Genomic DNA, 57,671 nt, shown 5'->3' with positions numbered 1-57,671 from the left:
CGGTTTCGCGGAGGAGCACACGATCGGCGCCCTCATCGAGCTCACCGGTGACGCGGCGCGGACCCTGGGGGACGTCCTCACCCCGGAGCGGATCAGCCTGCTGCTGCACGGGCTGCGCCGGGGCCCGGACGTCTGCAACCCGGACCACCTCGGCCGGCTGCACGCCGACGAACGGGTCCGGGGCCCCGGCAGCCAGCGGATCCGGGAGCAGCGCCTGAGCCTCCTCCTCGCCCTGGCCTACGCCGCCACCACCGAGCTCACCGCGCTGCCGGAGATCGTGGTGGAGCACCTCGGCATCCCGTTCCCGGTCGATGTGTCCCAGTTGCGGCGCACACTGCAGCGGGCGGACTGGGGCGGCACCCCCGAGCTTCCCGTCTTCCGGGCGGAGTGCCACCATGAGGCGGTCGTCGAAGCGCTGCGGGCCTACGTCCTGCGGACCGACGAGCTGCTGCACGCAATCACCAGGACCGTTCGCGAGCGGATCAACGTGCCCATGCCCGCCCTGCCAACCCGGCTGTCCACCGACGGTCTGACCCCCGCCAGGGGAGTCTTCACCGGCTGGGCCAGCTTCCGCCTGGACGAACGCCGGATCCGGGGCCTGCTGATGGGCGTGCAGCTCTACAAGGACCCCGACCTCGCCATCCGGGAGCTGTACCAAAACGCCCTGGACGCGTGCCGGTTCCGCCGGGCCCGTAGCCGGTATCTGGAGAGCACCGGTCCGGCCGCCTATCCGTACCGGGGCGAGATCACGTTCACCCAGGCCGTTGACGCGGACGGCCGGAGGTACGTCGAGTGCCATGACGACGGAGTGGGCATGGGCGAGGCGGAACTGCGCGGCGTCTTCTCGAACGCCGGGGCGCGCTTCCCCGAGCAGGCCGACTTCAAGCTGGAACTCGCGGCCTGGCGCCAGCAGGGGATCCCGTTCCATCCCAACAGCCGGTTCGGCATCGGTGTGCTTAGCTACTTCATGCTCGCGGACGAGATACGGGTGACCACCTGCCGGATGAGCCGCACCGGAGCCCTCGGCCCCCTGCTGGAAGTCTCGATCTTCGGCCCCGGGCACCTGTTCCGCATCAACCAGCTCGCGGACCGCGGCCAGGAGCCCGGTACCCGGGTCCGTCTCTACCTGCGCGAACCGAACTCCGGGCCGAACAGCCGCTGGTCCAGCGTGGCGGCCCTCGAACGGGTCCTGGGCATCGCGGAGTTCAGGACCACCGCACGTGACGAGGAGCGGGCCACCACCTGGGAGCCGGGTCGGCTGCGGCCCCGTGCCGGCCGGCGCGGGGAGAGCCAGGGGCTCAGCGTGCGCGGCGTCCTGTCCGAGTGGGCCGGCGCGCCGGAGGGGGCCAAGGTCGTCTGGTGCGAGAGCGGCGGTGCGCTGCTCGTGGACGGGCTCGTCGTCCAGCCGGGTGTGCGCCGCGGTGTGTTGTCCGCCGAAGGCCCCGGGCTGAGCGGCGTCGTCGTGAACCTCTCCGGCCCCCTCTCACCCGGCCGCCTCACCGCCGACCGGTCCCAGATCCTCGACGACGTGGCGGACCGCGTGGCGGAGCTGCTGCGCGGCGCCGCCTCGGCGCTGGTAGCGGACGACGAGACCGTGCCGACGTTCGCATGGGTGTGCCTGGCGGCGGCGGCCAACCCGGGCGTGGCCGACATCCTTACCCTAGCCATGATCGAGCGGGGCCGTACCTTCGAGCTCGGCGGGATCGAATTCAATGCCGCACGGACCGGATGTTTCCCCCCGGACGTCGAGCTGCTGAGCACTTCAACCTTCTCAGCGCTGGACAATCTGGCCTACCGCCTGCTCGCAGCCCAAATTATGGACAAGGCGGTACCCGATCACATCTATCTGTGGCGCCTCCTCGCACACCGGCCCAACGAGCCGCTCACCGCCCTCACCGAGTTCTGTCCGGAGCTGAGCGAGTTCGGCGAGGTGCTGCCCGCACTGCCGTCGGACCAGCACCTCGTAGCCCGCCAGACGGGCTCGGCAATGTGGCGGTGGCGGGATTCGAAAAAACAGCTCTTGGCCTCTTACGATTCGAGTGGGCAGCCTCAACCGTCGCCACGTGCGGCCTTGCTCAAACTGACGGGCGATGCCCAGGAGGAGCCTGGCCGGGCTCCGCTCTCCATGCACGACTTCGCACGGTACGCGCGAAGATGGGACCTGGAACTCGCCGAGGTGGCGCAGGGGCTGCGAGCGCAAGGGTACGAGGTGTCCGACGACCTGATCGCCGTAGCTCTCGCCGCGCGCAACGAACCGGTGCTGACGCTGGGCGTCTCGGACGAGGACTTGCGATGTCTGTACCCCGGAGAACCCGCGCCGCTCGGGCACATCGCCTTCGCCTCGCTCACGCTGGGACTGTCCGTCGCCGACGTCTGCGCCCGCCTCACCAAGTACGGCTTCCCCGCCGACCCGGGAGCGCTTCCGGCATTCCCGACCGCCGAGATAGTCACCCTGTTGAGCCGGGGCCTGAACGGTGAGTCGCCGTGGGTGGACACGGCTGAGCCGCTGACGGCCGGACATCTCCTCGCGTCAGCCCAAGCTCTCGACATCCCGGTGCCAGAGGTACTCTCCAGACTCACAGCACTGGGCTTCGCGCCGCCACACACGTTCCCCGCCGACGCGGGATCCGACGATCTGCTCCTGCTCCGTGGGGAGCAGCACCTAGGACAGCCGCCCGGACCCATTCCCTACGCTCCTCTCCTCGCATGTGCCGCAGAGCGCGGCTGGCCCCTCGCGCGTGTGATTGCCCGGGCCAGGCAGTTCGGTTACGTCATTCCGCTGCGGCCGCCCTCGCATCCCGATGCCCTGGACGAGCAGCTCCTCTCCGTGGACGGCGGCTTCGACTGGTGGGCGACGGAGACCGGCGCCACCGTCCCGTTCGCCCGGCTGGTGTTCGCTGCCCAGTCGTTTCATGTCAGACCCCGCGAGCTGGCCCAGCGGCTGGCTTCGTACGGCATCGCCACCAATCGCGAGGACCTGCCGCCTGGCCTCACCTATCACTTGGCACTGGCTCTCATACGCGAATGTCATGTGACCAGGGGCCACTCAGATGTACGGTACGTCTCCGACCTGATGCACCTCGCACACAAGATGAAGTCCCCACTCCCCCAGTTCCTCTCCTGGCTCAACGCACTCGGCATGGCAGCCTTCGATCTCCCGGCCGCCCTCCGCACCGCCCTCGCTCTCGTCCCCCTGCCGGAGGCGTCTCCTCACCGATGAGAGGCGCCCCCGGTGCGGAGCTTCTCGATGGCCTTCCCGACGCTCAGAGTGCCGTTCGCGCAGTCGCGCAGCAGCGCCAGGACGCGTTCGTCACGGTAGTCGCGCCAGGGTCCGCCGTCCTCGGGCGCGGCCTTCGGCTCGGTCTTCTGGGCGCGCTTCGCTTCGGCCTTCGGGGCGGCCTGCGCATCGGCCTGCGCATCGGCCTGCGCTTCGGCCTGCGCTTCGGCCTGCCGCGCGAGCAGATAGTCGGCCAGAGCGGCGCATGTCCGGTTCGCGTACATCATGTCCGGCTTGAAGGGGATGCCGAACACCGCCTGGACCTTGCGGGCCAGCCGGACGTACACGATGGAGTCCAGGCCGAGCTGCCGGAACGACTGGTTCTCGTCGAACTGGAGCGCCGCGTCGCCGACCTCGGGCCGGAGGACGTCCCGCTTGATCCGCTCGATCAGTTCCCGGCGTCCTCCGTGCGCTTGGTCCTCCTCCGCCGTGATCTTCTCGATGAGGGATGTCAGGACCTTGCTCTCGCCCAGTTCCACGAATTCCGACACGCCCGCCTTCCGCATGTACCGAACGCACTCGTCCCACCGGACGGGCCGGGTGATCTGCTCGGCGAGTGCCTGCCGGACCGACTGTCCGCCGGGCTCGAAGGGGCGGCCGGTCACGTTGGAGACGACCGGTGTCCTGAGCTCCCCGAACGGGACCGGCTCCAGGAACTCCCGGAACTCCTCGGCGGCCCTCGCCATGTGCGGCGAGTGGAACGCCCCGCTGACCCGCAGCGGAACGAATCCCCGCACGCCATCCAGCCGCTCGAAGACCGGTCTGATCCGCGCCAGCTCCTCCTTGCTCCCGGACAGCACGAACTGCTCGGGGGCGTTGTGGTTGGCGATGACGACCCCGGCGGCGCCGTGCGCCTTCAGCGTCTCCTCGATGGCTCCCTCGGAGATGCCGACCACCGCCGCCATCCCGCCGCCGTCGGCCCGGCCCATCAGCTCCGCGCGGCGCTTCACCAGCACCAGGCCGGTCCGGAAGTCGAAGGCGCCCGCGGCGAAGAGCGCGTTGTACTCGCCGAGGCTGTGGCCGGCCAGACAGTCCGCGGGCGGGCGACCCTGCCGGCACGCCGTCAGATGGTGCAGCGCGTTGACGACGTAGATCGCGGGCTGTGCGTACTCCGTCTTCCGCAACAGCCGTTCGGGGTCCTCAAGGCACAGCGTCTCGACCGAGTATCCGAGCACCTCGTCGGCCGCACACAGGAGTTCGGGGAAACTCCCGAAGAGGCCCCGGCCCATTCCCTTCTTCTGGACGCCCTGGCCCGGGAAGACACAGGCGCGCATCAGCTGCCCTCGCGCGACGAAGACGACCACTGCGACCCGGCCGGCGACGTCCACGAGGGACGCTCGACGATCTGCACCACGGCGCACGTCCAGGTGAAGCCGGCGCCGACACCGAGCATCAGGCAGTGGTCGCCGGGGTTCAGGGCGCCGGTCTCCACCAGGTGGCCGAGGCCGGAGATCTGGTCGCCGGCGCCGATGTGACCGACCGTGCGCCCCCAGGACCAGGTGGTGCGGGCCTCGTCGACACCCAGCTGGCGGAGGTACTCGCGCTGGAGCACGACGCGCCCGGAGTGCGGGAGGGCGAAACGGGCGACGTCGCGGAGCTCGATGCCGGCGTCGGCCAGCGCGCCGTCGACGCAGCTCTGCAGACCCGCCCGGAACCGGCGGGTGAACTCGTCGAGCTCCACGTCACCCAGGTACTGCAGTTTGCGCGAGCGCAGGTCGACGGGCCTGGTCGGATCGCTGTAGGAGGCGAACGGCTGGTCTCCGCGGTGCAGGCGTTCGAGGGTCGGGTCCGACACCGTGGACGTGCTCAGCACCCTCCCGAAGCCCGACCTCCGGCTGAGCACCATCGCGGTGGCGCCGTCGCCGGGCACGATCCCTATGTCGCAGTTCCAGCGGTCGATCGCGGGCAGGCAGCACTTGTCCGCGGTGGTCACCAGGGCGGCCGTGTGGTCGTCCGCACTCGCGAGGTAGCGGGCGGCGACGTCGAGGGAGGTCATGCCGCCGTTGGAGGCGTGCTTGACCTCGAAGGCGAGCGCCGAGTGGGTGCCCAGCGCGGCACGGTGGATGTAGGAGGCCGTCGAGTACAGCTCCAGACCCTGGAAGTAGATGCTGGCGTGCAGGATCAGCTTGACGTCCTCGGGGCGGTGGCCCGACCGCTCCAGCGCGCTGCGGGCCGCGCTGACGGCCATGTCGGGCGGTGTCTCGTCCGTGGCCTCGCAGATGGATTCCAGCTGGGTGTCCTCGGCCTCCTGGGGATCGTACCGGCCGTCGGCGACGGCCTGCTCTACCTTGGTCGCCGGCGGCAGGTAGGTCCCGATACCCGCGATGAACAGACCCGCGATGTTCAAGCCGTACTCCTTCTCACTGGGAGACGCCGCCGCGGAGCAGAAGCCCGGCGATGGCGTCGGCGGTCGGATAGTCGAAGACCAGCGTGGCCGGCAGGGTGACGTGTGCGCGCTTGGCGAGGCGGTTGCGCAGCTCGATCATGGTGAGCGAGTCGAGCCCGAGCGAACGCAGCGCCTTGTCCCTCGGCACCTCCTCGGGACCGGAGAGACCGAGTACCGCGGCCACCTCGTCGCGGACCATGTCGGCCAGTACGTCCAGCCGCTCGGATTCGGGCAGTTCCGCCACCCGGTCGTGGAGCGTCGGTTCGTCCTCCTGGGCACCGGCCTGGTGCGCGGTGGGGCGCGGCCCGACCAGCGCGCGCAGCACGGCGGGCGGTTCGGCGTCGCCGAGCGCGTGCCGCAGCGAGGCGAGCTCCAGGTGGACGGGCACCAGGTACGGTTCGGGCCGGGCCAGCGCGAGGTCGAGGGCGCGCAGTCCTTCGTCGAGGGTGAGGGTGCCGATGCCCTGGCGCCGCAGGCGGCCCAGTTCGGCCCTGCCGAGGTGCGCGGTCATACCGACGCCGGCCTGCTCCCAGAGCCCGAAGGCGAGGCTGAGGCCGGGCAGCCCCCGTTTCCGCCGGTGTGCGGCCAGCGCGTCGAGCGCGGCGTTCGCCGCGGCGTAACCGCTCTGGCCCGCGGTGCCCAGCGTGCCCGCCACCGAGGAGAACAGCACGAACGCCGCCAGGTCCAGCCGCCGCGTGAGCTCGTCGAGATGCCGGGCACCGAGCACCTTGGGTGCCATCACCCGGCGCAGCCGCTCCTTTGTGAAGCCCGGCACAAGGCCGTCGTCCAGCACACCGGCGAGGTGGAACACCGCCGTCCACGGATGTCCGGGGTTCACGGCGTCGTCCAGCAGGGCGGCCACCTCGGCGCGCTCGGCCACGTCGCACGCCACCACACGCACCTGCCGGGCGCCCGCGGCCTCCAGCTCCCGCACGAGCGCGTCGGCGGAAGGGGTGCCGGCGCCGCGCCGGGAGGACAGGACGAGCCGGCGCACGCCGTGCGCACGGACCAGGTGCGAGGCGAGCGCGCGGCCGAGTTCCCCCGTTCCGCCGGTGATCAGCACGGTGCCTTCCGGGTCGAGGGCACGCGGCATGGTCACCACCAGCTTGCCCACGTGCCGCGCCTGCTGCATGTGGCGCAGGGCGTGCGGGGTGTGGCGCACGTCGTAGGCGGAGCAGGGCAACGGGGTGAGCGCGCCCCGCGCGAACAGGCCGGCGAGTTCGGACAGCATGGAGCTGATCCGCGCGGGGGCGATGTCGGTCGTCACGTCATACGCGTGGTAGTCCACGCCGGGATGGTCCGCGGCCACCTCGGCGGGCGAGCGCAGGTCCGTCTTGCCCATCTCCAGGAAGCGCCCGCCGCGGGGCAGCAGCCGCAGCGAGGCGTCGGTGAACTCGCCGGCCAGGGAGTTGAGCACCACGTCCATGCCGCGGCCGCCGGTCGCGTGCAGCCAGGTGGCCTCGAAGCCGGTGTCGCGCGAGGAGCCGATGTGCGCGTCGTCGAGGCCGAGGGCGCGCAGCGCGGGCCATTTGGCGGGACTCGCGGTGGCGAACACCTCCGCGCCGCGCAGGCGTGCCAGCTGCACCGCCGCCATACCGACGCCGCCCGCCGCCGCGTGCACGAGCACCCGCTCGCCCGGAGCGAGCGCCGCGAGATCGTCGAGGCCGTACAGCGCGGTGACGAAGGCCACGGGGATGGTCGCGGCCGCCGCGAAGGTGAGCGCGTCGGGGATCCGCACCAGCCTGGACGCGTCCATCCGCGCCTCGTCCCCGAACGTGCCCATGGCCATGCCCATGACCCGGTCGCCGGGGCGCACGTGCGTCACACCGGCGCCGGTCTCCCGGACGATCCCGGCGCACTCCAGGCCCAGCCGGGGCGCGGGCACCACGTCGAGGGCGTTGAGCACGTCGCGGAAGTTCACCCCGGCCGCGCGCACCCGGACGCGGACCTCGCCTGGTGCCAACTCCCGGTGCTCCTCCTCGGAGGGCACGATGGCGAAGGCGTCCAGGCGTCCTCGTTCCTCGACGCGCAGGTGCCAGCCGCCCCGGTCCGGCACGGTCAGCGTCTCGCCCCCGCGAACCGGCCTGGCCCGTGGCACGAGCGCCGTCTGGCCGCGGAGGACCCACTCGGGCTCGCCACCGGTCCTGAGTACCCGCGCGAGGAGTTCGGGGTCGGGCGTCCCGGAGTCGAGGTCCACCAGGCGCAGGACGCGTTCGGGTTGCTCGGTGCGTGCCGCGCGCACCAGGCCCCAGAGCGGGGCGTGCGGCCAGTTGCGCACCTCGTCGTCCGGGCCCGACGGCACGGCGTGGCGGGTGATCCAGGTGAGTTCCGTGCGGCGGAGCCGGTCGTCGGCGAGCCATCGCTGCAGGGACCGGAGCGCGTCGGCGGTGATCCCCTGGGTGTCCTCTGTCTGTGCGGGGGCGGGGGTGGGGGTCCGCGCGGGGGTGTGACCGTGCGTCTGTACGGGTGCGGCGTCGGGCGCCGGCATGAGTGTGGGTGCGGGTGTGTCGCCGGCGCCGGGTGTCCCCGTGGGTGGGGGTGTGGCGCCGGGGAGGGGGATCAGGATCCGCTCGGGGGCGGCCGCTCCGGTGTCGAGCCTTGCGAGGAGAGCGTCCATGCCGGACACGACCTCGGCGCCGAGCGCACGTCCCAGGGCGACGTCACCGAGGACGACGGTGTCGCTGAGCCCGGAAGCCTCTTCGGCGAGGGGCGCGGCTTCGAAGTCGACGCGGTAAAGGTGCTCGTGGTGCGCGTGCGGGCCTTGGCCACCGTCCTCGGCCGTGCCGCGCTGCAACTGGAGTGCGCCGACCCGCGCGACCGGGGTGCCCGCGGGGTCGGCCAGCCACAGGGTGGCCCGGGTGCGATCGGGGTCCTCGCCGCGCTCGATCTCGGCGCGGACCCTGAGCTCGGTGGGGCCGGCGCGGTAGAGCTCGACGTCGGACCAGATGAACGGCAGGGGCGGCCTGGGGTCGGTGCTCGATTCCAGGAGCCCGGCCACGACGACGTGCAACGCCGCGTCGAGCAGCGCCGGGTGCAGGCCGTAGTCGGTCGCCTCCAGCGGCTGCGGCAGGCGTACGCGCCCGTAGTGGACGTCGTCTCGGCGGGCGAGTTCCTGGAGGCCTTGGAACGCGGGCCCGTAGGCGAGCCCCCGGTCCCGCGCACGTGCGGGGAAGTCGCCGAGGTCGAGGGCCTGCGCACCGGTGACCGGCCAGCTCCGGAGCTCCTCGAAGGCCGCCTCCGTCTCCGCGCCCGCACCGGCGCGCTTCGCCAGCTCGCCGGTGACGTGGTGCCGCCAGGTCAACGGCTCTTCGGTGTCCTCGGGCTGGCTGTAGAGGGCGAACGGGCGCCGTCCGTGTGCGTCGGCGGCACCGACGGTGGCCTGGAGCCGCAGCGCGGAGGACTCCGTCAGGACGAGGGGCTCCAGCAGGGTCAGCTCGGCCACGGTGTCGGCGCCTGCGGCGCGTGCCGCCGACAGGGCCACGTCGAGCAGGCCCGCGCCCGGCACGAGGACGGCTCCCGCGACCATGTGGTCGGCCAGCCACGGGTGCTCGTCCAGGGACAGCCGGCCCGTGAACAGATACCCGGGGCTGCCCGCCAGGGTCGTCATCGCGCCGAGCCACGGGTGCCCGGCGGGCAGGTGGCCCGCCGCGGTCGCGGTGGGGCGGGGTTTCGGTTCCGGTGCGTCCAGCCAGTGGCGTCGGCGCTGGAAGGCGTAGGCGGGCAGGTCGACGGTGCGGGCGCCGCGGCCGGCGAACACCCGGTCCCAGGCGACCGGATATCCCCGCACGTGCAGCTCGCCGAGCCCGCGCCAGAGCTGGTCGATGCCGCCCTGCTCGCGCCGCAGGCTGCCGATCACGATCCCGGGCGTCCCGGCGCCGTCTTCCTCTTCCCCGGCCGCACCGGCCGCACCGGCCGTACCGCAGGCGTCGGCCAGCGCGACCCCCAGCACGGGATGCGGACTCACCTCGACGAACACCCCGTGCCCGTCCGCCCGCAACCGCTCCAGCGCACGATCGAACCGCACCGGCTCCCGCAGATTCCGACACCAGTAATCCGCATCCAACTCCCGCCCGGAAAGGGGCTCTCCGGTGACGCTGGAATAGAACGCCACCCGTGCGTCAGCGGTGACAACTTCAGACAGTTCCTCACGCAACCCGGGCAACAACGCATCCATATGCGCACTGTGCGAGGCGTAGTCCACATTCACCTTCTGACAGAACGCACCCCGCCCCTCCATCTCCGCAAGGAACCGCTCCACCGCCCCCTCATCACCCGACACCACCGTCGACCTCTTGGTATTCACCACCGCAACCGACAACGACCCCCCATACGCCGCAATCCGCTCCCGCACCTCCCCCACCGGCCGCTCCACCAACCCCATCGCCCCACGCACCGCACACTCCCCCACCACACGACTGCGCAGCGCCACCACCCGAGCCCCCTCCTCAAGACTCAACGCACCACACACCACCGCCGCAGCCACCTCACCCTGACTGTGACCCACCACCGCAGAAGGCTCCACCCCCCAACCCCGCCACACCGCAGCCAACCCCACATACATCGCAAACAACGCCGGCTGCACCACATCCACCCGCCCCAAACGAGCAACACCCCCCTCAACCTCACCACGCAACAACGCCAACACCGACCACCCCGTATGACGCCCAAGCGCCCTATCACACTCCTCAACCGCCCCCCGAAACACCCCACTCTGCTCCAGCAACACCCTCCCCATCCCCCACCACTGCGCCCCCTGACCAGGAAACACAAACACCACCCGACCACGCACACCCACCGAACCCACAGCCACACCACCGCCACCACCACCCCCCGCAAGCACACGCAACCCCTCAACCGCCTCCCCCACCGAACCAGCCACCACCGCACCCCGCACATCGAAATGCGTACGGCTCCGGGCTGCGGTGCAGGCGATGTCGCGCAACGACGCGGGGGAGCGCTCGGTGAGCCACGCGGCCCACTGCCGGGCCTGTGCGCGGAGTGCGGGCTCGTCGGGGCCCGATATCAGCAGCGGGTACGCGAGGGTGTCCGGGGCCGGCGCGGTGGTGTCGGCGGACGTGTCCGTGGCGTGGGGCGCGGGCGCTTCTTCGAGCACGACGTGGGCGTTGGTCCCGCTCATGCCGAACGAGCTGACGCCCGCGCGCCGCACCCGCTTCGCCCGGGGCCACGGCCGGGGGCGCCGGAGGAGTTCGAGTGCGCTGCCCGCCCAGGGGACGTGTGTGCTCGGCGGGTCCGCGTGCAGCGTCTCCGGCAGCACCTCGTGCTGGAGGGCAAGCACCATCTTCATCACGCCGACGACCCCGGCGGCGGCCTGGGCGTGACCGAGGTTGGACTTGGACGATCCGAGGTACAACGGCCGCTCACGCCCGGCGAACACCTCGGTGAGGGCGCCCGCCTCGATGGGATCGCCCAGCACGGTCCCCGTACCGTGGGCCTCGATGGCGTCGATGTCGGCCGGGGTCAGCCGTGCGTCGGTGAGGGCGTCTCGCACCACTCGCTGCTGGGCGAGGCCGTTCGGCGCGGTGAGACCCTGGCTGCGCCCGTCCTGGTTGACCGCCGTGCCCCGCACCACGGCCAGCACACGATCGCCCGCGCGCTCGGCCACCGAGAGGCGCTTGAGCACCAGGACGCCGCAGCCCTCCGACCAGCTCGTGCCGTCGGCGCGGTCGGAGAAGCTCTTGCAGCGTCCGTCGGGCGCGAGCCCCTTCAGGCGGCTGAACTCGACGAACATCTGCGGAGTGCTCATCACCGTCACCCCGCCCGCGAGCGCCACGTCGCACTCCCCGCGGCGGAGCGCGGCACACGCCAGGTGCAGCGCCACCAGCGAGGAGCTGCACGCGGTGTCGACCGTGAGGGCCGGTCCTTCGAGGCCGAGGGTGTAGGCCACCCGGCCCGAGATCACGCTCGACGCGTTGCCGGTGAGCTGGTGGCCGTCGATGGCGTCGGGGTTCCAGCGCCGTTCGACGTCGTAGTCCGAGCTCATGGCGCCGAGGTAGACGCCGGTCCTGCTGCCCGCGAGGGTCTCGGGGCGCAGGTTCGCCCGTTCCAGCGCCTCCCACACCACTTCGAGAACCAGCCGCTGCTGCGGATCCATCGAGCGGGCCTGGCGCGGGCTGAGGCCGAAGAACGGCGCGTCGAAGAGTTCGACGTCGCGCACGAAGCCGCCCTCGCGCGTGAAGGTCCTGCCCGCGGCTTCGAGCTCCGGGTCGTGGAGGGCGCCGAGGTCCCACCGGTCCCAGCGGGCCGGAAACGGACCGATGGCCTCGCGGCCTTCGGCGAGCAGGTCCCAGAACGCCTCGGGCGTGTCGATCCCGTCCGGCAGCCGGCAGCCCATGGCCACGATGGCGATGGGGTCGTCGTCGGCACGCTTCGCCGGGGCCGCGGGGGCCGCAGGGGTGGCCGTTCGCCGGCCGACGGCGTCGGGCCCGGCGGCCGCCCGTTCCAGCAACAGCGCCGCGATCGCCCGTGGCGTCGGGTGGTCGAAGCCGAGCACGGCGGGCAGGGCGACCCGGGTCCGCGCGACGAGCCGGTTGCGCAGCTCGACCAGGGTGAGGGAGTCGAAGCCCTGGTCGCGCAGCACCGTGCCGGGCCGCACCGTGCCCGCGGGCCGCCCCAGTACGGCCACCGCCTCCCGCAGGACGAGGTCCACCAGCCACGGCAGGCGCTCGGGCTCGGGGAGCGCGGTCAGCTCCTCGCGCCACGCAGGGCCGTCGGCCACGGGATCGGCGTCGTCGTCCTCGCCGAGCCAGTGGCGTCGGCGCTGGAAGGCGTAGGCGGGCAGGTCGACGGTGCGGGCGCCGCGGCCGGCGAACACCCGGTCCCACGCCACCGGGTACCCCTGCACGTGCAGCTCGCCCAGCCCCCGGCACAGCTGGTCGATGCCGCCGCGCTCGCGCCGCAGGCTGCCCACCACGACCCCGGGCGTCCCGGCGCCGTCTTCCGCTTCCCCGGCCGCACCGGCCGCACCGCAGGCGTCGGCCAGTGCGACCCCCAGCACGGGATGCGGACTCACCTCGACGAACACCCCGTGCCCGTCCGCCCGCAACCGCTCCAGCGCACGATCGAACCGCACCGGCTCCCGCAGATTCCGACACCAGTAATCCGCATCCAACTCCCGCCCCGAAAGCACCTCCCCCGTCACACTCGAATAGAACGCGATCTCCGCATCACCAGCCGCAACTTCAGACAGTTCCTCACGCAACCCGGGCAACAACGCATCCATATGCGCACTGTGCGAGGCGTAGTCCACATTCACCTTCTGACAGAACGCACCCCGCCCCTCCATCTCCGCAAGGAACCGCTCCACCGCCCCCTCATCACCCGACACCACCGTCGACCTCTTGGTATTCACCACCGCAACCGACAACGACCCCCCATACGCCGCAATCCGCTCCCGCACCTCCCCCACCGGCCGCTCCACCAACCCCATCGCCCCACGCACCGCACACTCCCCCACCACACGACTGCGCAGCGCCACCACCCGAGCCCCCTCCTCAAGACTCAACGCACCACACACCACCGCCGCAGCCACCTCACCCTGACTGTGACCCACCACCGCAGAAGGCTCCACCCCCCAACCCCGCCACACCGCAGCCAACCCCACATACATCGCAAACAACGCCGGCTGCACCACATCCACCCGCCCCAAACGAGCAACACCCCCCTCAACCTCACCACGCAACAACGCCAACACCGACCACCCCGTATGACGCCCAAGCGCCCTATCACACTCCTCAACCGCCCCCCGAAACACCCCACTCTGCTCCAGCAACACCCTCCCCATCCCCCACCACTGCGCCCCCTGACCAGGAAACACAAACACCACCCGACCACGCACACCCACCGAACCCACAGCCACACCACCGCCACCACCACCCCCCGCAAGCACACGCAACCCCTCAACCGCCTCCCCCACCGAACCAGCCACCACCGCACCCCGCACATCGAAATGCGTACGTGTGGTCGCCAGGGAGTACGCGGTGTCGACCAGGTCGCCGTCCCGCGCGGCCTGGAGGTGGTCCGCCAGCCGAGTGGCGTTCTGCGCCAGGGCGGGTTCGGTCGTGCCCGACACCACGAGGCAGACCGGCTGTTCGGGGGCCGTCCTGCGATCGGGTGCGGGCCTCGTCGGGGCGGTCGGCTCGCTCGGCGGCGCCTGCCCGAGGGCGACGTGTGCGTTGGTCCCGCCGAAGCCGAAGCTGCTCACGCCCGCGAACCGCGGCCCGGTCGGCCACGGCCTGCGCGCGGTGACGACATCGAGTTTGTTCGCGGCGAAATCGATGCGCGGGTTGGGGGTCCGGAAATGGAGGCTCGGCGGAATCTCCCCGTGGTGGATCGCGAGCGCGACCTTGATGAGCCCCAGGATGCCCGCGGCGGCCTCCAGGTGACCGAAGTTCGTCTTGGCCGAGCCGATGCGGAGCGGCTCGGTCCGTCCGGGTCCGAACACGGTGCCGAGCGCGTTGGCCTCGATGACGTCGCCCAGCGGCGTGCCCGTGCCGTGCGCCTCGCTGTAGGCAGCCTCGCGCGGGGAGATGCCGGCGTCCCGCCAGGCCGCCCGCAGCACCTCCGTCTGCGCCTCGGGACTGGGGGCGGTCAAACCGTCGGACGCGCCGTCGTTGTTGACGGCGCTGCCGTGGATCACCGCGTAGATCCGGTCGCCGTCGGCCAGGGCGTCGGAGAGCCGGCGCAGCACGACCACCCCGCAGCCCTCGCCGCGTACGTAACCGTTGCAGTCGGCGTCGAAGGTCCGGCAACGACCGTCGGGGCTCTGCGTGCCGAGTTTCGTCATCGCCACCGATGTGTGCGGGTGCAGCATGAGATTGACACCCCCGGCGAGCGCGACGTCCGATTCGCCGCCCCGCAGGCTCTGCACGGCCAGGTGCACCGCCACCAGTGACGAACTCGACGCCGTCGCGACCGTCATCGCGGGACCGCGCAGGCCCAGTGCGTACGCGATGCGCGCGGGGATCACGGAATTGTCCCAGCCCGTGGCCGAATGCGCGCGGATCGCCTCGGCGTCGCCGCCGGTGAACAGCGCGTACTCCTGCCACATCGCGCCGAAATAGACACCGGTACGCGAACCGGCGAGGCGCGCCGGCACCATCCGCGCATCCTCGACGGCCGAATGGGCCGCCTCCAGCGCAAGGCGTTGCTGGGGGTCCATCTGCCGCGCTTCGGTGGGCGAGATGCCGAAGAATCCCGCATCGAATCCCGCGATGTCGTCGAGGAATCCGCCCCGGCGGTTCGCCATCTTTCCCGGCGCCTGTGGGTCGGCGTCCACCCATTCCGAAGGATTCCACCGGTCGGCCGGCACCTCGCGGACGGCGTCGACTCCCCCGAGAAAGGCCCGCCAGAGTTCGCCGGGGGTGTCGAGCCATGCGGGCAGCCGGCAGCCTATTCCCACGATGGCAATGGGCTGGCGGTCCGTGCGACCGGGAGACTTCGGCATGTCGGCGTCCGGCGTCGAGATACGGGTGACCATGTGAACCTTGCCTGATTCGTAGTCTGTTTTCGTAATCTATTGCTGTTCGGTGGACACCGTCGGCCGCGCGACCGCGTGGTCGCCGTTCTCGTCGGTGGTGTAGGTCTCCACACACGCCTGCTCGATCGCGGCGAGCGGCCCCGCGTCATGGAGAATCGTCATGTGGTTGGCCGCGTCGATGTCCACGACGCGCAGCCCGGGAAGCTCGCGCTGCCAGTCCTGCAGGTAATTGACATGGTCCAGCGAGAAGGTCTCACCGACGGCCTGGAAATAGGGTCGGAGATCCCCGAGGAAGAGCCCCCGGCGATTTCTGAAGTAGGTGCTGTGCACGGCCTCGGGACGCGCCAGCGGCCGAATCTCGTACTCGCCGATGCGATAGGCCAGTTGGACCCCGATGTTGCGCCGTACGAAGTCCACGATCTGCTCGCGACGCATGGAGAGGCCCCGCTCGGCCGCGAGATCGGCGAGCCGGCGCACGGCATCCGCCTCGTTCGGAACGCCGGCGATCTCGTCCTGGTGGATGAGATGCGGCCGCACCTTGGCGAGACTCTTCTCACCGGCCGGCCACAGCAGCGAGTTCACCACCTGAAGGGCGGCGCTCTGCTCCGACGCGGCCCCGTTCTCGTTCGACTTCGCCAGGCCGGTGGGGTCCGGCGAGTCCACCATCATCAGCGAGTTCACGACCTGACCCCGCTCCTGGAGCAGGCGGGTGATCTCGTACGAGACGATTCCCCCCAGGCAGAATCCCCCGATGTCGTAGGGCCCTTCGGGCTGCACGGTGCGTATGATGCCGACGTAGAATTCCGCCATTCTGGGTATACCCTCGATGGGCGGGTGCTCCGTCATAAAGCCACGGGCCTGTATTCCATAGAACGGGCGACCGATCCGCGCGGCGATCGGGCGATATGCCTCGACGCTGGCCAGGGCGCCGTGGATCCAGAACACCGGCCGGCCTTCGGTGACGCCGTTCAGGTGCACGAGCTCCGGGAACCGCGCCGCCGTGTCCGTCGGCCGGTCGCCGTCCGCGGCCACGGTCGACAGCTTCGCCACCACGTCGTCCAGGGTGGTGTGCACCTGGAGCCAGTCCGGCTGGAACGCCGGGAACGCGCCGCGGAGCCGGCTCAGCAGTGCCACCTGGAGCAGCGAGTTGAGGCCGTAGTCGGCCAGCGACTTCCCGCTGTCGATCTCGTGCTTCCCAAGTCCCAGCACGGAGGCGACGAGCCCGGTGACGAAGTCCTCCGTCCCCCGCGCGCCGCCGCCCACGCCGGCGGTGGACCTCGCGGGCTCGGCGGTGACCGGGGGGCGTTCCGGGGCCTGCGCGCTGAAGCACGTCCGCTGCTCGAACGGATACCCCGGCAGCGGAACCCGCCGGCGGCGCGTTCCCCGGTGCAGCAGGGCCCAGTCCACGGGCGCGCCCGCGACCCAGCGGTCGGCCAGGAGATCCATGCGCCGCTGCGCCACCAGGGCGCGAACGGACTCGTCGCCGCCTGGGGGTGACCAGTCGGCGGTGTCCCCGTCGAGCCGCGCGCCGTCGGCCTCACCGTCGTGCCGGGCACCCTCACCGTCACGCCGGGCACCGTCCGCGACCGCCACCCGGGCGCGCGTCTCCGGGTCGCCGCCCAGCCATCCGGCGAGGATCCCGGCCGCCTCGGCGCCGGTGGCCGCGACCAGTGCCAGTCTGTGGTCCATCGCCTCGCGCCCCACCTGCAGGGTGTAGGCGACGTCCGCCCAGCTCACCGTGGGGCCCGCGCCGTTCAGCCAGGTGACGAGCCGCCGCGCCCGGTCCCGCAGAGCCGCCTCGGTTCTGGCGGAGAGAACGAGGACCTGCGGCGCGCTCTCCTCGTCCGGCGCGCAGGCGTCCCCGCCGGGGACGGGCACGTCCGCACCGTACTGTTCGAGCACCACATGCGCGTTCACGCCGCCGATTCCGAAGCTGTTGATGCCCGCGCGGCGCGGGAGCACCCGGCCGTCCTCGCCGGTGCGGACGGGCCACGGCACTGAATCCGTGGCCATCCGGAGCCGGGTTCCCTCCAGGGAGATGGCCGGGTGCAGGCGGCCGAAGCCCGGGATCGCGGGGATGACGCCGCGCCGCACGGCCTGCACCGTCTTCACCAGCGCCGCGAGGCCCGAGCACACCTCGGTGTGCCCGATGCACGGTTTCAGGCTGCCCAGGTAGACGGCGGAGTCGTCGTCGCGGGCGGAGGCCGGCGGCGCCGTGCCGCTCCGCAGGCCCGCGGCGAGCGCGGCGATCTCCGCGCTGTCCGCCAGCATCGAGCTCATCCCATGGGCCTCGACGTAGGAGACAGTGCCGGGATGGACGCCGGCGTCGGCGTAGGCGCGCGCGATGGCGGACTTCATGCCGCGGATGTTCGGGGCCGTGAACGACACGCCCCTGCCGCCGTGGGCGACGCCGGTGCCACGCACGACGCCGTAGACGAAGTCCCCGTCCTCGATCGCCCGGCCGAGCGGCTTGATCAGTACGGCGCCGACGCCCTCGCTGCGCACGGTGCCGTCGGCGTCCTGCTGGAACGGGCGGACGGTCCCGCTGGGGCTGAGCATGCCCGCCGCCCGCATTCCGGCGAACCCGGCCGGTGACATCACCAGGTTGACCCCACCGACGAGGGCCTGGTCGCACTCGCCGTCGCGGATCGACCGTATGGCACGGTGCAGGGCCACGAGTGACGACGAGCACGTGGTGTCGCACTGCTCGCTCGGGCCCGTCAGATCGAGCAGATAGGAGACACGGTTGGGAATCAGCCCCGGCGACGGCAGGCTCATCAGGCTCGGGCCGCCGCCGGCGTCCGGCACACCGGGCCGGTACTCGCCGGGGCCGGCGGCGATGAACACCCCCGTGGGGCGCGCCCGCAGTTCCGCGGGCCGGTAGCCCGCGTCCTCGACGGCGTTCCACGCCGCCATCAGCATCAGGCGCAGCTCGGGGGAGACCTGCCGTGCCTCCGTCATCGACATGCCGAAGAAGAGCGGGTCGAATGCGTGGATCCCGGCCATGAACCCGCCCCGGATCGCGGCCGTGTCCACGCCGTCGCCATGCAGCGCCCAGTCCGGGCGCTCCAGCGGCGGGGTGGTGATGCACCGTCTGCCCTCTTCGATGACGCGCCAGAACTCGTCGACGTCGTCGGCCTGGGGGAACCGTGCCGACATCCCCACGATGGCCATCCCCTCGGGCTCGGCCGCCTCCCCGGCCGCTTCCGCTCCGCCGGCGGCGGCCGGGCCCGCCGCCGGCCGCACGGCTCGGTCTCCTCCGCCGGGCGGGCCGGGCCGCGGGGAGGTCTCGGGCGGCAGGGCGGCACGGATCTCCAAGGCGTGGTCGGCGGTGATGAACGCGACCAGCTCCGCCAGCGTTCCGTGCTCGAAAAGCACCGTGATGTCCAGGTCGATGTCGAGCCTCTCACCGACGGCACGTGCCACGTTCACCGCGAAGATCGAGTCGAGGCCGTAGTTCGAGAAGGACTCGTGCCGGGCGATGCGGGACCGGTCGATGCGCAACGACTCCGCGAGGACGTCGAGCACCGTCTCCTCGACATGGGTGAACAGCCGGTCCCCGGACGCGGGCTCACCGGCCCGGGCGGCGGGCGTGGACACCGGCTCGCCGGACGCGGCGGCCCCGGACGCGGGCCCACCGGACGCGGGCCCACCGGACGCGGGCCCACCGGACGCGGCGGCCCCGGCTGCCGACGCGCCGCCCGGGTCGGCCGGCGCCCGCCCGGCCGTCTGGGGCTCGTGCGCCGGCGCACTCCCCCGCGGCCGCGTCGCCGGGTCGGACACCGTGCCCGGTACGGATGCGCGCGGCGTCGCGCTCGGCTGCCGCACGACCCCGTCGCTCTCGGCCACGATGATCTGCTGCCCGAGATCCGCGGCCTCCCGCACCGGCAGCGTGACCGGGCCGTACCCCTCCTCGGTGAGGACGCGCCGCCAGCCTTCGGCCGACAGGATCGGACTACCCGGAATGCGTAGTTCCGGGTCTTCGTAACGCCACCACCCCTCAAGCAGACCGAACGTGAACTGGTTGATCAGGTTGTTCACGGTCAGCTCGTTGAGCAGCAGGAGACCACCCCTCTTGAGGGTCGCCTTGGTGTTCCGCAGGGTGGTGCGGATGTTCCGGGTGGCGTGCAGGACGTTGGCGGCGATGACCACGTCGTAGCCGCCGACGGGGAGGCCCTGTCCGGCCACCGCCCGCTCGATGTCCAGGATGCCGTAGGTCAGGAACGGGGCGCGGGGCCCGTAGGACCGCTCGGCGTGGTCCAGGAACGCCCGTGAGAGGTCGGTGTAGCGGTACTCCCGCACCGCGAGGCCGGCGGACCGCAGGGCGTCCAGGACGACGGCGCTCGTCGCGCCCGTGCCCGCGCCGATCTCCAGGATCCTCGGCTCGAAGCCGGGCTCGGCAGCGGCCCGGTGCCGTAGGTGGGTGACGAGCTTGGCGGCCAGCACCCGGTTGAAGAACTCCGACGCCGGGTTGGTCTTGTACGCGTTCTCGACCAACTCCATCGAGGCGCCGGGGAACATGACCTCCGTGGCGGGCCGCTTCCCGGTGAGGATGTCGGGCAACGCCTGGAGTGCCGTCTCCACCAGCAGGTGGGTGGCGGCCAGGTCGGGATTCCGCCGCCACCGCGGCCCGTCCGCCTCCCACTCGCGCCACAGCTCGCCGAGCGGCCGGTGCGGCCGGGCCCCGCCGGTCAGGACGCTCCCACCCCGCCGCTCCAGGTAGCCCTCGGCCTTCAGGACCCGGACGGACTCGGCGAACCACGCGTCGTACGCCGGCGGCAGACCGGCCGCTTCCCGCGCCGCACCCACCGTCTGCTCCGGCCGGCGGAACGCCCCGAGGGCGTGCAGCTGAGCCCAGAGGAAGTCGAGCAGCAGCCGTTTCATGATCGTCCTCCGAAGGTGCGCGGTCAGATCGCGAGCGCCGTCAGTTCCCTGGTCCGTGCCCGCAGCCGCTCCAGACCGTCCAGCGCGTCCCGGAGCTCCCGATGGTCGGTGTGGACCACGGCCGACGACGGCGAGGGGTCCTCCGCGCGGAGGAGGATCTCGTCGTCCGACACGGTGATGCCCCGGGTGTTCAGGGCGGGGCCGAACTTCATCAGGGTCAGCTGGTGCGCCGGTCCCGCAAGCAGCAGCTCGATCGCGGCCATGAGTTCGCCGGGCTGGATGAGCGGGGCACCCGCGCCCACCACGGCCGGACGGTCGTCCCCTTCCACCGCGTTGTTGAAGCAGTACCCCAGGTTGATCACCTTCGCGGCGCACCCGTAGCGGCGTTCCGCCGTGAGCGCGAAGGAGTCCATGAACGTGCAGGCGGCGGCGTAGTTCGCCTGCTTGATGGCCTTCAGGTACGCGTTGATGGACGAGAGGAAGAGCGCCACGTCGAGCGACTCGCCGCCGAACACGTCGAGCAGCCGGGCGCTCGCGTCGACCTTGCCGCGCAGCACCTCGTGGAAGTCCGCCTCGGTCATCCTGGCGAGGCTCGCGCCCGAGAACACCAGGCCCGAGTGGATGACGCCGTGCACGCGCCCGAAGAGCCGTACCGTCTCCTCCCGCGCCCGCCGGAGGGACTCGGCGCTGGTGGCGTCGGCGCGCACGTAATGCGGTGCCGGTCCGGCGGGGCCCGCCGCCTTGGCGATGGCGGCCTCGATACGCGCGTCCCGCGGGCGCCGCCCGAGCCACACCACCTGCGCGCCGTACCGGCGGATCAGATACTCGCTGATGGCCGTCCCCAGCCCGCCGGCCCCGCCCACGATCACGTAGGTACCGCCCTGCCGCAGCCGGGACGACGTCGGCTCATCGGCCCGGACGGGCGTCAGCCGCTGCCGGAACCACGTGCCGTTCCTGCGGATGCGCACGTTGCCGTCCGGGTCCGCGGGCAGGCTCAGCACGGCGGAGAGCGACGGGGTGTCGTACGCGTCGACGTCCGCCACCCGGACCGCCCAGTTCGGGTACTCCTTGGCCACCGAGCCGGCCAGACCCGCGACGCCCGAGTGGGACGGGTCGACGGGCTCGGACGCGTACACCGCGTGCGCGCGCCGCGTGACCAGCGTCAAGCCCAGGGAGCGGTTGCCGTAGCCGGCGGCGAGGAGCGCCTTCAGCACCCGGAAGACGTGCAGTGTCCCGGCCGACTGGGCGGCGACGACGTGGTCGCCGGACGGCCCCTCCGTGTGCTCGGGCGCCACCCAGACGACGTGGTCCAGTACCGGAGCGGACCGGAGTGCGTCCTCGATGTCGCGCCGCGTGCCGTCCGCCGGAACCGCCAGCACATGCGCCGACGGATACCGTGCGGCCAGGACGTCGCGCGCGCCCTCGGTCGCCGCGATGACGCCGACCGTGCCGGAGACGGGCGGGCTGGGTGCGGTCTCCGCCTCGGGGGCCGGGGCCGCGTCCGGGTCCGGGTCCCACGTCGGGAGCAAGGTGACGGCGGGCGGCTCGGCCCCCACGGCCGGGGCGGCCGGCGGGGCCGCGTCCGGGAGGGCCGGCCGGACGGCGGCCGGGGCGGCCGGACGGGCCGTGCGCTCGGTGCGGCGGCCCGTGATGCCCCGGAGGGTGAGGCACACCGTGCCGCGGTCGTCGGCCAGGTCGATGTCGATCCGTTCGGCGCCTCGTGTGGTGCCCGGACCGGTGCCTGGCGTCCCGTCCCGGTCGGCGTCCCGTGGGTCGTGGCGGTCTGCGCCTTCCGTGGTGCCGCCGCGGCGGACCCAGGCCCACATCGTCGGGGCGCACGGCCCGAGGATCTCCGCCTTCTTGATGGCGAAGACCAGCCCGGTGGAGGTGGGGTCGCTCCCCCCGTCCTCGGACTCGGCCAGCAGCCGCATGCACTGCATCGCCGAATCCACCAGCGCCGGATGGAGCGCGAAGCCGCGCGCGGTGTCCCGCACGGAGTCCGGCAGCCGCAGCTCCGCGAGCACCGCCCCTCCGGCCTCGTACACCGCGGCGCAGCCCCGAAGTGCCGGGCCGTAGTCGATGCCGCGCTCGCGGTACTCCGCGTAGAAGCGTTCCGGGTCGGTCGGGGTGCGCCGGAACTCCCGGAGCATCGCGGGCAGGTCGAGCACCCGCCGCTCCGGCCGCTCGGCGTAGGAGATCCGGCCCTGGCAGTGCGTCACCGGCTCACCGCCCGCGGCCCCCGCACCGTTCGCGGGGACTTCCGCACCGTCCGCGGACGCTTCCGCGGAGCGCACCTCGAAGCGGGTCGCGCCGCCCTCCGGGCGCACCTCCACCCGCACCGTCCGCGGGCCCTCCGGCACGCCGAGGGGGCGCAGGAAGGCGATGTCGTGCAGGCACACGGCGGCCCCGTGCGAGGCGCCGCCGGTTCGGCGAGCGGCCGCGTAGGCCCACTGGAGGTACATCGCCCCGGGCACGATTGCCGTCCCCCCCACCCGGTGCTCACGCAGGTAGAACTCGTCGCCGGTGAGCACCGTGTGCTCCGGTGAGCGGTCGCTCACCGGCGGGGTGTCGCGCGTGTCGCGCGTGTCGCCCGCCGGTGTGGCGGCCACGGGCGCGTGGCCCTGCGGCGCGTCGTCCCCCGGTGTGCCGCCCGCCATCGCGGCAGGGGCCGGCGCGGCACCCGCCGGCGCGCCACTCGGCGATGCGCCACTCGGCCATGCGCCACTCGGCCATGCGCCACTCGGCCATGCGCCACTCGGCCATGCGCCACTCGGCGATGCGCCACTCGGCGATGCGTCACTCGGCGATGCGTCACTCGGCGATGCGTCACTCGGCAGTGCGTACCGTGTCCGCTCGAAGGGGTAGCCCGGCAGCGGCACGCGACGGGGGCGCCCCTCGCGGAACAGCTCCTCGAAATCGGGTGTCCGGCCGTCGAGGTACTCCGCGGCGAGGACGTGCGCGCGTGCGGCCGTCCCGCCCCCACCGGCCACAGGCTCCTTCGCACCGCTCTCGCCGGAGAGCCACGCGGTGAGCCGGCGCTCCAACTCGGCCACATCCCGCACCACACGCGCCCACCGGTGCTGGAAGTGGGCCCGGCCGAGGAGGAGTGTGCAGCTCACCTCGCCGAGGTCCAGGTCCGGGTGCTCCCGGCAGTGCCGCGCGAGACGGGTCACCTGCTCGCGCAGCGCCTCCGCCGTCCGCGCCGACAGCGCGACCAGCCGGGGACCGCCCAGCGTGCCGCGCCGGGGCGGCTCCGGTGCCTCCTCGATGACGGCGTGGGCGTTCGTCCCGCTCGCCCCGAGCGACGTGATCGCCGCGCGGCGCCTGCCGCCCCGCGGCACGGCCCACGCCCTCGGCTCGGTGTGCACGAAGAACGGGCTCCCCTCCAGCGCGATGCCGGGGTTGGCCGTCCGATGGTGCAGAAGCCCCGGCATCGTCCGGTGCTTCATGGCCAGCAGGGTCTTGATGATGCCGATCACACCGGCCGCGGCCTGGGCGTGGCCGATGTTGGCCTTGCTCGACCCCAGGGAGCAGAACCGCTCCTTGTCGGTGTGGGCGCGGAACGCACGCTCGATCGCCCTGAACTCCACGGGGTCGCCGAGCTTCGTTCCCGTGCCGTGCGCCTCGACCAGTTGGATTCCCTCGGGATCGATGGCGAAGTCGCGGTAGAGCCGCCGGATCAGCTTCTCCTGGGACGTGCCGTTCGGGGCGGTGATCCCGTTGGTCGTGCCGTCCTGGTTGATCCCGATGGCGCGGACCACCCCGTGGATGTGGTCCCCGTCGGCCTCGGCATCCGAAAGCCGCTTCAGGACCAGGACGCCGACGCCCTCCGCGGGGACGAACCCGTCGGCCGCCTGGTCGAACGAGCGGCACCTTCCCGACGGGGAGAGCATCCCTGCGCGCGATCCCGCGACGTAGAGCCGGGGTGAGTTCTGGACGTACACACCGCCGGCGAGCGCCAGATCGGCGTCGCGCGCCCACAGCCCCTGGCACGCCAGGTAGACGGAGACGAGCGAGCTGGAGCACGCGGTGTCGACCGCCATCGCCGGGCCGTGCAGGTCCAGGTAGTACGCCATCCTGGAGGGCACCAGCGAGTTCATGTTGCCCCAGAACGCCTGTGCCGGGTAATCGGACTCCGTCCGCAGGTCGAAGTAGTCACCGGCCGTGCAGCCGACGTAGACGCCGCACCGCTCGCGGTCGATCGACCCCCCCGCGTGGCCCGCGTCCTCCAGCGCGTTCCACGCCTCCTGGAGGAACAGCCGCTGCTGCGGCTCCATGTACGCGGCTTCCACCCCGGAGATTCCGAAGAACAGGGGATCGAACTCGTCGATGCCGTCCATGAACCCCCCGGCCGTGCACCGGCTGCGCAGGGACGCCGGATCCCAGCGGGACACCGTCGTCACGGGATCACGGCCCTCGACCAGCTGGCGCCAGAACGCGTCGACATCCCGTGCGCCCGGGAACCGGCCGCTCATGCCGATGATGGCGATGGGTTCCCTGCCGCGGGGGGCTTCGGCGACCGGTGGGGCATCGGTGACCGGCGGGGCATCGGTGCTTCGAGATGCTTCGGCGACCCGCGGTGCTGCGGTGACCCGCGGTGATCCGCCGGCTTCGGTGATCCGAGACTGCTCGACCCGCGCATCGGGGGCCGGAGCGGGCGCCCGGCCCGTCTCCGGCTCCGCGCGCTCCGCTCCGCGCCCCCGCCTGTGGGCGGTGATCGTGTCGCCGTGCTCCTGGAGAACGAATGCCGTCAACCGCCGTATGGAGGGGTTGTCGAACAGCACGCTGGGATCCAGGTCGGTGCCCAGCGACTCGTTGAGCATCCGCACCAGATTGACGCCCGTGAGCGAATCCAGACCGTAGTCGGCAAACGGCAGATCGACCGCGAGTTCGTCCCTGCCGAGCTTCAGGGAGTCCATCAGCGCCCGCGCGAGGGTCTCTTCGACATGCGTTTCGAGCGAGCTCTCCGAGGACGTGCCGAGTGGCCTCTCCGGGGGCGCTGCGAGTGGACTCTCCGAGGACGTGCCGAGTGGCCCCTCCGGGGGCGCTGCGGCTGCGCTCTCCAGGGGCGCCCGGAGCGCGCTCTCCCGCTCCGCCGCCCCGGAGGCGGAGTGCGACACCCGCGAACCGACCCGGGCCACCACGATCTGCTGCCCCAGCGACCGGGCCCGCTCGGTCGGGAAGTGCACCGCGTCGAATCCGCTGCCACGGAGCACGTCGTGCCACGAGGCAGACGACAGTGCGGGCCCGCCGTCGATGCGCCGTCCGTCCGTGGGGCGCCACCAGCCCTCAAGCAGCCCGAAGGTGAGGTGCGACCACAGTTCGTTCTCGGCGAGTTCGTTGAGCAGGAGGACCCCGCCGGGACGGAGCAGCGCCTTCGCGTGCTCGACGGAGTCCACGATGTCCCTGGTGGCGTGCAGGACGTTGTTGGCGACGACGATGTCGTACCGGCCCGCCGTGAGACCCTGCTCGCCGGGGGCCCGCTCCACGTCGAACGTCCGGAACGTCAGATACGGAACGTTTACCGCGAACCGGTTCTCCGCCTCGATCAGGAAGGCCTTGGAGATGTCGGTGTAGCAGTACTCCGCGACGGCGCGCCCGACGTCTTCCAGCTGCTCGAACACGCGCTCGCTGGTGCTGCCGGTTCCGGCGCCGATCTCCAGTATCCGAATTCCGGATCGCCCTCCGCGAAGGCGCTCCGCCACCTCGGCACGTACGGCGCCGGCGGTCACCGCGTTGAAGTAGTCGACGGTCGGGTTCCTCTTGTAGACCGCCTCGACGAGTTCGAACGACCCCCCGGGGAACATGACGCCGGTGGCCGCCGACTCCCCCGTCAGGATCGCCGGGAGGGCCTCGATCATGCGCTCGGCCAGGGCCGCCTTGGCGGCCGGCTCGGGATCGCCTGCGTGCGCGTCCTTCCACTCGCGCCACGCCCGCCACGCCCGCTCCGCGTCCGGCGCACCGTCCCGCGGCCGCACGTACTCCCCGTCACGGACCAGCTCGCCGCCCGCCATCAGTACGTTCACACTGTGGTCGAGCCATCGGGCATATCCGGCCGCGACCGTGCTCCCCGCCCCGATGTGCGCGCGCCGCACGGGCTCGCGGAAGAGCCCGATCGCCGTCAGCTGTGCGAGCATCAGCCGGCGCAGGACGCCGTTCATGTCGGCTGTGGTCCGCTGGTGCCGCGCCAGGAACCGGTCGACCCCGTCGGCCCCGGCCGCGGCCGCGAGCAGGGCCCTGGCGTCGACCGGCCGGCCGTCGTGGGACGCCGTCGGTCGCGCCGGCTCCGCCGCGGAAGCCGTCGGGGCCCGCCCCGGTCCCCCCGGCCTGTCCCGCTCCGCCGCCGGGGCCGGCCAGAACCGCTTCGTGTCGAACGGATACGTCGGCAGGCTCACCCGTCCCGGCGCCCTCGCGCCGTGGTACACGTGCCAGTCGACGTCGATGCCGCTGACCCACAGGGGCGCGATCTTCTCCCACTCGCCGCGCGTGAGCCACTCCGCGGCGAGGTCCTTGAGCTGCGCGGTCCGGGCGAAGAGCGAGACCAGTTCGTCGTCATGCCCCCGGACGGTGCCTTCGAACGACGCTTCGGGCACGCGCCGTTCGACGTGGGCCCTGACCTGCTTGGCCAGCCCGTCGAAGTCGTCCGCGACGAAAGCGACCCGCCTGGCCATGGCTCGCCGCCCGACCTGGAGCGTGTACGCCAGTGACGCCAGGTCCCCGCCTTCGCTCCGGTACTCCGGCAGGAACGCGAGGAGTTCCCGTGCGAGGGCGTCGAGCCGTTCTCCGTCCCGTGCCGAGAGGACCACCAGGTGCGGCCCCGGACGCCCCGCGGCGGAGGGCACCGCGCGCGTGTGCCGGCCCGCCTGCTCCAGCACCGCGTGCACATTGGTGCCACCGATGCCGAAGGAGCTGAGTCCCGCCCTCGGGGGCTCGGTGCCGCTCCCGTCCAGGCGGATGCTCCGATCGGCCACGAAGAACGGGGAGTTCCCCCAGTCGATCTCCGTGTTCGGCACGTCGCAGTGCAGGGTGCGCGGGATCTCACCGTGGTGGAGGCCCAGGGCCACTTTGATCAGGCCGGCGATCCCGGCGGCCGCGTCGAGGTGTCCGATGTTGCTCTTGACCGACCCGATTCCGCAGTACCGGCTCCGGCTCGTGTACTGCCGGTACGCCTCGGTCAGCGCCGCGACCTCGATGGGGTCGCCCACCTTGGTGCCCGTGCCGTGCGCTTCGACGTAGCGGATCGACTCGGGGTCCACCCCGGACCTGTCCAGCGCCTTGCGGATGACGTCGGCCTGGCCCTGGACGCTCGGTGCGTAGAACCCGGCCTTGTCGCCCCCGTCGTTGTTGACCGCGGTCCCGCGGATCAGGCAGTAGACGTGGTCGCCGTCGGCGAACGCGTCGCGGGCGCGCTTGAGCAGGACCGCGCCCACCCCTTCGCCGCCGGCCATGCCGTCGGCTCCGTCGTCGAACGCCCGGCACCGTCCGTCGCTGGAGAAGTTCAGGCCCGGCTGGTGCACATAGCCCAGCTCCATCGTGGAGAAGAGGCTGGCCGCCCCGACGAGTGCCTGATCGACCTCGCGGGAGAGCAAACCCTGGCACGCCAGGTGGATGCCGCTCAGGGCCGACGAGCAGTTGGTGCTCACCGCCATGCTGGGCCCTCGCAGCCCCAGCTTGCTCGAGATCATGGTGGGCACGCTGCCGCCCTGCGCCAGCAGCCACGCCGCGTAGCCCTCGGCGCTGGAAAGAACACGTGTGCCCGCCGCGTTCTCCATCAGGCTCGGCAACAGGGCCTGGTAGAAGTTGGTGCTCGTCGAGGTGAAGACGCTGGTGTCGGGGACGTCCTCCGGGCGGTAGCCGGCGTCCTCCAGGGCCTGCCAGGCGTGCAGCAGCAGGAGGCGGCCCTGCGGATCCATGAGTTCGGCGTCGCGCGGGGAGATCCCGAAGAACGCGGGGTCGAACTCCGCCTTGCCCTCGATGACCGCACGCTGTGGCACGTAGTCGGAACGGCTGATGAGCTCGTCCGGCACGCCGAGCGCGCGCAGTTCCTCGGGCGACCACGAGGTGCTGCCGCTCTTCCCCTCGCGCAGGTTCCGCCAGAACTCGCGGTGGTCCCTGGCCCCGGGGAACCGGCAGGAGATGCCGACGACCGCGACCGAGTCGTCGAGGTACGCGTCACCGGGGTGGGCCTCGCCGAGGGCGGACTCTTCCGGTGTCCCCTTCCGGCGGGGACGGGAATTGGTCCCGCGGGGACCGGAATCGTTCCCCCGTGGTCCGGAATCGTTCGGTCGGGGACCGGAGTCGTGCCCCGAGGGACCGGAATCGTTCCCGCCGGAAGCAGAGTCGAGGTGCCGGGGCGCGCTCGGCGCTTCCGCCCGCGCCGGTGAGGCGGCTTCCGATGGCACCAGCCCCTCAACGTGCCGGGCCATGGCCGCGATCGACGCGTGCGCGAACAGGGTCGCCGGCCGCAGCCGGCAGCCGAACGTGCGGTTGATGTTCTCCACCACGTCGATGGCCGTGAACGAGTCGCCGCCGATGTCGAAGAAGCCTTCGTCGCGGTCGATGTCCTCGCGGCCGAGCGCGTCCGCGAAGATCCTGCGGACGCTCCGCTCGATGCGGCGCGCACGGGTGGCGGCGGAGGAAGACCGCTCCCGGACGGCCGGCGCCGGCTCGGCGGAGTCACCCAGCCTCGCCCGGTCGATCTTTCCGTTGGCCGTGCGCGGGAAGGCCTCCAGCGTCACGAACGCGCTCGGCACCATATAGGCCGGGAGGGTCTTCGCCAGGTGCGCGCGCAGCGCCTTGGGACCGGGGGCACGCGCGGGGTCGCCGTGCACCGTGACATAGGCCGTGAGCCGTTCCGACCGGGCCTTGTCCTCGACCACCACGACGCTCTGGGCGACGTCCGGATGGCCGTTCAGCGCGGTCTCGATCTCGCCGAGCTCGATACGGTAACCGCGGAGCTTGACCTGGTGGTCCATGCGTCCGAGCAGGGCGATGTCGCCGTCGGGCAACCGGCGCGCGAGGTCGCCCGTCCGGTACATCCGCCGGCCGCGATGGAACGGGTCCGCCACGAATCGCTCCGCCGTCAGGTCCGGCTTGCCGTGGTATCCCAGCGCGACGCCGTGGCCCGCGATGCACAGCTCGCCCGGTACACCGACGGGTACCGGCTGCATGGTCCCGTCGAGAACGTACACCCGCGTGTTCGCGATCGGCTCTCCGATGGTGACCGGTTCGCCGCGGCGCAGCCGCTTCGCCGTCGACCAGATCGTGGTCTCCGTGGGCCCGTACAGATTCCAGACCTCGGCATCGCCGAGGGACAGGAGCCGGTCCTTCAGGTTCTCCGGCAGCGCCTCCCCACCGCAGAGGATCCGGACCCCGCCGGTGTTCCGCCACCCCACGCGCAGCAGCATGGCCCAGGTCGCCGGGGTGGCCTGCATGAGGGTGGGCCGCCACTCGGCGATCTCCTCGGCGAGCAGCGTGGCGTCGGTGACCGTCGTGGCGTCGCTGATGCGGCAGTGCCCGCCGGTGATCAGCGGCAGGTAGAGCTCCAGGCCGGCGATGTCGAAGCCGTATGTGGTGACGGCCAGCAACCGGTCGCTCGGGGTCGCGTCCAGGGTCCGGGCCATGGCCAGCAGGAAATTGGTCAGCGCCCGGTGCGGCACCGCCACGCCTTTGGGCTGCCCGGTGCTCCCCGATGTGTAGATGACGTACGCGACGGCAGGCGCCGTCGACTGCGGGTCCGCGGCCGCGGAACCCACGGTGTCCCCGGACCCGGAACGGGGGGCGCCCGCGGGCTCCGAACGCACCGCGTCCCCGGCCGGCCCTTCCCGCACCCCGTCACCGCGGTCGTCCGGACGGTCCGTCACATGAAGCGTCGCCCCGTGCGTCCGCACCGCCGACAACGTGTCCACGACGGCCTCGTGGCAGACGAGGACCCCGGCCCCGCTGTCCCGGATCATGTACGAGAGGCGCTCGGCCGGAAAGTCGGGATCCAACGGCACATACGCGGCGCCGCGCTTCATGATGGCGAGGAGGGCCACGATCAGATCGAGCGATCGCTCGAAGCAGACGCCCACCGTGTCCCCGGCGCCGACGCCCCGCCGCCGCAGCGCCTCGGCCAGCGCGGAGCTGCGGTCCGCGAGGTCGCGGTAGGTCAGGGTCCGCTCCCCGCAGGTCACCGCGGGCCTGTCCGGGTTCGCCTCCGCCTGTGCCGCGAAGAGGTCCCAGCAGGTCCGGTGCTGGGGGTAGTCGGCGTCGGTGCGATTCCACTCGTCCAGGACGAGCCGGCGCTCGGCCTCGTCGAGCAGGTTCAGGCGGCCGAGTGCGGTATGCCCGTCCGACGCCACGATGTCGTCGATCAGGTTGACGAAATGGTCGGCCATTCGCCCGATGGTGGCCGCGGAGAACGCGGTGGGGTGGTACTTCCAGTGGAGCGCGAGTCCGTCACCGGGGACCACGTCCAGCGTCAGGTCGTATTCACCCAGTTGGTGCAGACCGTCCACGACCTGGAACGGCCAGGTGCCGCGGAGTTCGGCGGCCAGGTCGTCGAGATGACCGGAGAGCGAGAAATTCTGGTAGTTGTAGACGACGTGAAACACCGGTGACCGAAGGTCCGCGCCGCGACCGCCGAGATCGCGCACGATACGGTGAAACGGGTATGCCCCGTGCTCGATCACCTTGAACACCGTGGCTTGGACGCGTTGCGCGAACTGTGTGAACTCGTCCGATTGCAGCGGCCTGCTTCTGATGGGCAGCGTGTTGATGAAGTAGCCGACCACCGGGTCGAAGCGCTCCAGCGGGCGGCCGGACACCGGCATTCCGATGACGATGTCCTCCTGCCCGGTGTACCGGTGGAGGAGCGTCTTGAAGACGGTCAGAAAGAAGATTCCGGCACTGATGTCGTGTGCCGCGGCGAAGGAGGTGACGGCATCGATCTGCTCCTTCGACAGCCGGCGGGTGCAGATCTCGTTCTCATGAGGCGCGTCCGGAGCCAGGGTCGCCCGGGTGGGCAGGCCGGTGAGGGGAATCATCCCGGCGAGTTCCCGCGTCCAGAAATCCCGGTCGCGCTCGGCACGCGCGTCACCGAGAAACTCCCTCTCCCACGCGACGAACTCACCGAACGACGCGGGGAGCGGCTGGAGGGTGGGCGCACGGCCGGCGACCCGCGCCTGATAGGCACGGAGCAGGGTGTCCAGCACCAGACACAGCGACGTCCCGTCGATGACGATGTGGTGCACCACCAGGAGGACATAGCTCTCGGACTCGCCGCGGGACAGCACGGACAGCCGGACCAGGGGGTCACCGGCCAGGTCGAACGGCCGTTGCGCGCGGTGTTTCAGATGGTCGAGCACATCGCCGGACGGAACATCCGAGATGTCGGCGTACTCCACCTGGAAACCGCCGGCGTCACCCTGCGACAGAAAGGGCCCGCCGGCGCCCTCCCGGACCCGGGCCGAGAGAATCGGGTGCCGCGCGACCGTGTCGCGCAACGCCTCCCCGAGAGCGACGCGGTCGACGTGCCGGCACGACAGGCAGACCGGAACGTTGTACGCGTATGTGTCCGGCTCCATCTTGTGCAGCGCCCACAGGCCGCGTTGCCCCTCCGACAGGGGGAGTTCCGTGTGCTTCTCCAGCTCCGCGAGAACGTCCGCAGTCGAGAGGGCGCCCGCGCCATACCTCTGAATGATTTCGTCAAGGGCCAGCGGGCTTTCCCAGCTCACGAAAGGCCCTCGAACAGGTCCTCCGCCGGTGCGGCCGCGCACAGAAAAGGCCACTTGTCAGAATCCATCGCTCCCCCTGCGATTTCCCCACAGAAACAGATAACAAGCCGCCAGGCCATGGATGTGGGCACCACTGATCGCGATAGTACACGTGGCCGCCCGGCCAAACAAGCGTTCAATGTGACCAGTACTGTGCCTGATGAGGGCCCCGCACCATGGCGCCGGTCGAGTTCACCGCACGGCACCGCCGCGTTGATCTTGACGCCATGCCGGGTCGGGCCGCGCTCCTGAAGCGGCACCGCCCGGGGACCGCCCATCGATGACGCGCGGGTCCGCTTATACCACGTACCTATCCCCGCTCGGGCCGGAAGCCGACAATCCGCTTCCTGGAGTTCAGCCCCTCCCGCTTGCCGTTCCGGGTCGACAATATGCGGACGGACAATGGCGCGGAATTCTCCTCCGTATTCCCTTCGTATGTGACCGCCCGAAGAAACGGGTACCCCCCGGGATATTCTCCGTCCCGGCGCCCCCTTCGCCCCGCCCGCCGTGCGGGTGGCCACCCCCTGTGTTGTACTGATTCGGGTGAAGCGCAAGCACACACCCGCGGCGTTCCGGCGCGCCGGGCGGTCCGGCGAGGCGGCTTCCGATGGTGCCCGGGCGCGGCAGGCCGAAGAGCAGCGCCGCAGGGTCCGGCTCATGATCGAGATCACGGCGCGGGCGGGCGCGTACCGGAAGGGGCTGGTGACGGCGGTCGGCCGCCTCAGCCCCGAGGAAGCGGCGATCCTCGCCGATCTGGAGCGGAACGGACTCCAGGTCCCGCAGTTGCACGATGTGCTGTGCGGCGGCCATGTGCTGGTGGACGACCCGCAGCTGTACGAGGACTGGCGGTTCGCCAAGGGCAGCCGGCCACGGGTGTCCAGCCACCACCGCGACATCGACAAGACGCGCTACCCCGACATCGGGATGCGCGGCCAGGTGGTACGGGAGAAGCTGCACGGGCGCACGGCGCAAGGTACCTGGGTGCAGTTGGAGAAGACCCCTGCCGCTTTCGGCACGCGCAAGCTGCCCGGCCTGAACGACGTCCGGCATCTCGTGGACTACGCGGTGTACCGGATCACCCGCAGCAACGTCGGCCCCTGGGGGCTGTCGCGGATGACGGAGCGGCGCCCGATGTACCTGTCGCCGGTCCTGGCCGTGCCCACGTCCCTGACGCCTCCGGTCGCACGGGCGCTGACCCGGGCACTGCGCCGGATCGAGGCGGAGGACGACGTCACCGCCGTGTCCCAGGACCTGGCGGCCCGGTTCCCGCCCCCGGACCGGCCGGAGCTCTCCGGCGAGCTGGGCCGGGCACTGTCCGGCAGGGCCGGGCGCGGGCTGTTCGGCAACTCCGACGTGTGGGTCACCGAGGCGCCGTCACGCAGCGCCGCCGCGGTTCTCCGGGAGGAGTCCGGGCCGCCCACGGCGGACGGGTGGCCGGAAGGAGGAGCGGCATGAACGACGCCCGGAGCAACCAGCCTCGTCCGGCGCCGCAGGAATCGGGCGACATGTCCGTCCCCGAGGGGCTGGTCTCGGCCGTGCTGCACCTGGTCGACACCGGACCGGTGATGCTCGGCGCCTACACGACCGCGGAGCTCACCGCCGTCGACGCGATCGTGGACTTCCTGGAGGCCCGGCCGTCGGACGAGGTGCTCGCCGAGGCCGTCCGCTCGCTGGCCGCACGCCAGATGCTGCTGGCGGGATCCTCGGCCGAGCAGGTCCAGGTGCGGGGGGACCTGGGCATCGCCGTGGCGTTCCAGCGCAGGGCCCGCAAGGTCCTGGACGCCCGCACGACCGGCACCGCTCCGGGAGAGCCGTGGCGGATCCTGCTGCTCCCGCAGCCGGAGCCGATCTGCATGATGGTCCGCATCGACGCGCTCGGCGTCCACCAGATCGGCCTGTACAAGTTCGACGAAGCCATCCGTATGCTCACCGAATGGCTGCCCCGGGGGCGGTCGGCCGACTCCGGTCCGGCGCCGGACGCCGATGCCGTGCTCGCCGCGGCGGAGCGTTCCGCACTGGTCACCGTCACCCACTACACCGCGCGGGGATCGGCTGAGATCGCCGACACCAGCACCGACCTGGTCCTCGCCCGCGCCGACGGACGCCTGCACGTCCTCTCCCGTGACCCCGGCGACCGGGAGAGGCTGGTGCCGAGCCGGGCGGAGGACGAGGACGACGTCCGCGAGGAGCTGGTCGACCTGCTGACGTAGCCACCGGCGCCACGCTGCGGGTCAACCGCCCGGGGCTCGCCGCGCGGGTCACCCCTCGCGTGCCCTCATACGATGCTTTCGGCCAGGGCCTCCCGCACCACCGTCGCCGCGCGCTCCGCGTCCTTCTGCGAGACGTCGAGGTGGAACACGAACCGGAACGCCGGGCGCCCGCCCGTGCACAGCACGCCCCGGGACGCCAACCGCTCCACCAGGTCCTGCGGCGTGACGCCCGGGACCGCCCGGGCGAACACCATGTTGGTGCGTGCCGCGCCGACCTCCAGCCCCGGCACGCCCGCGAGGGCCTCGGCGAACAGTGCGGCGTTCGCGTGGTCCTCGGCCAGCCGCTCGACATGGTGATCCAGCGCGTACGAGGCGGCCGCCGCCAGTACTCCCGCCTGCCGCATGCCGCCGCCCAGCGCCTTGCGCCACCGCCGGGCCTCGCCGATGAACTCCCGCGAGCCGAGCAGCACCGAGCCCACCGGCGCCCCCAGGCCCTTGCTGAAGCACACCGAGACACTGTCGAAACGCTCCGCGATCTTCCGCGCACCCTGGTAGGGGTCACCGCCGCCGGCCACAGCGGCGTTGAACAGCCTCGCCCCGTCCAGGTGCGTCGCCAGTCCGTGCTTGCGGGCCACGTCCGTGGCCGCCTGAAGCCGCTCGGGAGCGATCACCATGCCGCTGAACGTGTTCTCCAGACAGAGCAGCCGGGTCCGTGCGAAGTGCGGATCGTCCGGCTTGACCGCGTCCTCGATGTCCGTCAGGTCGAGGATCCCGTCGCCCCGGTTCGGCAGCGGCTGCGGCTGGATCCCTCCGAGCACGGCCGCCCCGCCGGCCTCGTGGGTGTAGAGGTGCGCGTCCCACATCGCGAGGTACTCGTCACCCCGCCCGCAGTGGCTGAGCAGTGCGCACAGATTGCTCTGGGTGCCCGATGCGACGAACAGCGCGGCGGGAAAGCCGAGCAGCTCCGCCACCCGCTCCTGGAACGCGTTCACCGCGGGATCGTCGCCGAACACGTCGTCCCCCACCTCGGCGCGCGCCATGGCGGTGCGCATGGGATCGGTGGGGCGGGTGACGGTGTCGCTACGCAGGTCTATGACGTTGTCCATGCCTCCTTCCTACCTGGTCACCGTCCTCGGAGCGCCGACAGGGCGGCCGGACGACCACGTTCCGGCCAATACGGCGCGCGTCGGGACTCGTCGCCCCTCATGGCCGGCTGCCGTGCCACGTCGTGGATGTCCGCCGCCGGTCATCCACGTCGTGGATGACCGCCCGCCGGCCCGAGCGGATCGCCGGCCCCATGGGGCTCGTCCCCTTCGGCGCCACGGGAAGGTTCCGGGCCACACCGTGGGGGTGCGGCTGCCCATGGGTGCCGGATCGCGCCCGCGCCGGGCGGGGGCAAGGTCCGCGGACAAGGCCCCGTGCCGCCGCCCGGGTCCGGCCTTGCGGTGAACGGGACATGTTGACAAGGCTCCGCCCTCACCGGACAGTGTGGGAGCGCTCCCATATCTTTCTCGCGGTTCCACCCGTCTCAAGGAAGGTGAGCCCATGCGACTTCTGTTCTCAGGACGACGGAGACCCCCGCGTCCGCGCCTGGTCGCCGCGCTCTCGGCCGCCGCACTGCTGACCGCACTACTGACCACAGGCGGAGCCGTCCGGGCCCAGGCGGCTGCCGCGGCGGACGTCGACGTCACCGTCAACGCCAACGAGGGCCTGGGCACCATCCCCGACTCCGCGTACGGCCTCAACAGCGCCGTGTGGGACGCGGAGATGAACTCCGCGCAGACGCAGGACCTGCTCAAGGCCGCCGACATCGGAATGCTGCGCTACCCCGGCGGCTCCTACGGGGACATCTACCACTGGGAGACCCATACCGCGCCCGGCGGCTACGTGGCGCCCGGCACCGACTTCGACGCGTTCATGGGCACGGTACAGAAGATCGGCGCCCAGCCCATCCTGATCGCCGACTACGGCTCCGGCACCCCGCAGGAGGCCGCCGACTGGGTCAGGTACGCCAACGTCACCAAGGGCTACCACGCCAGGTACTGGGAGGTCGGCAACGAGCTGTACGGCAACGGCTACTACGGCAACGGCTGGGAGGCCGATCAGCACGCCGACAAGTCCCCGGCCGCGTACGCGCACAACGTGCTCGACTACATAGCGGCGATGAAGGCCGTGGACCCCACCATCAAGGTCGGCGCGGTCCTGACCACGCCCGGCAACTGGCCCGACGGTGTGCTCGGCAGCGGGGACAGCGCCGACTGGAACCACACGGTGATCCCGCTCATCGCCGGCAAGGCCGACTTCGTGATCGCGCACTGGTACCCGAGCAGTTCCAGCGCGGAGCAGTTGCTCGGCACCCCCTCCTCCCAGCTCGCCGGTGAGCTCCGGCAGTTGCGCGACCAGCTCGACGCCGCCGGTGCGGGCGACACGCCGATCGCGCTCACCGAGACCAACGGCTCCCTCTTCATGGACACCCAGGCCAACGCGCTCTTCGCCGCGGACACCTACGCCACCGCGCTGAGCAACGGTGTCTTCACCGTCGACTGGTGGAACACCCACAACGGCGCCACCGCCATCAGCACCGCCCCCGACGGCACCACCGACTACGGCGACATGGGCCTGCTCTCCAGCGCCGGCTGCGTCGGCCAGGTGTGCGAGCCGGCGCTGAACACGCCGTTCCCGCCCTACTACGCGATCAAGATGCTGAGCCGGCTCGGCCGCCCCGGCGACCAGCTCGTCGGCGCCGGTTCGAGCAGCAGCGAGGTGGCCGCGCACGCCGTGCACCGGGCGAACGGGGACCTGAGCGTCATGCTGATCAACAAGGATCCGTCGGCGGCGCGGACGGTCGCCCTGCACTACACCGGGTTCAGCCCGGACGGGACGCCGGCCACGGTCGCCGCCTACCGCGACAAGGCCACCTCCATCGAGACCACCACGGGCGACGCCACCACCCAGACGCTGCCGCCGTACTCCCTCACCACCGTCACCCTGCACCCGCGGGCAGGCACCGCCTCCGCCCTGAGCGCACCCGGCGCCCCCGAGGTCACCGCGGCCGACGACACCACGGCCACCGTGTCCTGGCCGCCCTCCACCGGCGGCACGCCCAGCCGCTACGAGGTCTACCGGCAGGTGGGCACCACCAGCGAGTTGCTCGCCACCTCCACCGGTACCTCGGCGACCGTGCACAACCTGACTCCCGGCACCACCTACACCTGGAACGTGCTGGCCCGTGACTCCGCCGGACGACTCTCGCGTCCCTCCGCGCCGGTGACCGTGCGCACCGGCACGCCCACCGACTCCACCTGCCGGGTGTCGTACCGGGTCACCTCGGGATGGGGCAACGGCTTCAACGCCGAGGTGAGCGTCACCAACACCGGCCCCAACCCGATCACGGGGTGGTCGCTCTCCTTCTCGTTCCCCAGCACCAGTGAGTCGATCACCGGCTTCTGGAACGCCACCATCAGCAAGCAGGGGCAGACCATGGTGGCCACGCCCGTGGACTGGAACGGTGAACTGGCCGCCGACGGCGGTAATTCGGTGTCCTTCGGCTTCACCGCAGCGAACACCGGGGCCAACCCGCCACCGACGGTGTTCCGGCTCAACGGAACCGTCTGCACGACGACCTGACCCACCCCACGACGGCAGCAGACGCCGGGCCTCGGCCCGCCCTGGACGGGCACTCCCGTACGGGGCGGGCCGTCCGGCCCGCCGGCGGACCGGGTCGACCCGGGAGTCGGCTCCCGGTCGGCGGCTTCCGAGTTCGCCCGCTACGACGGCCCGGCGCCGCTGGCCATCCGCCGCTTCCCCACGGAAGACGTCACCATCGGCGGGACCACGATCCCCGCAGGCGAGACGGTGCTGCTGACGCTGGCCGCCGCCAACCGTGATCCGAGCCGGTTCGCCGACCCCGCTCGGCTGGACGTCGGCCGGGACGCCTAGCGGTTCCCGGCTCTCCCCCGGGCCGCCCCCTGACCGGGGCACGCCTCTCGGGAGTGGTTCTGGGTGGCCCCGCGACGGGGGCCACCCCGGCGACCCGGCCGTGCTAGTCGACGGCGCGCAGCCGCACGGGCAGTTCCTGGTGACCGTTGCTGATGAGGGTGGGTACCGGCCGCAAGGTGTCGGCCGGTGCCGCGAGGGACATGGTGGGGAAGCGCTCGAAGAGCTGCCGCAGGGCCTCTGCGACTTCGAGGCGGGCCAGGGGTGCGCCGAGACAGAAGTGCATGCCGTGGCCGAACGCCAGGTGGTCCTTGACCTTGCGGGCGATGTCGAAGGTGTCGGCGTCCGGGCCGTGCCAGTCCGGGTGACGGTTGGCGGCGGCGTACGCGGCGAGGATGGGGTCCCCCGCGGGGATGGTCCGTCCGTCGGGCAGCCGGACGTCGGTGACGGCGAAGCGCAGCGGCAGGTACTTGATGGCCGGCTCGTGGCGCAGGGTCTCCTCCACCACGTCCTCCCAGCCGGCCTGACCGGTGCGGATGAGGTGCAGCTGGTCGGGGGACATCAGCATCGCGACGACGGCCTGGTCGATGACGTTGACGGTCGTCTCGTACCCGGCGTTGATCATCAGGAGCAGCGTGTCGCGCAGCTCCTCGTCGGTGAAACCGGTGCCGTCCGTCTCCTCGTCGCGGGCCGCGATGAGGAGGGAGGTCATGTCGTCGCCCGGGGTGTCGCGCTTGGTGGCGATCAACTGGTCGGCGCTCTCGTAGAGACGTGCGGTGTTGGCCTGGGCCTGCTCGGGCGTGAGCGTGCTGTCGAAGACGCCGTCGACGAGCTGCCGGAAATCGTCCCGCTGATCCTCCGGCACACCCATCAGGTGGCCGATCACGGCGATGGGCAGCGGGTAGGCCAGTCGCCGGCGCAGGTCCACCACCTGACCGGCGGGCACCGCGGCGAGACCGTCCATCAGCTCGGCGACCATGGCCTCGATGGTCGGCTTCAGCTTGGCGATGCGGCGTGCGCTGAAAGCGGGGGCGACCATCCGCCGTAACCTGCGGTGGTCGGCGCCGTAGGCGGTGAACATGCTCTGCACCTCGATCCACAGGGCGAGCGACCAGGTGCTGACCGTCTGTTGGAAGGCCGGGTAGTGCGCGCGGCCGTCCTTGGACACCTCAGGGCTGGTGAGCAGCGCCTTGAGGAGGGCCGGGTCGCTGACCGCCCAGGCCCTCAGGCCGAGGATGTCCACGAGGGTGGCCGGACCACGGGCCCGCAGGGCCTGGTGTTCCGCGTGCCGGTCGGCACCGGTGGGATCGATGACGAACGGGAGGGGCTGGGACATGTCTTCTCCTTCGGGCCGCGGCAGCGAAGCGGAGGGAAACGGAGGGAAACGGCGTCGCGGAACGCCGTCCGGTGCGGGGGCGCCACGTCGGGCGGGGTGCTGAGGTGTTTGTTGATGGGGATGTGCCCGCTGATGCGGATGTAGGCGTTGTTGCCTTTCCAGGCGTTGTATGACGTGTTGCGGATCCACCCGACTGACCGGGGTGGGCGGTTGTCCGTGACAGAAGTCGCGTGTGACGTGCCTCTCAGCGGTGCCGGCGGAGCAGGACGCCCTGCCGGACGGTGTGGCATGCCGAGGACACGGCGGAATCCCCTTCATGCGGCAGACAGCGCCCCACAACCGGTTCGCCGCTTGGCGCAGCACGGCGCTCGGCGACGACGCTCCGTTCGTCCCGACACTCATCAAGGTGGCCGCGTGCGAGGGCGGCGAAGCGGTCCGGGCCTGGACCGGCCCCGTCATGGCGGTGCGGCTCGCCCTGCGGCTGGGGCCGCGGGCCACGGCCCGCGTGCTGACCGCGCTCGGCGAACCGCGCAGGAACGGCACCAGCGCGGGGCACGCTCCGGAGCCCCGGGAAGGGGAGTCCGCCGGTCGTGGCCGGGCCATCGGGCGGGGCCAGTTCCTGCGGCTGACCGGCGGTCTGGCAGTGGCCGCGGGACTCATCGGGGCCAGGCCCGCCTCCGCCGCCGATGCCCGCCCGCTCACCGAGGCGGAGCGGTGGGTGCGGGCACACAAGGGGGCTCTCCCGCGCCGCTACGCGGACTTCGCCGGCCATGACATGGCGCACCGCAGGGCCATCTTCAACGAGCTCGCCCCCGCCGACCGCAGCAGCCTGTGGGTGGAGCACCTGGAGAGCTACCGCGCGGCGCACCCCGGCCTGACGGCCGCGCAGCGTCAGGTCGTGGACGACGCGCTGAAGCTGGTCCGCCAGAAGTCGACGTTCGCCGCGCCGAACAGCGTCCGTCAGGAGCAGGAGGCCCTGCGCACCGCAGCCATCGACGCCTTCGGCAAGGACGAGGCGCGGGCCCTGCTGGCCACGCTCGGCCCGGCGCCCCGTAACGCGGACGAGGCCGCGGCCGGCTGCGGGTGCAACTGCTACAGCGACTGGTGCGGCGGCAGCTGCGTCTGCTGCGGAGACTGCAACAACTGCTGGTGCGCGTGCAGCAGCAGCGGATGCGGTACCACGTGGACCTACGCGTGCGACGGCACGTGCAGCTAGGTGTGCTGTCCGGCCGGGTGCGCCGGGAACGGTGGTCGTGGCGGTCGGACGTGCGGTGAGATCCGGTCCGGCCGCGGCGGCCACCACCAACCCGGCCGAGCGCGGTGCTCCGGCGCCACAGGCGTGGGCCCACGCCTGCCGGTGCCGTAGGCGCGGCCCACGCCTGCCGGTGCCGTAGGCGCGGCCCACGCCTGCCGGTGCGGCCGGCCCGGCGACTACGGCGTGACGTCCTCGGGCGTCCGGCCCGGCCGGGCGGCGTGACGACCGCCCGGGAGGGGAGGCGTCGCAGGCCGCGCACCCGCACGGGAGAGCGCCGGAGATATAGTTTCCATATGCATGTAGTTTCCGGCAGCGGACGGCCGCCATCCCGCTGAACGCACCGCACCCCACTGCCGGCGCATGCGAGCGCGCCCTGTGCGCCGCGCGGCGGGCCGTCGCCGCGCTCGCCCGAGCCATGGCACCGGAGGCCACTTGACCAGCCCAGGAACCGCCCGGCAGGAAGCCGACCGCATCGCGGGCACGAGGCCCCCCGGAGCCGTGCCCATCGACGTGGCGTCCCGACGGGTGGCCGGTCCGTACAGATGGTGGGACCGGGTGCTGGTCGCCGACCCCGGACTCGGGCAGGTGCAGGCGGGCTGGCGGACGCTGGTGGCCATGGTCACCTCCCTCGCGGTCGGCTACGGCCTGGCCCGAGGCCTCGCCGTCCCGCCGATGATCGGCATGCTGGTCGCCGGGATGATGGGGCTGATGAGCGCCTTCGCGGTGTCCGGCAACAGCTGGACGCAGCTCGCCAGGGCCATCCTGTGGATGCCGTTCCCCTACACGGCGGTGCTCTGGCTGGCCGCGACCCTGCACGACGACCGCGCACTGGAGATCGGCCTCAACGCCACCGCGCTCGCCGTGACCTTCCTGCTGGCCCGGTTCGGTCAGGTGGCGCTGCTCACCGGCATGATGCTGTTCAACGGCCTGTTGGTGGGCACCATGGCGGGCATCCCCGCCGCCCTGGTGGGCAAGGCGTTCGTGGTCGCCCTGGTGTCCGCCGCGGCAGTGCTGGCCACCCGGCTGCTGCTGTGCTACCCGAGGCCGCGGGAGGACCTGCTCCGTACGCAGCGGGCCTTCGTCGTGGAAGCCCGCCGCCTGGCGGACGCCACCGTCGACGCCCTCGACCCCGAAGCCGACCTGAGGCGGGCGGAGCGCCGTATGCACCGCTCACTGCGCCGCCTGAACATCGTGACCGTCACGATCGACGGACGCCTCGCCCAGCCCGAGGCCGCCACCGACCCCGTCGTGGCGGAGTTGCTGCACCGCCACCTGTTCGACGTGGAGCTGGCCCTGCGCGGCATCGGCCAGACGGTCCTGGCACTGGCCGCACAGTCGCCGCCCGAAGAGCTGCGCCGGTCGCTGGCGGTGGGCCTGCTGCTGGCGCGCGACACCTCGCCGGCGCAGGCAGTTGGGGTGCGGCCCGCCGTGGAGATGATCCGCGAGCAGGCCGACACGCTCCTGCGGAACCCGGGGACCGGCCCCGGCGACGCCGAGTCCGCCACCCTCGCCCGCCGGGTCGCCGAGCTCCTCGACTCCCTGGCCGACTCCCTGGTCGGCTGGCTGACTCTGGGCCGGCGGACACCGGCCACCCCCACCGCGGTGCCCTTCCACCCCGTCGTGGCACTGGAGAACAACCGGATCCCCGGCTCGGCCGGGCCGGCGCGGCGCGTGCTCACCGCCCGCTCGCACAGCGGATGGCAGCGGGTCGTGCCCTTCATACGTGCCCCACTGCACGCGGGGGTGGCCGCCGCGATCGTCTGCCCGATCGCCGACGCGATCGACCCGCAGCGCTTCTACTGGGGCCTGATCGGCGTGATGATCACGCTGTTCGGCACCAACACCACGCACGAGCGGCTGCGCAAGTTCGGCCACCGCATGGTCGGCACCGTCGCCGGCGCGGTGATCGGGGTGCTCCTGCTGCACTGGACCGGCCACCACCACGTCTACTGGACGCTCACCGTCATCGTCCTCGGGCTCTCCCTCGGCTCCTGGGGCATGCAGCGGGCCTACGCCCTGTGGACCACCGGCCTGGTCGTCGCGCTGGTGCAGCTCTACGGGCTGACCACGCCGGACAGCCGGATGGGTCACCTGCTCGGCGAACGCCTCGTGGACAACGGCATCGGCATTCTGGTGGCGTCGGCGTGCGCCGCGCTGATCTTCCCCCTGTCCACCCGGGCGATCGTCCGTGCGGCCGAACACGGGTATGTCCAGGCGGTCCAGAACCTCCTCACACAGGTCTCGGCTCGCTGGGAGGAGCCGGACAGCCCGGTGCGGCTGCGGGGTGCGGCACGAGCCGTCGACGTCGCGCTGTTCCAGGTCGCGGAGGTGTCCCGGCCGTTGGTGCGCATGCCGCTCGGGGTGCGCGGACGCCGGCCGCAGCACCGTACGGCGCTGCTGACCACGGCCGCGGGACACGCCCGGGCGCTGGCGGCCGCCGCGGACGTCGACATCGACCTCTCTCCGCGGCTCTCCGGGCGCCTCCGGTTCCTCACCCGCACCTTCACCGACTCGCTGCGAGCGCTCGACCACCACCTCGCCAACGGCACCGCCCAGGGCGTCTGGCGCCGCGTCAGCCCGCTCGTTCCAGAGCTGCAAGCGGAGGTGCGGCCGGCCGCGCCCGGTCCGCGCGCCCAGCGGCTGCACACCGCCCTGCACGAGCTGGAGGCGCTCGACGCGACACTCGCCGCCTTCGCCGAGCAGTGCGGCCTGCCCCTGGCGTCCGGCACCGGCTGGGAACCCGGGCAGCCCGGCCTGGTGCGGCAACGCGCGTCCGCCGCGCCGGCAGGCGGGGGCGGGCCACGCCCCGCGCGGCCCCCGGCCGCCCAGGCCGCCCAGGCCGCCAGCGCCGTGGCGCCCGCCCGGACCGCCGGCACGGCCCGGGCGGGCGGCACGGCCCGGGCGGGCGGCACGGCCCGGGCGGGCGGCACGGCCCGGGCGGGCGGCACGGCCCGGGCGGGCGGCACGGCCCGGGCGGGCGGCACGGCCCGGGCGGGCGGCACGGCCCGGGCGGGTGGCACGGCCACGGTGACCGTCGGCGGCTCGGTGTGCTGCGCCGCCCACCCCGCCGGCTGCGCCGCCCGGATCACGGTCATCAACGCACGCGGCCAGCGCGTCGCCCAGACGTACACCGATTCGGGCCGCTACGAGCTCGATCTGCGACCGGGCTCCCACACCCTGGTCGTGTCGGCCCCCGGCCACGCCCCGCGCGCGGAGTCCGTCACGGCTTGGGCACCAGGGGCCGACCTGCGGCTGGACATCCGTCTGTAGGCGGCGCGCTCGGTGATACGGCAGCAGCCCGGCAGACCCGGCGTCGCACGTGCACGTCCACAGAGCCAGCCCCGCCCGACGATCCCGCGACCGGTGCCGGACTCGCCTGCGATCATGCCCGACCACGGATCGAGCACATCGCCCCCTTGTCAAGGGATGAGGCGATTCGGAGCCCTGCGGCCCTGCGCCGTCACCGGGGATGTCCCCCGGCGGAGTCTCCGAGTTTGCGGCGTCATGCGTCGGTGGTCGGATGGCCGATCTCGTCGCCGATCTTCAGGGCGTGCCGCCAGGCCTGCCGGGCGGCGTCCACGTCTCCGGTGATGTGGTGGGTGTCGCCGAGGCGGCCGAGTGCAAGGGCTTCGCGGTTGCGGTCGCCGAATGCTCGGTACAGGTCGAGGGCGCGCTGGAAGCAGAGGGTGGCCTGTTCATAGTGGCCGAGGTGGTGGTGGGCGCAGCCGAGGCTGTCCCAGGCGTTGGCCTCGCCGTGGCGGCTCCCGGTCTGCTGGTGCAGGGTGAGAGCTTGCTGGCAGCGGGCCAGGGCCTGCTCGTGCTCTCCGAGCAGGCCGTGTATCCAGCCGATGTCGTTGAGGACGACGGCCTGCCAGGCGTGGTGGCCGGCGGTCCGCTACCGAGCGCGCCGAGGAAGCCGCGTACTGCCGTCGCCGGTGGCAGCGCTTCCGCCAGAGGGTCGAAGGCGCGCAGGCCGGCGTAGAGTTGCCCGTCGGGGAACCTGTCGAGATGGTGGTGGGCCCAGCGCAGTACGAGCGAGGTCCCCCACACCCGCTCCACGAAGTCGGTTCCGCCGCAGGCGACTCCACCGTCGTAGTGTGACGCGCACACCCTGACCGGCCGTGTGCCGCCTCCCCGCGCCGACCGGACGTGTCATCACATCCCGTCGGCGCGGGGTCGATCGATGCCGACCGCTACTGCACGTGCAGTGCCCACCTGCTGCCGTCGATGGGCGCCGTGCCGGGCAGCGCGATCAGTTCGGGTTTGAACAGCGGTGGCGCGCCCATCGCGGGCTCCCAGGTCGCCATCTTCTCGTCCTGCGGGACCTCGATCCGCCTGCCCTCGGCGAGGTCGGCGACCACCCGCAGCAACAACCGCACACCGAGCGGGGCCAGGTGCTCGCGCCACAGGCTCTGCGCGGTCGAGCCCGGGGGCACGAACAGGTGCTCCTGGGCGGCGATCGGGCCGGCGTCGGTGCGCTCGGTGAGGTGGTAGACGGTACCGCCCGTCACCTTGTCACCGTCCCGGATCGTCCACCGGATCGCGTCCCGGCCGCGGTGCAACGGCAGCAGGCTCGGGTGATAGCCGATGGCGGCGACGGCGGCCCTGGCCCGCGTCCGGCGTCCGATGAACGCGTGTGAATGCGCGGCGATGAGGATGTCCACACCGTCCGGGACGTGCATGGCGCGTAACTCGGCCGAGTCCGTCCACTCGATGCTCCTGGGGTACGCCCAGGCGCGCAGCCGGTCCCAGGACAACGCGTTGCTCTCGTCGGAATGCCCGTGGCGCAGCCGGGGGGCGGCCACCCCCACGATCCGGTGCCCTTCGTCCAGCAGGGCCTCCGCGACCTGTACCGCGAACGCCCCTCGTCCTGAAATGTAGATGTTCACTCGCGCTCCCGTCGGTCGCCAGTACGTTCTCGCCCGGTTCGAGTGGCCTGCCGTCGCTCAGGCCGGCAGGCCCCCGAGCGGGCCCCGGCTCTGAGAAAGGTCAGGGCGTCGGCGTCGGTCCCGTCGCGGTGAAGTGCTTCTCGACGTGGTCGAGGGCACCGTCACGGTCGGGTCCGGCGTACACGATCCGCCATCCCTTCGGCAGGTCCAGGTACGGCCGCCACAGCGCGTGCTGTCCGTCGGCGTTCGCCACGACCAGCCAGTCGCCCGCACCGCCGTCGAAGGGGTTACCGCTCATCAGTCGACCTCTTTCAGTCCGGAGTGGTCCGGCCGGAACCGCACCGGCAGGGTGGAGAACCCGGTCAGGAAGTTGGACCGGATGCTCAGCGCCTCACCGGTCTGCTCGAATCCGGTCGTGAAGTCCCGCAACGCCATGAGCAGCTCGGAGATCTCCACCTTGGCCAGGTGCGAGCCGACGCAGAAGTGCGGGCCGTAGCCGAAGGCCATGTGCTTGTTGGGGGTGCGCCCGAGGTCGAACACCTCGGGTCGGTCGAAGGTCCGTTCGTCCCGGTTGCCTGAGGCGTGCCAGAGCGTGACGATCTCGCCCGGCCGCAGCCGTACGCCGTGCAGTTCGGTCTCGCTGACGACGCTGCGCCCGAAGTGCATCGTGGGTGACGCCCAGCGCAGCACCTCGTCCACGGCGGTGTCGATCGCGACCTCACCGTGCTTGAGCCGCCGCCACTGCTCGGGGTGGGCCGCGAGCGTGTGCACGCTGTCGATCATCGTCAGCCGGCTGGTCTCGTCGCCGCCGATGATCAGGCTGTAGCAGTTGAGCACGATGTCCTCGTCGGACAGTGGCACCCCGTCGATGGAGCTGCGGACCAGCATGCTGATCACGTCGTCGCCCGGCGACGCGCGCCGCTCCTCGACCATGTCCATGAAGTACAGCAGGATCTCGTTGCGGGCCATCTCGGAGTCGAGCTCGTCGACGTCGGCGTCTTCCAGGGCATCGGTCGACAGCGCGGTCTTGGTCTGGGCGAGCAGGTAGTCCCGGTCCTGCTCGGGCACGCCGAGCAGGTTCGAGATCGTGGTCATCGGGATGCGGCTGGCGATCTGCTCGGCGAAGTCGCAGCCGCCGGTCTCGACCGCCTCGCGGACCAGCTGCCGGGTGTTGACCCGCACCGCCGCCGCGACCTCGCTGAGCACCCTCGGCGAGAGCACCCGCTGAAGGATCTTGCGCAACTCGTGGTGCCGGTGCCCGTCGGTGACGGCCAGCATCCGGCCGGCCCCGGCGTCCCCGCCTTCCAGCAGCGTGACGAGCACGTTGCCGCGCTCGGACGTGAAGCTCACGTCGTCGCGGTAGGTGGCCATGATGTCCTCGTGGCGGGAGAGCACCCAGAACCCGCGGCGGCCTCCGGCCGGTGGGTTCCAGTGCACCGGAGCGGTGTCCCGCAGCATGCGCCAGAACTCGCCGAGGTCGTGCTCCGCGAACGTGTTCGGGTCGCCCAGGTCCACGGTGTCCAAGGCTGGTGTGCTCAACGTCACCAGTCCTTACGCCAGAACCGGCGCGGCTGGAACGGGTAACCGGGCAGCGGCACGCGGTGGCTGGCCTCGCCCTGGTGCAGGGAGCCGAAGTCCACCCGCTGCCCGTTCACCCAGGCGGCGGCCAGATCGAACAACGCCTGTCCGTCCTGCCCGGACGGCACGATCCCGTCGCCGGTGTGCCGGAAGGAGTCCGCGGCCACCCGGGGCGCGGTACCGGTCGCGACGGTCAGGCCGCGGGGGGAGTCGGCGGACAGCGCGTCGATCAGCTCCGCACGGCTGCGGACCACGGCCGCCCACCGGCGGGCCATCACCTTGCGGCCCAGGTTGAGGCTGAAGCAGATGTCGTCCAGACGCAGGTGGGGGTTGGCCACCAGCCAGTCCTTCAGCCGCGTGCGCTGACGCGCCAGCGCCGGGTCGTCCAGGGCGGACAGGGTGGCCAGTCGCGGCCTGTCGACGGCCTCGGGGGCGCGCCCGGCGACGGCCGGCGGCTCCTCCAGCACCAGGTGCGCGTTGAAGCCGCCGCCGCCGATCGAGGTGACGCCCGCACGGCGGATGCCGCTCTCCGGCTCCCAGTCCGCCGCCTGGCGCTGCGGCACGAACGGAGTGCTGGGGAAATCTATCTCCTGGTTGACGTCCGTCAGGTTGATCGTCGGCGCCAGCGTCCTGTGGTAGAGGGACATCGCGGCCTTCACCGCACCGAAGCCGCCCGACACCACGCCACCGTGCCCGACGTTGCCCTTGACCGCGCCGATCGAGCAGGTGCCGGTCTGCTTGCCGAACGCCAGGCCCACCGCGTGCACTTCGAGCTCGTCGGTGATCGGCAGACCGAAACCGTTGGCCTCGTACAGGGACACGGTGTCCGCGTCGACGCCGCCGACCTGCATGGCGGCGGCGATGCACGCCCCCAGCCGCTCGGGCTGCGCCATGCCGTAGGCCACCGCGGCGACGCCGTTGTTGTTGATGGCCGACCCCTTGACCACGGCGTAGATGTGGTCGCGGTCGGCGACGGCCTGCGCCACCGGCTTGAGCACCACCGTGGCGACTCCGCTGGACAGGAAGGTGCCGGTGCCGTTCGCGTCGAACGGGCGGCAGTGGCCGTCCCTGGACAGGATGCGGCCTTCCTCCCACAGATGGCCACGGGGGTGCGGCAGGCGCACCATCACGCCGCCGGCGATCGCCATGTCGGCCTGGCCGAGCAGCAGCGCCTGGCTGGCCAGGTGCACCGCGTAGTGGAAGCCGGCGCAGGCGGTGGCGACGGTGACGGCCTCACCGGTCAGCCCCAGGTAGTACAGCGCGTTGGACGTCATGGTGTCCGGCGACCAGGCGAGGCTGTGCTCCATCGCCTCGGGGCCGACCGACACCCGGTCCGGCGGGGCGCTGTAGAGCGCGGCCGTCTGCGGGTTGTTGGCGCCGTAGATGCCCACCTCGCCCTCGACCCGCTCCGGGTCGTAGCCGGCGTCCTCCAGCGACTCCCACGCACTCTCCAGGAACAGCCGGTTCTCCGGGGTCGTCGCGGCCGCCATCCGGTCGCTGATGCCGAACACCGACGGATCGAACTCGTCGTAGCCGTCGAGCACGCCGCAGGCGCGCACGTAGAACGGGTTGTGGATCAAGGTGGCGTCGACCTCGATCTCGTCCGTGGTCAGGAACGACACGGACTCCCTGCCGTGTAAGAGGTTGTCCCAGAACTGTTCCTTGGTGCGGGCACCGGGCGCCCTGCACGACATGCCGATGACGGCCACGTCGCCGGGGTCGTACTCCTGCTCAGGGCTGTCGGACATGGAAGGCTCCTGCCTCGATCGAGTGGGACCGGTGGCTCACTTGCCGGTGGGGGTGGCGCGGCCGCGCAGCACGGCGCGGCGGGCGGTGGCGCGGCGCCGGGCCGACTTGACCACCTCGGAGGCCTCGCCGCTGTCGTCGTCGAGCCAGCGGCCGAGGGAGAGGATGTCGTGGTAGCTGAACAGGTCGGGCACCCGGACACGGCGGCCGAACCGCCGCGTCATCAGCCTGGCCAGCCGGACCAGCAGCAGGGAGTCGCCGCCGAGGTCGTAGAAGGCGGTCCTGACGTCGATGCTCGCCGGATCGAGGCCGAGCAGCTCGCCCCAGATCTCCGACAGCGCCACCTCCGTCGGCGTGCCGGCGGCCGTCACGGGCCCGCCGGTGGCGGCGGCCGGCGGCTCCGGAAGCGCGGCACGGTCGAGCTTCCCGCCCGGTGTCAGCGGAAGCGCGGTCACGAACACGATCGTCCCCGGCACCATGTAGTCGGGCAGCTCGGCGGCGAGCCTGCCGGTGATGGTGCTCTGGAGTGCGGCGTCCAGCCAGACGCCGTCCCGGGCGTCGCCCTCGGGCACGACGTAGCCGATGAGTCTGTTGCCCCGTACGACGGCCGCGGCCTGACGGACCTCGGGGCAGCCGGTCAGCCAGGTCTCGACCTCTTCCAGCTCGATGCGGTAGCCGCGCATCTTGACCTGGTGGTCGGTGCGGCCGACGAATTCGAGCTCACCGTCCGCGGTCAGCGTGACGACGTCACCGGTGCGGTACATGCGCTCGCCGTCCAGGAACGGGTCCGGCACGAACCGCTCGGCGGTGGTGCGCGGCCTGCGCACGTAGCCGTGGGCGAGGCCGGCACCACCGAGGTAGAGCTCCCCGGGCACACCGGCCGGCAGCCGCTTCAGGTTCTCGTCGAGCACGTAGACACGGGCGCTGACCGACGGTGTGCCGATCGAGGGCTCACACGTCTCGTCCTCCGGCACCAGCTTGAACGAGCAGAAGACGGTTCCCTCGGTGGGGCCGTAGGCGTTGAAGACGCGGTCGGCGCCGGTCTCCCGGTACGCCCGGTCCACCAGCTTGCGGTGCAGGGGCTCGCCGCCGAACACGACCGAGCGTAAGTTCGGCGGCAGGCCGCCGGCGTCGAGCAGGCTGTTCATCACCGACGGGATGACGTTGAGGTGGGTGATCTTGTCGACGTACTGGCTGTCCGGCAGGTGGACGGCGCTCTCCACGAGCACGACGGCGCCGCCGCGGCACAGTGCGCCGAAGATCTCCATCACGGACATGTCGAAGCAGACCGAGCTGGCCGCGGACACACCGCTCAGGTCGCAGTCGGCGAAGATCCGGTCCAGCTCGGACAGCATGGCGACGCAGCCGCTGTGCCGGATGGCCACACCCTTGGGCCGGCCGGTGGACCCCGACGTGTAGATCACGTACGCGGTGTCGCCGGGCACGACGGGGACGGGCCGCTCGCCGGGCTCGGTCGTCACGGCCTCACCCAGCACGACCACGGTGGGGCCGGCCGGGCAGCTGGCTCGGGACGCGGGCGTGGTCAGCAGCAGGCGGGTGCCGCTGTCCCGCACCATGAGGTTCAGCCGTTCGGCCGGATACCTCGGGTCCAGCGGCACGTAGCACGAGCCGGCGCGCAGGATGGCCAGGATGCCGACGAGGAGGTTGGGCGTGCGCTCGACGCAGATGCCGACCGGGACACCGGGGCCGGCGCCGTCGGCGACGAGCCGTTCGGCCAGCGCGCCGGACTGCTCGTCGAGGTCACGGTAGGTCAGGACGCCGGCGTCGGAGTAGACCGCGGGCGCCTGGGGGTTCTTGGCCGCCTGTTCGAGGAACTCGGCGTGCAGGGTCTCGGTCACTGGTCGCTCTCCTCGGGACGGCCGCTTGGCGTGGTCTCCTCGATGGGCAGGTCGGGGTGGGCGATCGAGCGGAAGAGCACAGTGCGGTAGAGCGTGAGCAGTGCCGTCACGGTCTCCCTCTCCAGGTAGCTGGGTTTGTACTGGACATGGCCGACCACCTCGCCGGAGATGTCGGCCATCGAGATCTCCAGGTCGAACTTGGCGAGGTGCCGGCGCACCGGCAGCGGTTCGAGCGGCAGGGCGCTGTCGGGTGCGATGGTGTCGCCGATGCCGTGGAAGAGCTTGACGGAGCGGGGAAACGCTTCCGAGGACAGCCAGTTCACCACGGTGTCGAACCACGGGGAGCGGCCCTCTGCCCTGGGCGGTTTCAAGGTGGAGGCCAGCAGGTCGAGGGGGTAGTTCATGTGTTCGAGCAGGCCGAGCGAGAACGCGTGGACCTCACGCAGCAGGTCTCGGAAGCTGCGGTCGCCGGCGGGTTTCGCACGCACCAGCACCGTGTTCAGGTAGTAGCCGATGGCGGACTCCCAGCCGGGCTCGCTGCGCTGGGCGATGGCGGTGGCCAGCACGGAGTCCTCGACGCCGGCCGCCCGGTTGAGCGTGGCGAAGAAGCCGGCCAGCACGACGGTGCTGATCGACACCCCTTCGCGCACCGCGAACTCCCTGAGCCTGCTGGTCTCCTCGGTGCTCCAGCGGAACGTGAGGTCGCGGCCCTCGTAGGTGACGCCGGGAGGCCGCTCGGTGGTGGACAGGTCGAGGTGGTCGGGCGGGTCGGCCAGCCGCTGCGACCACCAGCTCAGTGCCGCGTCGGCGGCCGGGCCGGCCAGCCACTGCCGCTCCCACTCGACGAAGTCCGTGTACGGGGGGACCGGACGGCTGTCGGCGGGGTCGGCGCCCTCGTAGAACTCCTGGAGTTCCCGGATCATCACGTCGGCCGACGCCGCGTCCGACGCGATGTGGTGGACGAGCACCAGCAGGTAGTGGTCCGCCGGTCCACGCGTCATCAGCACCACACGCACCAGCGGGCCGTTGTCCAGGTCCAGCGGCATGTGCCCGTACTCGGCGAGTTCCTCGCGGGCCTGCTCGTCGTCCAGCTCCGTGCTGTCCACGACGAGGAACTCGTACACCGGTTCGTCCAGGATGACCTGGCGTGGGCTGCCGCCCGCCTCGACGAAGAGCGTGCGCAGCGCGGGATGCCGCTCCATCACGGCCCGCACGGCGCTCTCGAGCGCCGCTTCGTCGACCGCGGCGCGGATCCGGGCGGCCACCATGAAGTTGTACGGCACGGCGTCCGGATCGACCTGCTGCATGAACCACAGCGAGGCCTGGCCGTGCGACACCGGCGCCAGTGCGAAACCGAGACCGTCGGCGCGCAGCTGGTCGAGCGCCGGTGCGTCGGTGGGCTCCAGCAACCCGCGTGCGGCCAGTTCGTCCACCAACTCCTCGGCGTCCAGTTCGGACAGATCGTCGAGGAACGTCCGTGCCGGGGCCCCGGGCGCCGGCGCCACCACCGCGGCCGGTTCCGGCGCCGGGGCCGGATCCGCCGCCGCGATCGGTGCCGGTTCCGCCGCCGGGATCGGTGCCGGTTCCGCCGTCGCGGTCGCGGCCGGACGGCCGATGGTCTCGACGATGTGGCCGACGAGCTCGGGTATGGTCCGGCCGTCGAGGAACGCCACCGGCGACACCCGCTTCCCGAACAGCGACTGCAACCGGTTCACCAGGCGGATCGCCAGCATCGAGTCGAGGCCGAAGTCGCGCAGGGTGGCACCCTCGTGGAACCTGTCCGCCGGCACGCCCACCGCGTCGGCGATCTCGCCGAGGATGACCTGCTCCACCGGCCTGTTCTCTGCGGTCGTGACCGCGGTCTCGACCCCCGGTGCCGGCGCGGCGACCGGTGCCGGCGCGGCGACCGGTGCCGGCGCGGCCTGGACGCCAGGCTGGGTGTCCAGCCAGTAGCGGTCCTTCTGCCACTGCACGAGCGGGGTCTCGACGACCTCGACGTCGTCGGCGAACAACGAGTCGAACGTCAGCGGGATGCCCCTGACGTACAGCGACGCGGCGGCCCCCAGCAGGCAGCGGACGTCGCTTTCGTCGCGCCGCAGGGAGTTGATCGCGTGCACACGGGCACCACGGGTCAGCGCGATCTCCTCGACCGCACCGCGCAGCGTCTCGTGCGGGCCGATCTCGACGAAGGTGCCGATGCCGCGGTCGACCAGCGCGCCGATCGTCTCGGCGAACCGCACCTGGTTGCGCAGGTTGTGCACCCAGTAGTCGACGTCGGCGACCGGGTTCACCGTGTCGGCCAGTGCCGTGGAGTGGAAGTCGATGGTGCCGGTCAGGGGGGTGATACCGGCGATGAGTTCCCTCAGTGGCCGGGTCAGCGGATCCATGCCGGGGCTGTGCACCGGCCGTTCGACCCGGATGTTCCTGGTCGAGATCCCGGCCCGCCGCAGGTCGGCCTCCAGGGCGCGGACGGCGTCGGGCGAGCCGGAGACCGCCGCGCTGGTGGGACTGTTCACCACGGCGATGGCCGCGTGCTCGGCGTACGGCGCGAGCCACGGCAGCAGCTCCTGCTCGGGCAGGTCGACGGAGATCATGGCGCCCGGGGCCGCTTTCCGTTCGAGCAGGTGCGACCGGGCGACGACGACGCGGGCGGCGTCGTCCAGCGAGAGTGTGCCGGCGACACACGCGGCGGCGACCTCGCCCAGGCTGTGCCCGACGACGGCGGCCGGTTGGATGCCGAGTTCGAGCCAGACCTTCGCCAGCGAGACCTGCAGGGCGAACAGGACGGGTTGCTGGAAGTCCATCTCCTCGAACCTGGCCTGGTCGGCCGGGGCGGCGAGCCGATCGAGCACCGAGCAGCCGCCGGCCGCGCGCACGGCGGCGTCGCAGGCGTGCATCCACGTGCGGAAGCCGGCGTGCGAGCGCATGAGCTCGCGGCCCATGCCGACCCAGTGCGTTCCGCCGCCGGAGAACACCAGCGCCACCCGCCGGTCGCTGGTGCCGGTGACCGTGCCCGTGACGACGTCGGGGTGGGGCTGACCGGCGGCGACCCGGGCGAGTTGGTCCAGGACCTGCCGGCGGTTGCGGGCGAACAGCGCGATGCGGTGGTTGTGGTGGGTGCGCCTGGTCGCGAGCGTGTAGGCGAGGTCGGAGATCCTCAGACTCGCGTCGCGTTCGACATGGTTGGACAGCTCACGGCAGGTGTCGGCCAGCGCCTGTGCCGAGTGCGCCGTGACGGGGATGAGGTGCAGCGGTTCGTCCGCCGTGCCCCCGTCCGGGCTCGGCGCGGCGTGTCGTCCCCGGTCGCCCGCGAGGAACGGGGTGGCCGTCACGGGGTGGCCGGCGGCGTACAGCGCGCCGAGCGAGCTCAGCAGCGTCCAGGCTTCGTCGGTGCCGCGCCGCAGCGAGGGCAGGGTGGCCGCCGTCAGGATCTCCGCCACGGACTTGAGCAGTACCGGATGCGGACTGAGTTCGATCACCGCGTCGATGTCGTGGCCGCTCAGGGCCGTCAGGGCGTCGACCACCCGGATCTCACCGCGCAGGTTGGCCGCCCAGTAGTCCGGTCCGAGCTCCGCGCCGTCGACCGGTTCGCCGGTGACCGTCGAGATCATCGGGATGTGCGCGGTCCGGGGCCTGAGGTCGGCGAGTTCGGCCCGCAGCGGGGCGAGGACGTGGTCGACCAGCGGCGAGTGCGGTGCGTGGCCCATGCGCACCCGGTGGCTCGTGATGCCCTCTTCGGTCAGCCGCTGCACGAGTGCGTCGATCTCCGGTGGCGTGCCGGTCACCAGGGTGGAGTTGGGGCCGTTGTAGCCGGAGACGGTCAGCTGGCCGGTCAGGTACTGCTTGGCGACGTCCGCACCGGCCGTGACCACGATGCCGTCGCCGCGTCCGACGGCCAGCTGCTGGAGGAGCCGACCGTGACTGGCGGCCAGGTGGGAGGCGTCGTCGAAGTCGAGTGCACCCGCGATGTGGGAGGCGGCGAACTCACCGACGCTCTGTCCCACGACGACGTCCGGCTCCACTCCCAGCGAGCGCCAGGCCTCGGCAAGGGCGACCTGTAAGGAGAACAGCAGCGGCTGGAAGACGTCCATGTCGTCGATGCGGCCGTCGGATGCCAGCATCTGGTCGACGAGCGAGAAGCCCAGCAGGTCCCGCATCCGCTTGTCGGAGCGCATCATGGACCGCCGGAACACGGGCATTCCGGCCAGCAGCTGCCTGCCCATGCCCACCCACTGCGACCCGTTGCCCGAGAACAGGAACGCCACCCGCGGCTTGCGTCCGGTCTTCTCCCCGACGCTCAGCCCGGCCGCCGCCGTGCCGGCGGTGAAGGCATCCAGTTGCGCCCTGAGCTCGGTCATGTCGCGGGCGGCGGCTGCGAGCCGGAACGTGCCGTCGCCGGGTGTCCGCCTGCACAGCGCCCGTAGGTCGTTCTCGTCACGCACCGCGGCGGCCTGCTCGGCCAGCTCCTTTGGGGAGTCCCCGGCCAGCAGCAGGAGTGAGCCCTCGGGGCGCGGCAGTTCCTCGACGGCGACGTGGCAGATGGCGCCGCCGAAGCCGAACGAGCTGACGCCCGCCCGGCGCGCGTCGGAGCGCCGCGGCCATGGCGTCAGCCGGTCCTGGACCGTGAGGTTGTACTCGTCGAACAGGATCTGCGGGTTCGGACTGGCGTAGTGCAGGCTCGGCGGGAGCACGCCGTTGCGGATCGACAGGGCGAGTTTGACCAGACCGACGATGCCGGCCGCCGCCTCCAGGTGCCCGACGTTGGACTTGACAGAACCCAGGCGCAGCGGTTCCGCCCGGTCACCGCCCAGGACCGCGCCGATGGCGTTGGCCTCGATGGGGTCGCCGAGGGGCGTCGCGGAGCCGTGGCACTCGATGTAGTCCACCAGGGAGGGCGCGATGCCCGCACGCCGGTAGGCGTTGCGCAGCATCAGCTCCTGCGCCTGGGGATTCGGCGCCGTCATGCCGTTGCTCAGGCCGTCGTTGTTGGCCGAGCTGCCCTTGATCAGGCAGTACACCGGCAGCTCGCGCTCCAGCGCCACGCTCAGCGGGGCGAGCACGACGATCCCGGCACCCTCACCGCGGACGTAGCCGTTGGCGCGGGCGTCGAAGGTCTTGCACCGGCCGTCCGGGGCGAGCGCGCCCATCGCGTCCATCGCGGTGTAGTAGTCGGAGACGAAGCTCAGGTTCACGCCGCCGGCCAGCGCCAGTTCGCTCTCGCCCATCCAGATCGACTGGCAGCCCAGGTGCACCGAGACCAGCGATCCGGCGCAGGCGGCGTCGATGGCCATGCTCGGGCCCTGCAGGCCGAGGACGTAGGAGACGCGGTTGGCGATGATGCCGTCGTGCATGCCGGTCGCGGTGTGCGGAGTGATCTGGCTGTCGGGACCGCGATAGTGCGCCAGCGCGGCGTAGTCGCCCCAGCAGGAGGCCATGAACACGCCGGTGTCGCTGCCGACGAGGCTGAGGGGCGCGACCCCCGCGTCCTCCAGCGCCTCCCAGGCCAGCTCCAGCGTCAGGCGTTGCTGCGGGTCCATCTGGACGGCTTCGCGGGGTGAGATGCCGAAGAACAGCGGATCGAACCGGTCGATGTCGTCGATGAACCCGCCCCAGCGCACGGTGTCGCGCAGGAGCTCGCGCCGCGCGGCCGGTACCGGCCCGACGGCGTCGCCGCCCTCGACCAGCAGCCGCCAGAACGAGGCGGGGTCCGGTCCGCCGGGGAACCGGCAGCCGATGCCCACGATCGCGATGGGCTCATGCGATGCCGTGCGCCGATCTCCGCCCGGGGCGGTGTCGGCGGCCCGCGGCCCGTCGACGAGCGCACGGGACAGCTCGTCGATGGTCGGGTACTGCCACATCCAGGTGACCGGAACCCTCCAGCCGAGGAATTCGGATAAGGACTCGGCAAGAGTCGCCGACTTCAGCGAGTCCAGACCGTACCGGTGCAGCGGTGCCCAGCGATCCACCGTGTTCCTGGATACGTCCAGAATCTCTACGACGCGAGAGATCAGAAACTCTGTCACGGCATGCGTATCTCGCACTGCGCGCTCTTGGGGCATTTCGGCTCCTCAGCGGGGCGGATGGAATGGCAGAGCTTGCGGCCGGCTGATCAAGGGCTCGGAAACACGTCGCCTGTGCAGGGGCAGCGGCACCGGGGTGGCTGCGGCGCGCCTGCGGCCGTGCCGGTACACACGGCCGGGTTCGGAGGTTCTCGAATGGGTCAGCCGGTGCCCGGCGGCTGACCCTTCAATGGCTCAGGACACAGAGGATTCGCTCGCCGTGCCGAGTGCCACGGGAGCTGTGGAACAGCGTGGTCAATTGAGCAGGGCACCGATGCGCCGCCCTGAAAGGGCCTACCGACCGCCATTCCGGCACAGTGGTACGGAACAGCCGCGGTGTCGAGTTCGCACGAGGATCGGTCACGTCCGGCGAGGGGAGTGCCGCGGGTCTCCCGGAGCGGGCACCGCACCATCGGACGAGGGCGGTCAGGGCATGGCGGAGCGCAGCGAATCCACGCTGTGGACCGGCATGCGCGGATACTCGCCGACCACCGGCATCAGGGTGGCCCCACGGAAGGTCCTGATCCCCGTGGCGCCGGGCAGCCTGCCTCGCCCCGGACATGATGGCGCGGCTGTCGAAGAACGCATACGTGCATCGCGACCCTACCCTCGTGAAGTAAGCATGGCCGAATCAGTTCACCATCTCGTTCGGGATCACTGGCCGGCGGTCCGTCCGCCGGGGCATCTCGTCCGTATCCTGGTCACGTTAATTCGCGACTGCGCTGACTCTGAAAAGGGGTGAGCAAAAAAATTCACCCGCACGGCCACTGCCGACGAGTCACAAGGTCCGGTATTGCCGCGGCAATTATGGGACTGACGTCGAGCCGGATCACGGGACAACCGCCCGACCGGTCAACGTCGAACTGCCACTCTGCGGACCGTGAGACACGTGCGATCTGTAGACGGGAAGGTGAGGTGGCGCGATATGACCCCCGAAGTGTCCGGTTCACTTCATGTGGTGGCCGTGAGGTAATTCGAACGCCATGGGCAGTAGTGAGTATGCT

General features: G+C 71.8%; 20 protein-coding genes and 1 pseudogene (1 of these 21 running past the window's edge). 7 read left to right on the top strand and 14 right to left on the bottom strand.

Annotated elements, in window-relative coordinates:
• On the top strand, window positions 1–3,220 hold the 3' portion of the coding sequence (locus ACSMXW_RS23940) for a wHTH domain-containing protein (RefSeq protein WP_485799241.1). Its footprint begins 623 nt before the window's first position; only the last 3,220 of its 3,843 coding nucleotides appear in the window; its start codon lies off the left edge, out of view; its stop codon occupies window positions 3,218–3,220.
• Here ACSMXW_RS23940 and fabD read toward each other — a convergent pair.
• The 5 genes from fabD to ACSMXW_RS23915 are packed head-to-tail and all read right to left on the bottom strand — an operon-like array spanning window position 3,211 to window position 31,760.
• Window positions 3,211–4,605, bottom strand: a complete 1,395-nt coding sequence (fabD, locus tag ACSMXW_RS23935; RefSeq protein WP_485799240.1) for an ACP S-malonyltransferase — start codon at window positions 4,603–4,605, stop codon at window positions 3,211–3,213. The genes ACSMXW_RS23940 and fabD overlap by 10 nt on opposite strands.
• On the bottom strand, window positions 4,551–5,624 hold the full coding sequence (locus tag ACSMXW_RS23930; RefSeq protein ID WP_485799239.1) for a ketoacyl-ACP synthase III family protein: 1,074 nt from the start codon (window positions 5,622–5,624) through the stop codon (window positions 4,551–4,553). The genes fabD and ACSMXW_RS23930 overlap by 55 nt, the downstream gene beginning before the upstream one ends.
• A 13-nt stretch (window positions 5,625–5,637) precedes the next feature.
• Window positions 5,638–15,159, bottom strand: coding sequence for a type I polyketide synthase (locus ACSMXW_RS23925; RefSeq protein ID WP_485799238.1), 9,522 nt, complete (start codon window positions 15,157–15,159; stop codon window positions 5,638–5,640).
• Window positions 15,160–15,195: 36 nt separating this feature from the next.
• Window positions 15,196–20,043, bottom strand: a complete 4,848-nt coding sequence (locus ACSMXW_RS23920; RefSeq protein ID WP_485799237.1) for a beta-ketoacyl synthase N-terminal-like domain-containing protein — start codon at window positions 20,041–20,043, stop codon at window positions 15,196–15,198.
• Between the two features lie 23 nt (window positions 20,044–20,066).
• Window positions 20,067–31,760: an amino acid adenylation domain-containing protein gene (locus tag ACSMXW_RS23915; RefSeq protein WP_485799236.1), complete on the bottom strand. Its 11,694-nt coding sequence runs from the start codon at window positions 31,758–31,760 to the stop codon at window positions 20,067–20,069.
• A gap of 582 nt (window positions 31,761–32,342) precedes the next feature.
• Here ACSMXW_RS23915 and ACSMXW_RS23910 point away from each other — a divergent pair.
• Entirely contained in the window at window positions 32,343–33,254 is a 912-nt protein-coding gene (locus tag ACSMXW_RS23910) for a hypothetical protein (protein ID WP_485799235.1), read from the top strand.
• Window positions 33,251–34,009 (top strand): hypothetical protein, encoded by a 759-nt coding sequence (locus tag ACSMXW_RS23905; RefSeq protein ID WP_485799234.1) that lies wholly within the window; start codon window positions 33,251–33,253, stop codon window positions 34,007–34,009. The genes ACSMXW_RS23910 and ACSMXW_RS23905 overlap by 4 nt, the downstream gene beginning before the upstream one ends.
• Before the next feature lie 65 nt (window positions 34,010–34,074).
• Here the strand turns inward: ACSMXW_RS23905 and ltaE are convergent, their stop codons facing one another.
• Complete coding sequence (gene ltaE / locus ACSMXW_RS23900) at window positions 34,075–35,115, bottom strand: low-specificity L-threonine aldolase (RefSeq protein WP_485799233.1); 1,041 nt, start codon at window positions 35,113–35,115, stop codon at window positions 34,075–34,077.
• A gap of 439 nt (window positions 35,116–35,554) precedes the next feature.
• On the opposite strand from ltaE, the gene ACSMXW_RS23895 reads away from it, so the two are divergent.
• The gene (locus ACSMXW_RS23895) at window positions 35,555–37,636 is read left to right on the top strand and encodes a cellulose binding domain-containing protein (protein ID WP_485799232.1); all 2,082 of its coding nucleotides are present in this window, start codon (window positions 35,555–35,557) and stop codon (window positions 37,634–37,636) included.
• Between the two features lie 117 nt (window positions 37,637–37,753).
• Window positions 37,754–37,945 (top strand): annotated as a pseudogene (locus tag ACSMXW_RS23890) (cytochrome P450); the annotation flags it as partial.
• A gap of 106 nt (window positions 37,946–38,051) precedes the next feature.
• Here the strand turns inward: ACSMXW_RS23890 and ACSMXW_RS23885 are convergent.
• The gene (locus ACSMXW_RS23885) at window positions 38,052–39,281 is read right to left on the bottom strand and encodes a cytochrome P450 family protein (protein ID WP_485799231.1); all 1,230 of its coding nucleotides are present in this window, start codon (window positions 39,279–39,281) and stop codon (window positions 38,052–38,054) included.
• Window positions 39,282–39,597: 316 nt separating this feature from the next.
• On the opposite strand from ACSMXW_RS23885, the gene ACSMXW_RS23880 reads away from it, so the two are divergent.
• Both ACSMXW_RS23880 and ACSMXW_RS23875 read left to right on the top strand, forming a co-directional pair.
• Window positions 39,598–40,497, top strand: a complete 900-nt coding sequence (locus ACSMXW_RS23880; protein ID WP_485799230.1) for a bacteriocin fulvocin C-related protein — start codon at window positions 39,598–39,600, stop codon at window positions 40,495–40,497.
• Window positions 40,498–40,968: 471 nt separating this feature from the next.
• Window positions 40,969–43,806 (top strand): FUSC family protein, encoded by a 2,838-nt coding sequence (locus ACSMXW_RS23875; protein ID WP_485799229.1) that lies wholly within the window; start codon window positions 40,969–40,971, stop codon window positions 43,804–43,806.
• Between the two features lie 232 nt (window positions 43,807–44,038).
• Here ACSMXW_RS23875 and ACSMXW_RS23870 read toward each other — a convergent pair whose 3' ends face one another.
• The 7 genes from ACSMXW_RS23870 to ACSMXW_RS23840 all read right to left on the bottom strand — a co-directional run bounded on the left by ACSMXW_RS23870 (window position 44,039) and on the right by ACSMXW_RS23840 (window position 56,667).
• Window positions 44,039–44,368 carry a tetratricopeptide repeat protein gene (locus ACSMXW_RS23870; protein ID WP_485808260.1) on the bottom strand — a complete coding sequence of 110 codons (330 nt, stop codon included), beginning with the start codon at window positions 44,366–44,368 and terminating at the stop codon, window positions 44,039–44,041.
• A 361-nt stretch (window positions 44,369–44,729) separates the two neighbouring features.
• Entirely contained in the window at window positions 44,730–45,425 is a 696-nt protein-coding gene (locus tag ACSMXW_RS23865; RefSeq protein ID WP_485799228.1) for a formyltransferase family protein, read from the bottom strand.
• 100 nt (window positions 45,426–45,525) lie between these two features.
• A complete protein-coding gene (locus tag ACSMXW_RS23860; RefSeq protein WP_485799226.1) occupies window positions 45,526–45,723 on the bottom strand; it encodes an MbtH family NRPS accessory protein in 198 nt (65 codons plus the stop codon).
• Window positions 45,723–46,970: a cytochrome P450 gene (locus tag ACSMXW_RS23855; protein ID WP_485799224.1), complete on the bottom strand. Its 1,248-nt coding sequence runs from the start codon at window positions 46,968–46,970 to the stop codon at window positions 45,723–45,725. Before ACSMXW_RS23855 ends, ACSMXW_RS23860 begins: the two co-directional genes overlap by 1 nt.
• Window positions 46,967–48,751, bottom strand: a complete 1,785-nt coding sequence (locus ACSMXW_RS23850; RefSeq protein ID WP_485799223.1) for a beta-ketoacyl synthase N-terminal-like domain-containing protein — start codon at window positions 48,749–48,751, stop codon at window positions 46,967–46,969. Before ACSMXW_RS23850 ends, ACSMXW_RS23855 begins: the two co-directional genes overlap by 4 nt.
• 36 nt (window positions 48,752–48,787) lie before the next feature.
• Entirely contained in the window at window positions 48,788–50,608 is a 1,821-nt protein-coding gene (locus tag ACSMXW_RS23845; protein ID WP_485799221.1) for a non-ribosomal peptide synthetase, read from the bottom strand.
• Window positions 50,605–56,667: an acyltransferase domain-containing protein gene (locus ACSMXW_RS23840; protein WP_485799219.1), complete on the bottom strand. Its 6,063-nt coding sequence runs from the start codon at window positions 56,665–56,667 to the stop codon at window positions 50,605–50,607. Before ACSMXW_RS23840 ends, ACSMXW_RS23845 begins: the two co-directional genes overlap by 4 nt.
• Between the last annotated feature and the right edge of the window lie 1,004 nt (window positions 56,668–57,671).

Source organism: Streptomyces sp. DSM 116793, from assembly GCF_057320905.1.
Note: the sequence above shows the minus strand (reverse complement) of the source record. Positions and strands in the feature narration are given on the sequence as shown.

Excerpts from the sequence above, each read along its gene's own strand:
- ACSMXW_RS23925 (WP_485799238.1), bottom strand. The coding sequence starts at position 15,159 with ATGGTCACCCGTATCTCGACGCCGGACGCCGACATGCCGAAGTCTCCC.
- ACSMXW_RS23920 (WP_485799237.1), bottom strand. The coding sequence starts at position 20,043 with ATGAAACGGCTGCTGCTCGACTTCCTCTGGGCTCAGCTGCACGCCCTC.
- ACSMXW_RS23905 (WP_485799234.1), top strand. The coding sequence starts at position 33,251 with ATGAACGACGCCCGGAGCAACCAGCCTCGTCCGGCGCCGCAGGAATCG.
- ltaE (WP_485799233.1), bottom strand. The coding sequence starts at position 35,115 with ATGGACAACGTCATAGACCTGCGTAGCGACACCGTCACCCGCCCCACC.
- ACSMXW_RS23895 (WP_485799232.1), top strand. The coding sequence starts at position 35,555 with ATGCGACTTCTGTTCTCAGGACGACGGAGACCCCCGCGTCCGCGCCTG.
- ACSMXW_RS23885 (WP_485799231.1), bottom strand. The coding sequence starts at position 39,281 with ATGTCCCAGCCCCTCCCGTTCGTCATCGATCCCACCGGTGCCGACCGG.
- ACSMXW_RS23880 (WP_485799230.1), top strand. The coding sequence starts at position 39,598 with ATGCGGCAGACAGCGCCCCACAACCGGTTCGCCGCTTGGCGCAGCACG.
- ACSMXW_RS23860 (WP_485799226.1), bottom strand. The coding sequence starts at position 45,723 with ATGAGCGGTAACCCCTTCGACGGCGGTGCGGGCGACTGGCTGGTCGTG.
- ACSMXW_RS23850 (WP_485799223.1), bottom strand. The coding sequence starts at position 48,751 with ATGTCCGACAGCCCTGAGCAGGAGTACGACCCCGGCGACGTGGCCGTC.
- ACSMXW_RS23840 (WP_485799219.1), bottom strand. The coding sequence starts at position 56,667 with ATGCCCCAAGAGCGCGCAGTGCGAGATACGCATGCCGTGACAGAGTTT.